Below are 44,654 nucleotides of genomic sequence, written 5' to 3'. Positions count from 1 at the left end.
TGCTGCGCGAAGTACACCGACCGCGCCGACATCGCTTCGCGTTTGACCGTGCCGCCCGAAATCTGGATTTCACCGATGATGTGTTTTTCGGCGGTTTTCAGATCTTCCTCGTTCCCAAACACACAGATCGACAGGTGGTGCTTGCCGAGTGACATGGTGCCGGAGGCAATGCCGTCCGCCAGAATGGACAAATCTTCTTCAAGCGACTTCGCTTTGTCGCCTGCCGAGCGCATTTGTCCCGACTTGCGGCGTTCCATTTCCTGCGCCTGGGCGCGGCTGATCGGCAGGAAGGATTGCGAAATCACAACATCAACCGGCAGGTCCAGCCCGTCGAAAATGCCGGGGAACGAAGCCATCGGGTAATTCTTCAGGGAATAGACACGGATGGAGCGTTCCTGATCGTCGCCCGTGACCAGTTTGCCGGTCTTGCCCTGAAACAGCACATCCTCTTGCGGCATGTTGAAGGCGATGGGTTCTGCAATGTTCGTGTGAATGATCGGCTGATACCGACCGTTCAACAGCATTCCATAATAGCCGAGCCAACGCCCCTCGCTGAGCTTCAGCCGGCGCACCCGGCTTTCGCCCAGCGTGCCCGCCAGTGTTGTGAAAACACCGTCGAGCTGTTCGATCATTTCGCGGCGTTCCTCGTCTATCGTTCCAGACGACATGCCGAACATCTGTTTTGCCCGCTCATCCTGCCGCTTTTGCAGAATGGCGCTGATGATGATCTTGCGTTCTTTCAGCTCTGCATCGACGGAAGCTGAGCGCATGGCCTGTGCCACTGCACCGGCAAAGCCGGTTGGATCTGTGATGACATGACCCGTCTCAGCCGGGACGGTCAGTCGATGAACGTAGAATGCCACCTCATTGGGTGTTGTGCGCAACACACGCTCAAACCGTTCGGCCAGGAACTCGAACTCGTTTTCGTCCAGCGTGTTTGCATTGATTCCGGTGATTTCTGCAGCGGCGATAAGGCCACCGTTGCGTGTGGAAATAACCTCATCGTCCACGACATAGCCATAAGGCAACATCTGAAAGAGGCTCATTTCATCCTTGCGCCAGCTCGGCTCGATCAACGAGCGGGCAAGGGTCCACAAATCCTGTGCAGCAGGCTTAGGCACTATAGTAATCTCCCCCATGATGCTGGCGGTTTTTGGTGCGCGGAGTTTTGGAAAGGGTTACGGACAGGACGCGGAAGAAAGCCGGTTCCCATTCGTAAAAGAGGCGAAGCCCGGTGTAGAAAACAAAACCCGCAATGATTGCTGGCGCTATCCCGAACATGAAGAACGAAAGCATGGTCATCCCGAGGATCACCAGCAGATAGATCACGGGTAGGCCGCCCCATTCTGCGGGGCGGCTCAGGCCGCGAAAGACCGTATTGCGGCGCGGCATCAATCAGCCTCCGATGAATGTATCAGCGAGGCCGATAACAGCGCCGACGACGATAGCGATTACCGGGCCTTTCAACGAACCCCAGCCGAACACATAGGCGAGACAGCCCCAGATGAAGCCGACAGCGGCAAGGCTGACGCCAACGACCTTCGAGTCGGCCAGTGTTTCGTTGATGAAATCGCCAATGGCATCTTGCAGCCAGCCAGCGGAGGCGGGCGCTGCGGTGATGATGAACGCAGTGATCGCGAAAAACGCCATCTGCTGGTAGAAGTGGGTTCTTTTCATAGGTCTTTACTCACTTTGCTTAGGATGATCCGCACGTAGTTGCGGGTTTCGGTGAAGGGGGGGACGCCGCCGTATTCGACGACGCGGTGAGGCCCGGCGTTGTAGGCGGCAAGCGCCAGCTTCCAGGTTCCGAACTCGCGGTACTGCGCCGCCAAATAGCGGGCACCACCGTCGAGATTTTCTGCAGGGTTCTTTGGGTTCACGCCCAGGTCTTTCGCCGTTCCGGGCATGAGCTGTGCGAAGCCATAGGCACCCTTGGGCGACAGAGCATCAGCGCGATACCGGCTTTCCTGCCAGACCAGTGCCATGAACAACTCGGCCGGAATGTCGTGCCGTTTTGCCGCTGCATGGATTTCTTTGACGATCCGCTCTTGCGACCAGCCGCCCGAGGATCTGCGAGGCCGCGGTGCTTTGCCCGCAATCTCGATCTTTGCCTGCGGTTTGGGGGTTGGTGCTTCCGGCTTTTCATTAAGCGTGTATTCACGCATCCGGATTGGACGAACGACGCCATCAACGATTTCTGCGCGAATGCCGTTTAGATACACGCTTCCATCAGGTTCGTATTCAATGACCTGGGCACAGACATCCGTTCCGAAAGTCGCCGTCAAGAACGCCAACAACGGCCAAACGGCGTTGATCCGACATCTGTTATCGGTGAAGCTTTTGATGGAGCTGGTCACTAATTTGTCCTCCAAATTAGGTCAGTAGTTTTTACATAATTACTATTATGGGGTCGACTTCAGGTCATCTGAGCGGTGGGGAATCGGGTGCTGGGACACAGCACTGAACCTTCAGTGGCGCCGCAAAAGACCAATGTCTGGTTCGGATCTCTTAGTCAGATGTTTTGGCTGGAACGTTCGGATGTCCCGCGCGCCTCAATCGTCAGACAGCGCTAAGGGATCGGAGGTGCAGACGCGTTGTCTAGGTTTGCACCCATTGACTCTGTCGCGGTGCTGCCCAATCTAGGACCGGCATCTCGGACTACTGTTTTTACCATAGTACAGTTCTCTCTTGATGTTGGAGGAATGCCCGGATGGATTAAGGGCGTTTCTTGTCCTGTCGATTGTTGGCGCAATCGGCAGGACTGCTTATTGCTTAGTCGTTTCTCTCTGCTGTCATAAATCGTTGTTTTATCCTTTCTTTCAGCCGCACCAGGACTGGCGCTTGCCACCCGAGTACGGGCGCGCCAGACCTTCAGAAATCAGGATGGCCCCGACGTTCTGTCCAGACACGCGCCCAAGCGCCAAGAAGCGATCGTGGACGTCAAAGTGCAGCTCAATCTCAAGTTCAATTACGCCCGCGAAGTTGATGAGCTCCGTCAGCCGGTCCTTGGCTCGTAGACCCAAAGCTCTCTCAGCATCGCACTGAGCCCGGAATGTCTCAGGCGTATCAAACCCAATAAGCCGGTATCGGTCGTCACCATGGTCGATCGTGTCACCGTCAACGGCAATCACCTCGGATGCGCCGAGAGTCTTTGTTTTCCTAGCTGGTTCAATCCAAACTGCAGCAATGAACAAGGACGCGAGTGCAGCGCTGAGAAACAAGAGCCGTTTCATGCGCCCTGCCCCAGCATTTTGATGAGCCGGGTTCTCGAACGTGACCGATCAGGTTTTGGATTTCGCGTCCAGGGCCTGAGCTGCTTCGAGACCCTCTGGGGTAATCGACTCGATCGTATAGTCTGATTTGACGCAGAGAATGCGCCCATCACCAAATTCCTGATGATGCTTGAAGAGGCCCGGCCAAAGATCGAACTCTCTGGGCTCAGCGCCCGCTCGAGAGATCTTCGACTTGCACAAGGCCCCGACATAGTTCGGCGAGCTGTAAATGCAGTGGTACTTAGGTCGTCCAAGGGAAGCGAGTCCGATAAATTCGTAGCGGCATGTAAAGGGAACCTGATCCTCTTTCAGGCCCCGGACCATCTCGATGGTTACCACAGTGTATTGTCTCTTGTTGTCCGCCATGACGACCCCCTATGGGCCGTCTTCTACATCCAAAAGTTGTGGACTAAAACACAATCTACGTCAATATAAGAAAACCCGCCAATATACGATATTGGATTGTCAGAAATATATTGGCCGGATATTGCTTAGGCGATTCGCAAGCAGGAGAGACCATCTTGAAACACTCAAAATCCGGAAATCGAACTCGCGCGAAGGCCCTTGCAGTTGCACTCGCTGCACTGCCAGCCACGCAGGCTCGTGCCTATCCAATTGACTGTGCCATATTCCTTTGCCTCGCCGGGGGTTGGCCAAGTTCGGCTGATTGCGTCGCAGCCAAGGCGGAGTTCATTCGGCGCATCACACCCTACCCGGTCGAACCGCCGCTTCAACTCTGGCGCTGTCCGATGAATACGTCACACAGCCCCTCGGACTTGGGTCCTATGGAACGGTTGGAAGCCATCAAGCGCACCAGTGCTAGCCCAGTTCCAGAGCTTCCATCGGATGACACCGCTAAGCCAATACTGGTAGACGCAGCGATCTCGATAGGAAGGATCGATGCACATCACGGCCAATACGGTGACGGTTTCCAAGCCACCCCGATCAGCGTCGATCTTTCTTCTTCCGATTTCGACGTTGTGAGATCCATCAGGGTTTGGGATGTGCGCCACTACAGCTATCGCCGTCGTTCAAGGGAGGGAGATTGCGAGCGTTCGCTTGATCTTGTGGTTGGCACCTACGACGATAATACGAATTTTCGCTGGTCCGAGCGCGCTCCTGCCCCAATCCCTTACTGGCTGCCACTGGGCAATCGCTGTGAACCTCCCAGCTACTTCCGCGGCGTTGGCGTCGAGTGGACCGACACATTCGGGTTCAGCGACTACGAACTCATCCGATATTGAGGTGCTGACCTGCGGTACAACGCGTTGCTCCTGGCTATGCCACCAAAAATCGCCAGCTGCATTTTTAAACCAGGCCGATTGGCCCGGAGGAAAAACTTAATCCCAGAAACAAAAACCCCCGCAAGGCGGGGCCTCAGCGGGGATCTTCTTAAGTCACGTTTGATCACCTGATTTATAGGAAACTCCAAAATTACTGACAAGGACAAACGCATCTGTGCGAACGGTTTTTCTGTGTCTTTTTGCTGAGGTTCGAGCCGCCTTGCTTCCCCAATGAGAAGCAGACCATGAGACCGTTGAACCATTCCGAACACCCTGCCCCGCGAAGCCGCGATATCAACACTGACCTTTGCCAAATGAGGCCAAATCCATGAGCTTTCGGCAGATCGCATCCGCCCATCACCACGATAATATTCGCTTTCACAACGGCCTTCCTGAGGGCTGGAACCGTGACAGGTTACGTCAGCTCTGCGTGGGATATGCGCAGATCAGAGGCGCATCAGCCCAGTGTATTCGCACCTTAGAGATCATCATCGATATGATTACGCCATGTGCTTTTCGAGACCCGTCTCAGGAACCCTTTTGCTACGCGCGCCAGGAAACCCTCATTGCCGGGCGAGGCGTGACAGATCGGACAATCCACAATCACGAACGTGAGCTGGAAAGGATTGGTCTGATCGAACGCAGGCTTGGCGCAAATGGCGCGCGCTGTAAGCGCAAGAAGCTTGGACTCTTCCTGACCCCTGCCCTGAACCTCATTCCCGAGATGCGCGACGCGGACGTGCGCAGCAAGGCCGAGAAGAAAGAACAGGACGAGCTGCGCGGGGATCGATCACGGCTTTACCGATATGTGAAACATAGTCTGGCCGTGCTTCTCTTACTCCCCTGCCCTCCTGAAAGTCTGGAAGGCATGAAGGAGGAACTTCGATCCTGGCCGCGCGCCGACAAGTTGAAATACATGACGCTGGAGGCGCTCAAGCTACATGTTCAGGCGGCTTACGACCTTTGGAGCCGGATCGAAGAGCATGTCGCAAAACCCGGTGAAATTTCGGGTGAACCCGAAGCTTGTTTCGGGTGCCATATACAAGACCAAATTGAAGAAACAATTCTGTCCTGTAACGCCGATGGCGAGAGTTCAATGTCCTCGGCAAAAGCCTCGGAACCAGATTGTTCCGGCTCCGGGCCTGACGGCCCTCCGCATTGCTTAGAAAGCAATCATCCGACAGATACGGCATCGCGCAAGGCCCAAAAACTACCGCGGGTGAATAACCGCATCCTATATGAACTGGCCTCACCCGAGCTGCGCATGCATATCGATATCGCGGGTGGCGGAGATCAGAATTCCAGCCCGTCGCTCTACGCGATTGAGACCGGCGTTTGGTCGCGATTGTCGGAGATCGGCGCCAATGCCTCGGCTTGGCGTACGGCGATTGACCGATTGACCGTGATGGGTGCAATCCTGGCCGGGTTGATCACAGACGCGAGGCTGAGCGATCCACGGTTGCCGCCAGTGGTTAATCCGGGCGGATATCTGCGCGGTATGGTGCACGCAGATGAGCGCGGTGAACTGAACCTGATTTCCAGTTTCATGGGGCTTTTGGCGCGTAGAGCCCGAGAGGAGGAAGACGGGCTTCCGCAAGATCACTGCAGCGGGTTTTAGCCGTGCCGGGTTATGAGCCGCCAGCTTCTCCAATTCATGTGTCTCATCGGCAGGTTTTCGCTCCGTTTCCGCCTCCAGAACAGAACTGTATTCAAATGCATGATTGGCTACGGGAATTCCCGAGTGGTTTGTTCAGCTTTAGGTTGCTAAGCGGCCTCGACGGCAACGCGGAACAGAAAGACGATCTATGAAAATCGCGGACATTGGCAATTCTGAACTGGATTTCAGGCAGACCGGGGAGGCGCGCCTTCAGGAAATTTGTTCGAGGTTCGGACTGGAGAATGCGTCCTACGCCCATATCGACAAGCATCACAACGTTGTCCACGGCTGCACCACGTTCCCGGCCGAATGGGTCAGGCACTACGTCGACAACGACATGGTCCTGGTCGATCCCCTCATCCGGTTTGGCGCCGCAATGATCGCACCAATTGATTGGGCTGTGTTTGATGATCAGCGTGAACACGCACCGCTATTCGATGCAGCGAGAAAATTTGGTGTGGGTCAGCACGGACTATCCATTCCGGTTATCAATCCGTTTGGGGAGCGTGGTGTCTTTACGGTTACCTCCAACCTGCGCCGATCCGACTGGGACGCCTTGGTCGGGAGTATGCTCCCTGCCCTTCGCCACGAAGCGCAGGTCCTGCATCTACTCGCGCTCGATGTGATTGATACAGTTTTCAACTTTCCTACGGATGCGTTGTCCGATCAGGAGATGGATGTTCTGAAGATGCTCGCATCAGGATTGATCCCATCCGTAGTTGCTGGCCAGACGGGGCTCTCCTCCAGGATGGTGCATGCTTTGACGTCTTCGATCGTCACAAAACTCAAGTGCCGGACAACGGAACAAGCAGTGGCGAGAGCTGTCAGCACAGGTATTCTTAAATGGACCGATTTCTTTGCCGACCCGGTCGCCGAACTTGCGGATGTTGAAGGACAGACCCTTTGCGGCGGGATCGTGCGTTGGTCTGGAAGATCACACGAGTTGATCACCTTTGAAGATGGTCGAACGGTGCGGAACTTGGATAGCTTTCAGGCGGTTCAGGTCCAGGAAATTGCCAAAGACTTCAATCTGGATGCTGAAAGGATCCTCGAAGAACTTGGACCCAACCGGGATCAATGCGTGTGGATCAGGCATCTCTGAGTTCGGCCCACGTGCACCGCTTGATTTGCAAAATTGTGAGCAGGGGCAAGTTTCACATAATTTCACTTATGCTTCCGCAATCTGTAGCCGCAAAGCTCAAATGTCACCCATGAGCAATTCAGGAATGTCACTCTCGCCTGCGATGAGGACAGGCAGAGAGTTCGGGCATGGGGTGGGTAATGATGAGCGAGCCGGATTTGAGCCGCATTGTAGTCTTTCCGCAAACTGAGTTGGCCAGATTCGATCCTTTCCGGGCGTTGCAATTAGGTGTCGTTTATTTTTTCTTTGGCGATAGGCTCGTTGAGCAACGCCGTTAGCAGGGGGCATGAGGCCGTACCCTCGGTGCAGGTCTGCACAAGTTCTGCCAGTGCTTGCTCCAACCGTTGGAGGGCGGCGATTTTTGACCTGACGTTGTCGAGATGTCTTGTTGCGACGTCTTCGACGTCACGACAAGCTTGCTCGGGCGCTTTGGACAATTCGCGAAGTGCGCATGCACCCTGAATGGTAAAGCCAAGATCGCGGCAGCGTTTGATGAATCTGAGCTCGGAGATTTCCCGTTCCGTGTATGCGCGGCGTCCCGAGGCGGTTCGACCGGCTTTCTCGACTATGCCTTCCCGTTCGTAGTAGCGGATCGTCTCGACCGACAGACCGGTCAATCTCGCCGCTTCGCCAATCGCAATCATGTGATGACCTTTCCCTTGAACCTGTAGCTACTACAGGGTGCATGTTGTCGGTCATGATGTCGAATTTCACATACCGCGCGAAGCAAAAATCGAGGAAGTCGAACCGGCTTCCGCTCGAGTTCGTCAAAGCCGGAGAAAGCTGACCATGAGCAAGTTTGTTGGCGCAAGCTTTCTTGGATCGTTTACCGCACTTGGCGTTGCGACCTGCTGCATCTTGCCGATGGCCTTGATTTTGCTTGGCTTGGGAGGGAGCTGGCTGGCCGTATTCGGCAAGATCGCCGCCGCGAGTTATTACGTGCTCGGCGGTTCGACGGCCCTGCTGTTTCTCTCTGGCATCGTCGCGTATCGCCGTGGTTCGCTCGACCGCTTCAAATGGTGGCTGACAGGCAGTTTTGCGTTGACGGCCATCGCTTGGGTTATCGTGCTCAACGAAATCCGAATAAATGATTTCCTGATAACCTTGATGTGACGCCATGAGTGAAAAGCACCCGAACCTTGTCAGCACGATCATCTGCCCGGAATGTGGACATTCAAGGCCTGAAACGATGCCAACAGACGCGTGCCAGTGGTTCTACGAATGCACATCTTGCGGAAAAGTCCTGAAGCCACTTCCCGGCGATTGCTGCGTCTACTGTTCCTACGGATCGGCCCCATGCCCGCCAATTCAGGCGGGCGACAAATGCTGCGGTTGATACGGCGACCGGGATGTCGGTTTTGTCCGCAAAGCCGGTCATCAGGCTTTGCGGACGCAGGTATTTTTTCACCGTAGGCTGGAACTTGCCCGGTAGGACAAGGCAGGCGTGAAGTCACGGATCAACTGGTTTGCCGTGAAGAATGTCACGTAAACCAGGCAGCAGAAGCGAGCGCCGTGTTTGTCAGGATCTTGCCAGCGCCATCGGGAAATTATGCGGCCGGGTAGCTGGCGAACACCTCTGTGGTTCCATCCTTGCGGATCAGAAAGACGTCGAAGGCTTCGCGTTCACTTTCCGGCCCCATGCCCGGTGAGCCGAAAGGCATTCCCGGAACCGACAGTCCGACAGCATTCGGGCGTTCGCCCAGCAGGCGCCGAATGTCAGCGGATGGGACGTGTCCTTCGATCATGTAGCCCTCCACGCGACCCGTGTGGCATGACATCATGCCCTCCGGAATCCCATTGGCGGTTTTGTAAGCGTTCAAGGCCTCCCAAGCACTGTTTTCCACGCCTACTTCAAAACCTTCCGCCCGCATGATTTTGATCCACGATCCGCAGCACCCACAATTCGGATCCTTCAGGACATGGATTGAGGGACCGGTTTTCGCGAAGGCGGGAAGCGCCGCGCTGCACGCAATTGCCGCGGCTCCTTGCATCAAGCGGCGGCGGCTCAGGTTATTCATTGTCATGTTCCCTCTTGGGTAAACTTGTCTTAAACCGATATAAAATCGCACCGGTAGGATAAAAGCTGGACCGCATTTACAGGGCCGACTTGTCCGTCACCCTCCGACACTCATCAGATATGGCTTTCTGGGCGACGCAGGGATTTCTCACAATGATCTGGCGCAAACTCTGCTCGGAAGCGGAACCCTCGCTCTCCTTTTTTCGCTGCACCTGCCGTTCTGGGTCCTGCTTGGCAATAACCCGGTTCGCAAGCAACGCCGCTACCCTCCGTTCAAGGCCGGAATTGCGCCTATTTCTCACTGCTGCGTTCTATGGCGCCCACGATCGAACAGTTCTGAATTCCACCACGCCCCGGACACGCCGCGATCAGCTCGTCCAGATTGTTCCTCAACCGTGCAAGCCCTTCGATCCGTTCCTGAATTTCGTCCCGCTTTTTGCGCGCTCTGGCCTGCATCGCGACGCACTCGGTATTTGGTGCCGTGCGCAACTCCAAAATTTCCGCGATTTCTGCCAGCGAAAATCCGAGCTTCTTAGCGCCGGATATGAATTTCAGCCGCCAAAGCGTGTCACCACCATAGTCCCGCGCGCCGCCGTCAATTGGGCGCGGCGGCTGAGTGACAAGGCCCTTCTTTTCATAAAATCTGATCGTCTCGACGCCTATCCCGGTCTCGCGCGCGGCCTGGCCGATCTTGAGTGGTTGCATCGCAGTCTCCCTCCGTCACCGTCATCTTGACACCGTATCATGATACGGAGGTTAAAACATTGAGGTCTTGGTAGTTGCGAGGATGTCAAATGCGGACCTTCCTGAAACGGTGGCTGCTGCCGATATTCGGCTCCGCCCTGGCGCTCTATCTGGTGTTTGCGCTCTACGGCAGCCTCGATTTTGCGCTGTTTCTGCAGGGCCTGCGCGGAGCCAACATGTTCTGGATCGCGATTCTTGCCGCCACCATCCTGCTGGAGCAGCTGATGAGCGGCTGGAAGTGGCGGCAGATCCTGTTCGACGTGAAACCCGTCGGCACCCTGCGGCTGACGGGGGCGCTACTGGCAGGTTATGGCGCAAATGTCCTTGTCCCGCTCGGCATCAGCCCGCTGGTCCGGGCCTGGCTGGTTGCCCGGCTCGACCGCTTGAAGATGGCGACCGTGCTTGCAACCGCGATCATCGCCCGGTTCCTCGACGGCGTCGTTTTCGCCCTTTTTGCCGGAGCGGTGGCCGCCGCCGGCCAGATTCCACAGATCGAGGGTGACCTGCGGCTGGGATTGAGCGTTGCGGGCCTGTTGAACCTGATGCTTTTCGGCAGCCTGCTTTGGGTTCTGTTCCGGTTCCGCGCGTCACTTCTGAGCGAGGACCCTCTGGTCTGCCGACTCTTCGACTGGGCTGCCGCCCGCATCGGGGCCGATGGCGCGTATCTGCGCACCGCGCTCGGTGAAGGGATCGTCTGGCCACAGGCACGGGCCCGCCGCGTCGCCGCCATTGCCGCAGCCATTGCGGGTAAGCTGGTGGCGACAACCCATTTCCTGTGGGCCGGGCTGGCGGTTGGCGTGGTGCTGAGCGCGTGGGATTACCTGTTCCTGATGGTGTTTGCCGGGTTCGCCATGGTTCTGGGTCGTTTCGTGCGCATCCCGGCGAGCTTTGTCTTTGGGGCGGGGTTCGCGCTCAAGGTGCTTGGCGTTCCGGACGAAACCGCCCTTCTGATGATCCTGTTCAACTATGTGCTGACGATCCTTCTGGTGGTCGGGATCGGCCTGACGGTGTTGTGGCAGAGCGGCATCGACATCCGCCGCGCCCGGGCGGAGGCAGAGGCGGCGAATGGCAAGGCGTAATCCCGAAGACACGAGATTTTGGCGCATCGCCGGTGCTGGTGCGGTGTTTCAGGGCGGGTCGGCGGCGGTGGACAGCGCGACGGTGGTGGCCAGTCTGGTGCATATGCTGACCGGTAGCGCGCTGGCCGTGGGCTATGCCAGCACGGTCCTGCGTCTTGGCTGGCTGCTGCCCCAGTTCGCGGTGGGCTACCTCGCCGAGCGCACCGATCGGCGGATGCCGTTCTACGCCCTTGGTGCCTATGGGCGGGCGATCACGGTCGCGATGATCGGTATTCTTCTGTGGTGGGGGGCCGACTGGCCTCAGGTCGATTGGCCTCCGGTTCCGCTGGCGCTCGGGATGCTGGGATTGTGGACGGTCTATGCCTTTGTCAGCGGCGTGGTCGCGGTGCCCTACAACGACATCGTCGGCCGGGCGATCCCGTCCGAGCGCCGCAGCCGGATGTTGGCCTGGCGCTTTTTCGGCGGCGGTGTTCTGGCGGTTCTGGTGGCGGGCTTTCTGCGACACGCGCTCGACGTGATGCCGCCGCTCAGGGCCTATGCGCTGATCTTCTGGCTCGGCGCGGTGCTGATGATCGTCTCTGCGACGCTTTTTGTCTCCGCGGGTGAGCCCGCTACCGCTGCAAGGGCGCCACGGGACCGTCCTGCCAATCTGTCTGGATTTCTGCGCGAAGGTTTCTCGACGCTGCGGCAGGACCACCGGTTCCGGCTGTTCCTGATCTTCCAATGGCTTGGTGCAGCGACGCTGATGGCGTTGCCGTTCTATGTCGTTGCCGCCAGCCGCAGCGGCCTCGGGGCGGCGGATGTCGGAACGCTGTTGGCGGCGCAGACTGTCGGCGCGCTGGCCTCGAATCCGCTCTGGGGCCACATCGGAGACCAGGCGGGCAAATTGCGCCTGCTGGGGATAGTGGCACTGGTGCGTCTCGGACCTCCGGTGCTGGTTTTGCTGCTTGTGGTCACGGGTTCGGGGCTGACCGGTTTCGCGGTGCTGTTCTTCCTGATCGGCGCGATGATGAACGGGGTGACCATCGGCTATCTCGGCTATTTGCTGGAGATCTCGCCCGACGACCGCCGCCCGGCCTATTCCGCGTGGTTCAACAGCTTTGCGGCCCCGGCGGCGCTGGCGCCGCTTGTGGGCGGTGTGGTGGTCAGCATGATCGCCATCGAAGCCGTGTTCATCGCTGCGATCCTGGCCGCGCTGGGACAGGTCGCGATCGCCGCGCGGCTGACACGGGGTTGAAATAGCACCTTGTTCAGGACCAAAGCGTTTCCTCTCAACCCGCAATTCAGATGCGATCCTGTCAAAAGGCAAGATGGCATGTCTAAACATGGGCGAAGCAGAAAACGTTGAGCGCAGCGATTAGAATTGTTCCGTTCAGAACATGACGGCGAGGTCTCTTCTCGAAAACTCCAGAAAGCGGGGTACATGTCGAATTCCGCCACATAGCATCGCGGCGCTGATCGAGGGATATTCGAGGACTGACAAACGAACTTGGTGAGGCACGCGCCTCTGAACAAAGTTCACCGCGCCGTCACCCAATTTTGACCCGTGTGTCGGTGACGAACTCGTAAGGGGGCAGATCGAGGTTGCGGGGCGCGGGGCCTTTCCGAATTCTGCCAGACGTGTCGTAATGTGAACCGTGACACGGACAGAACCAACCGTCCCAGTCTCCGGTGGGTTCGCTGCCGCCCTGCCCGAGTGGTATGCATCCCAGATGGGTGCAAACGCCAATAACTACCAGCCATTCCGGTCGCTGTACGCGCTCGGCGTCAGGTTGCGGGTCGATCATTGGTGCATCGTCTTCTGCTATCGCCAGCGCGATCCGCTCTTTAGTCCGGTGGTCGATAAAGATCGGCTTGCCTTTCCATTTAACAGTGATCCTCGTTCCTGGTCCGACACCTTCAAGATCTATGTCGACAACGGCTTGGGCGGAGATGTCTGCACTGGGGTTCATGCTGTTAACAAGTGGCCAGACCGCCGCGCCCGTGGCCACGATGGCGGCACCGCCGGTGACGAAGTATAAGAAATCGCGCCGAGTTTCAGGCTCTGAAGGTGCCTGTCTTTCAGAAAATTCAGACATATTGTTCCTCCTGTGCGTCAGGACGGGTTCATCGAATTATAGGACTCGGACGAGGTGGATCAGTCGCCTTGGTCCTCTTCTTCACCGCGATGCCCCATTCCCTATTCATCAGAGTGATCTTCGTCGGTGTCACCGTGCAATGCCTTTACAGTTAGTGCACCGGCCGTCAGGTGCAGTTCAGTTGCTGCTCTCCGAATTGGATTTGCTAACATGGCAATTTCCCTTCCTTATTGGGTTACAAATTTGTTCTGATCAGTTGGCCGTTGCTGCTCCTTGTTGCGCAGTGTTCTTGCCGCAAAGCCGCCAGCCATACAGGGCGCCGTTCTCAGTGTTTGCCGTGGCCGCGATGCATTAAGAAATGCATGCCCACGCAGACCAGCAAGAACAGCAACGGAGAACTGAGCAAAGGATAGAGTGTCTCGCGGTATTCCCAGCCCAGAACAGCGGCGCCCAACGCGATCGCAATGACAACCGGGAGCCAATTACGCTTGGCACCGTTGGCCGTCTGATCTTCGGTTTTGGGCGCTTCGGCCGTTACGTCAGAGCTGACCCTTTCGGTCGTCTCCTGTGTGGCGCGGGTTTCGTCGAAATTTGATTGGGTCATAGCTGATTTGTCTCCTTTTCGATGATCCATTGTTTGAGAAAGATGCGCTCATAGACGAAGACCAAGCCGATGCCAGCAACGGCATATACTACGATCATCGGGTCGGAGCGCAGCTTGAGTATTGTGAACGCGGTCAGGACTACGCAGTCCAGCGCCAGGGCGGTCAGCAAGACCCATCCACGGGCTTTGATCTGACCGCGCAAGCGTCGCCAGACACCCCAATGCACCGCCATGTCCATCACCAGGTAAAAGAACGCCCCCAACGAGGCGATGCGAGACAGGTCGAACAACACCGCAAGCAGGCCCGCAATCACGACCGTGTAGATCAGCGTGTGAGACTGGATGCTGCCCGTCATGCCGAAATGGCTGTGCGGGATCATCTTCATGTCGGTCAGCATCGCCAGCATCCGGGACACAGCGAAAACGCTGGCGATCAGCCCCGAGGCCGTCGCCACCATCGCCAGCGCCACGGTCAGGTAGAACCCGCCCTGCCCCAGCACCGGCCTGGCAGCCTCGGCCAGGGCATAGTCCTGCGCCGCGCGGATTTGCTCGGGCGGCAGGCTGACACCGACGGCAAGGGCGACCAGCAGGTAGACCACCGCGCAGATCGCGATCGAGATCATGATGGTGCGCCCGACATTGCGGTGCGGGTCGACGATCTCGGCCCCGCTGTTGGTGATGGTGGTAAAGCCCTTGAAGGCGAGGATCGACAGGGCTACCGAGGCGACGAACCCCAGCGGCGCGGCCGGTTCCGAGCCCTGAACCTGCCAGGTTCCGCCCGCAGCCCAAAGTGCGGCGATGCCGAATATTGCGATCCCGCCTATCTTGAGCGCCGACATGATGATCGACCACAACCCCACCGACCGGTTGCCCGACCGGTTCACCGCATAGGCAAAGACGATCAGCGCAACAGCGACCAAAGACACCAGCGGTCCGCTCTCGATGTTGAACGGGCGGAGCGCATAGGTCGCGAAAGTACGCGCGACGAGGCTTTCGTTGATCACCATCGACAGTGCCATCAGCAGCGAGGCCGCCGCCGCAACCGCCCCGGGCCCATATGCCTTGGTCAGGATCATGGCGATGCCGCCTGATGAGGGCCAGGCGTTGGACATGGCGATATAGGTATAGGCGCTGAAAACCGTCACCACGGCCCCGACCACGAAGGACAGCGGAAACCATGGCCCCGCCAGCCCGGCGATCTGTCCGGTAAGTGCAAAGATCCCAGCGCCAATCATCACGCCGGTCCCCATGGCGACGGCTCCGGTCAGCGAGATTGATCCGGGCTTCAGCGCGCCACTGGCGCCGTGGGTACTATGCTCGTGCGTGCTCAAATCTTCGCCCCCCGCAATCGCAGCGCATTCAACACCACTGAAATCGATGAAGCACTCATAGCGAAGGCCGCAAACATCGGGCTGATCAGGATGCCGAAAAGCGGGAACAGAAGACCCGCCGCCACCGGAACGCCCGAGGCGTTGTAGATCAGGGCAAAGAATAGGTTTTGCCGGATATTGCGCATGGTAGCGCGGGCCAGCCTACGGGCGCGCACGATGCCATCAAGGCTTCCGTTGACCAGCGTGAAGCCTGCACTTTCGATCGCCACGTCGGCACCGGTCCCCATGGCGATGCCCACATCGGACTGCGCTAACGCGGGTGCGTCGTTCACTCCGTCACCCGCCATGGCGACCTTTGCGCCTTTCTCCTGCAGTTCGCGAATTATGCGGGCCTTGTCCTCGGGCAGTACGTCGGCTCGAATCTCATCGATACCCAGACGTTCGGCCACCGCCTTTGCAGTGCGTTCGTTGTCGCCAGTCGCCATGATGATCCGGAAACCCAGTTCGTGCAGCGCCTTGAGTGCGGCTGGTGTTGTTTCCTTGACCGGGTCGGCGACGCAGACCAACCCCGCCACTGAACCATCAAGCATCACGAACATCACCGTTTCGCCGTCATCCCGACGCGCATTGGCCTTGGCCGTCAGTTCGGCCGCCTCGAGTCCGAGATCGGTGACCAGTTTCAGATTGCCGAGCGCGACGGGGCGGCCATCCACCGTGCCTTTCACGCCTTTACCAGTCACCGCCTCGAAGTCACTGGCGTCGGACAGGGCTACGCCACGTTCCTCGGCTCCTGTGACGATTGCCTCAGCTAACGGGTGCTCCGAGCCCTTCTCCAGCGTTGCGGCCAGCCGCAGCACCTCGACCTCGTCATGGCCAGGTTCGGGTAATACAGCCACAAGCTTTGGCTTGCCCATGGTCAGCGTGCCAGTTTTGTCGACGATCAAAGTATCGATCTTCTCGAACCGCTCCAGCGCTTCGGCATTTTTGATCAGCACTCCGGCCTGCGCCCCGCGCCCCGTGGCCGTCATGATCGACATCGGAGTGGCCAGGCCAAGCGCGCACGGGCAAGCTATGATCAGTACCGACACCGCTGCGATCAAGGCGTAGGAGAGCGCCGGAGCCGGTCCCCAAATTGCCCATGCAATAAAGGCCAGCGCAGCTATACTTATGACCGCCGGTACAAACCAGCCCGCCACTTTGTCAGCGTATTTCTGAATTGGTGCGCGCGAGCGTTGCGCGTTGGCCACCATTTCGACAATCTGGGACAGCATTGTGTCAGAGCCCACTCGGGTTGCTTCGATCACAAGGCTACCGGTGCCGTTGATTGTGGCCCCTGTGACCGGCTCGCCTTGTACCTTTTCGACCGGAACCGGTTCGCCAGAGATCATGCTTTCGTCAACAGATGAGCGCCCTTCGAGTACAATGCCGTCTACTGGCACCTTGTCGCCGGGGCGTACGCGAAGGCGGTCACCTACCTGTACTTCTTCAAGCGGAATTTCCTCTTCACTGCTGTCAGGGCGGATAATGCGGGCGGTCTTTGCGGCCATGTCCAGCAAAGCGCGGATTGCCTTTCCTGTGCCTTCGCGTGCCCGCAGTTCCATCACCTGCCCGAGCAGAACAAGTGTAACGATAACTGCGGCCGCTTCGAAATAGACCCCAACATGGCCTTCTGAATCTCGAAAACCGTCCGGAAATATGTGGGGCATCAATACGGCGACAACGCTGAACAGCCACGCGGCCGAAACCCCCATGGCAATCAACGAGAACATGTTCAGGTTCATGGTGCGAAACGAATTCCACCCTCGTTCCAGAAATGGCCAACCGCACCAAAGAACAACCGGAGTGCCAAGTATCAGTTCAATCCATAGGGTTGTTCGCTCACCAAAAATCTCTCGCACACCAGACAGCCCAACGTAGGGGCCCATCGTGAAAACCAAAAGTGGAAGCGTCAGAATCGCACCTACCCATAGGCGCCGAGTGAAATCCACCAGTTCCGGGTTCGGCCCCTCGTCCACCATCGCCGCGCTTTCCAGCTCCAACCCCATGCCGCAGAGTGGACAGGACCCGGGATGGGTTTGCCGCACCTGCGGATGCATCGGGCAGGTATATACGGGTCCGTCATAGCCTGTCGGAACGATGTCATATTCACCGTTCTCGTCCGTCGCGCCATGATGCGCGGAATGGTGGTGATGCGCATGCGCATCCACCTCGCCCTCGGGCACAAGGTGCATCCCGCATTTGGGACAGTCGCCGGGCCCAGATTGACGCACGTCAGAATGCATGGGGCAGACGTAAGCGACCTCGGTCGGGCCGTTCGCGTGGATTCTGATGTCGTGGTCTTCTGTCATGTTCTGCTCCCTGGTTTAAGCTTTGGTCGTAGAGCCGTTTAATTACGCAATGCCGGGCACAGTCCTTCAGGGCAGAACAACCATCTGGTGGCCCTCACCCAGTATCGGCATTTCGGTAATAGCCGTCAGGCTGACTTGATCGACGATCCAGACCTTCGGTTCGGTTCGGCTTGATACCATCACTTTGCCTGAGTTCGGTATGGTCGTCAGGTGATAAGGTGCCGGTGACAGGTTGGTCGAGCGCTGTTTGCCCGTAGCAAGATCAATCGACAACAACCGGTCGGTGCCTTTGGCGGCCACGAACAGTACGCCCTCGCGGTCGGACAGGCCGATCCCGTGCAACTCGCCTCCAATGTCATAGGTTTCGGTGACAGAACCGCTGGCAAGATCTACGCGGAAGGCCTTGCCACCATCACTGTCGGCTACGAAGGCGGCGCTGCCGGTGGCGTTAAGTACAAGATGCTCAGGGCCTTCGCCGACGGGCATGTTGCGTACGACGAAGCCTTTGACGACATCCACTTCGCTAAGTGTACCATTGCCGGTATTGGTGACATAGACCCTGTCGCCGTCAGGCGCGAATACCGCATAGTTGGGCATTGGCCCGGTTGCTACGAAACCAAGGAAGCTGAGCTTATCGAGATCGACGATCGAAATACCGTCACCGCCCGGATGGGTCGCCACCGCGAACCGCCCGTCGGGCGACACCGCAGTGTGATGCACCGCACCTGGAACCTCGATCTGGCGGACGACCTCGCGTGTTTCCGCATCAAGGATCGTCAGCAGGCTCCGCCCCTTGTCTTTGGGCAACGCAGTGACATCGCGCTTGGCGTGGTGCGCAGCGTGTTCATCCTTGGACATACCTTCGGGTTTTGGTGGCGTTGTGGCCTCGGTTTCTGCGTAGCTGCCCGCGACCAGGTACTTAAAGCCGGGCGCGCCGGCCAGCCCATGGACCGCCACGAGCCTCGGCAGCCGCTCGACGGTCTTGCCGGTTTCGGAGTCGATCACCAGAACCGAGTCCGCGCTGCCTTCGGGAATGAACACGGTTGCCGCCAGCGTGAGCGAAGGCGCAGTCAAAGCTGCGACGGACAGGCCTGCGGCCAGATTGAACAGGGTCATTTAGGTTTCCTTTCGTCAACTGAAACGCGCGCATTGGCGGGCACGTGCAGAAAAATCCGGTAGATGACGGCCATCAGGAAGGGCGTCAAAAGCAGGGTCAGAGCGATGGCCTTCATGGCTTTGTCCTTTCAATCAGTTGAGTTTTGTGCGAGCCGCAAAGACATTGAACAGTCCGCCGAACAGCAACGCGGCGTACCAGCCGTAGAGAAACGCCCATAACAGTCCCAACAGGAATGAGGGCAGGCTGAGCCAAGTCATTCCGGGCATCAGGCCGATCCAAGCCCGGTACATGGCAAAACTTGGAAAGATCAGGTCAAAGGCCACGCACAGCAGGTAGGTTGCGGCCAGAAACAGGCTGAGCGCCCAGCCAAGGGTTGTCACCGGAACACCGGGATGATGTTCTTGTGTCCCCATCACACAGGGGCCACAGGTCAGGCGCAACAGTGCGAATAGCACCACGCCCGTGACGAAAAAGTACAGAATGGTAAGCATGGTAAGTGTCCTGAACTGAGTTGGGCCGCAATCAACGGCTTGGGCAAGACCCCGGAGCGATTCCGGAGCCATTGCCGGTCACGTTCAGGACAGGTTTGGCGGATGTGGTAGTGGTGCGACCGGCAGGCTTGCGCGTGGCCGGAACCGTTCTGGCGCCACGGGCGTAGCAATACGCATCGAGAGCAATTCAGGTGCCGCCATAACTGCCATCGCATAGCAGCCCGGGTGCACTGAGCAGTCTAATTCTTCTGATGGATGAGACGCGGGATACCCACCGCTGTCATCGATCACAAGCTCGGCCTGGGTGGCGGCCTTCGCGATGTCATGCCCGGCATGGGACGGCACAACAGAGATCAGCATCGAAACCACCAACGCACAGATCAACAGGACCTGCAGCCGGCCCATGGCTCGGGCCGTCCGTGTCGCAGTTGATATCCATTGTGCGCGGATCACTTAGGGTTTCCTCCATTCTCCAACAGTTTAGGGCCGCTTGGACCGGTCGCATTGATCTGGCTCAATTCGTGGTCTGAAGAGCCAACAGGCATCTTGCGTTTCCAAGCCAACCAGATAAGTGGCGCCCCCGTCAACAGCCCAAGCCCGATAACCGCAAGGCTGGTGCCGCCTGTCGCGGTTTCGGTAATCTGGCTGCCCAGATGGGCCAGAACGAAACTGGCCGGCAGGAGTCCAGCCAAGGTGGCCAGTGCGAACCGCCAAAATTGAAGTCGGGTCAGACCGGCGGCATAGCTGACCATGTCGAAAGAAACGAAAGGCATCAGGCGGCTGGTGAACACGGTCAACATCAGGGCATTCTGCGATCCAAGCAACCCCAAGTCCAGCTTGTCGCCGAACCACTGGCGCAGCGCGTCGCGCCCCAACCAACGGGCTATCAGGAACGCCAGCAGCGCCCCCAACTCCGCTCCGATAGCAACCAATGCGGTTCCCAGCCCATGCCCATATGCCACCCCGGCAGCGACAGCGATCGGAGCGCTGGGGATTGGGCTGGCAACCACTGCGGCTGTCATGAAGCCGATGATGACAACGGGTCCGAACGGGCCGGCCCAATCCACCCACGCAGTAATGACTTCGCGCGATAGTCCTGCGTCCAACGCGCCAGACAGCCACAACCAGATGGTGGCGATCAGCAACGCGATCAAAACCGCGATGAAAACCAAACGGCTATTGCTGTGCAGGCCCTCCAGCTTTCGTTCCTCCTATGACATAGCCCTCCACCCCTAAACGGGAGTGACGGATTCCGAGGTCACTTAGCGATGTATTTGATCAGCGCTACGATCGCCAGAACGATCAACACTGCGATCAGCAACATCCAGATCATTCCAAACCCCATTCCAGCGCCATAGCCCATCATCGCTTTGTTCCTCAGTGGTTTGTGCCGAGTGCGATGACCCGGCTACACGGTTGCGTTTCAGTTGTTGGTTTCAGAAGCCTTTGTCACAGGTTTCGAGGCCTTCATGCCGTGTTTCGGCGACATCGTCTTTGCGCCTTTCTCGATTTCCCCTGTGGTCACAACGCCATCGCCATTGGCATCAAGATGCTGAAATCGGTCCACCATGGTTTCGCGGATCATCCCGGAATGCAGCGCTTCGAACTCATCAATCGACAGGTTGCCATCTCCATTGACGTCATGCGCCTGCATCCGGGCCTTCAGACCTTCGGCGATCTCAGATTCGCTCGGGCGACCGTCCTCGTCCATGTCCAGAACCGCCAGCCAGTTGCCGCCCATCATCTGGCCATGCATTTTCACCATCATTTGCATCATGCCTGCGTGATCGCCCATCATGCCGCCGGGCGCACCCTGCATCATGCCGCCCTCATGGCCCTGCATCTGCGCGCTGCTGCCATGCTGACCGGCGGCAAGCGCGGGCAGCGCCATCAAAGTCGCGGCAATGGCTCCAGCGGCCAGCGTGAAGGTACGTTTCATGACTTTCACCTCTCGGGTTTTTGTTTCTACACAAAGCATATGGCCGCCCTCGGTCGCGCCACCACCCCCCTGCTCAACCCGGTTTGTATCGTTGTGTCGCAGCCCGCCCAACTGATACAAAGGGATACAAAAAAGCCGGGATTTGTACCGCGCCGGGGCTTATGATTGCGCCATGACTGAAGCACCACATATCTTGATTGTCGACGACCACCGCGAAATCCGTGATGCTGTCAGCCGCTATCTGGAAAAGAATGGGTTGCGCGCCAGTACCGCGCGCGACGCAACCGAGATGGACGCACGACTGGCGGCCGGTCGGATTGATCTTATCGTACTCGACATCATGATGCCGGGCGAAAACGGATTGTCGGTCTGTCGCCGCCTGTCCGCGGCCGGTGGCCCGCCGATCCTGATGCTGACAGCCCTCAGCGATGACACCGACCGTATCGTGGGTTTAGAGATCGGCGCCGATGACTACCTGCCCAAACCATTCAACCCACGTGAATTGCTGGCCCGGATCAAGGCGATCCTGCGGCGTTCCGAAACCACCGTCCCCCCGGCTGGCGATCTGAGCGGCAAACGGATCGCCTTTGGAAGCTGGGTTCTGGATGCCGACAGTCGCACCTTGATATCCGCCGAAGGGGCCGAAGAAAGTCTGACCACCGCCGATGTCCGGCTGCTGGCCGTATTCCTGCAGCGGCCCCGCAAACTCCTGTCGCGAGACGAACTGCTGGATTTGACCGCCGGCCGCAGCCCGCACTTGTTCGACCGTACGATCGACAACCAGGTCAGCCGCTTGCGTCGCAAGATCGAAGCTGACCCAACGCGGCCGAAGCTCATCACCACGATAAGAGGTGGCGGTTATTGCCTGTCGACCGACGTGAGCGAGCTTACGGGATGAAAGCCTTTGCCCAAAGTCTGCGCGGTCAGCTTATCCTTTTGATCATCGCCGCGCTGGCTGCCGCGCAACTGGTCAGCCTGTGGCTGTTCGTCGACGAACGCTCAATGGCAGTGCACATGGCCCTTGGCCTGGAAACCGCCGGACGCGCCGCAAACATCGCGCGGCTGATTGAAGAAGCTCCACCCGAGATGCACGACGCGATCCTGCGGGCGGCAAGTTCTCCACTGGTGCGTTTCAGCCTTACAGATACGCCCGCAGTCGATCACACCGGACATAGCGCTGGTGGGACGGTCGAAAACACAATCCGCAGAATTCTGCCAGGCTATGAAAACCGTCCCATCCGGGTAGAGTTGCATGAGTTCTCTCCCGATATGCTGCCGGTTGAAGGTGTTCCGTCTACAATGGCTGAAATGCACATGGCAATGATGCGTGATCACGTTTCCGCAATTGAAATGCAGCTGTCGATCGCTCTGACGACCGATCAATGGCTCAACGTGGATACCCGGTTCCATAACCCTCCTCTGCAATGGCCTTTGCAGTCCTTCGTCAGCTTCGGTTTCACTGCAACTTTAATTCTTGGAGCAGCCATTTGGTTTCTACTGACACGGCTGACCGGCCCGTTGCGCCGCCTGTCACTGGCTGCAGACCAGTTTGGTCGCGGTGAAGACGTCCAGGAACTGACGGTTTCTGGTCCGACCGAGGTGCGAGATTTGACGCAGGCGTTCAACCATATGCGTGATAGGCTGACTCGCTATGTTGCCGATCGGACCAGACTATTGGGGGCGCTGGGTCACGATTTGCGGTCGCCACTGACGGGATTGCGGGTTCGCGCCGAACTGGTGGAGGAAGAGGAGACCCGTGACCATCTGATCGAGACCATCGAGGAAATGCAGGAGATGGTGGACTCCACCCTGTCATTTGCCAAGGGCGTGGCCACGCGCGAACCTTCCAGTACCGTCCCAATTGGTGAATTCGTAACCAAAACGACCGAAGACATTGTGCAAGCCGGTGACACGGTTGAAGTATCGGTCGCAGACAATCCGGCCGTCACGCTTCGGCCGATGCTGATGAAGCGAGCTCTGCGCAATATCATTGAAAACGCCTGCCGGTATGGTGCCCGGGCCAACGTCTCAGTCATGCAAGAGGGGAATGAGGCAAAAATATTGATCCAGGATCAGGGGCCCGGCATCCCCGAGCATATGCTCGATGCGGTATTCGACCCATTCGTGCGGCTTGAAACATCCCGCTCGCGAGAGACTGGCGGAACCGGCTTGGGGCTGTCGATCGCACGTACGATCATCCAGTCGCACGGTGGCACGATAGAATTGCTAAACGGGGAAACTGGCGGCTTGTGCGCTAAGGTGGTTCTGCCAGTTTTTGAGGGCCAAACGTAACTTGTGAACACAATCGGCATGCCCCGAAAGCTTATTGGAAGCGTACCGCTTTGGGCCAGTTTCAGGTGTGGGCTCAAACGCAGCGGCGGAGAACACTGAACTGGAAAGACTGACTTTCCCCCCAAGAGGTTTGGTGCAGGTGATGGCGATGCGCGACGAGTTCAAAGTGTTCCTCAAAAAGCACGGCGATATCGCTCGGACTATAGCGGGCGACAGGGAGACCACTGCAAGTCTCCGGCCCATCAAGTGCAAACGTAGCAATGATCACATGGCCGCCAATTTTTACCCCTTTCTTCACGCTTTCCAGATAGGCCGCGCGTTGCGATGTATCCACGAGAAAGTGAAAAACCGCCCTATCATGCCAGACGTCATATCTGCGATCGGGGACCCAAGAAGTTATATCTGCAGAAATCCAAGTGACTGTTTCAGCGGCGCGCCCCAACCTTTCCCGGGCCGTGTCCAACGCGACCTGCGATAGATCGAGAACTGTCACGTCATGGAGCCCCTTCGCAAGCAACGCTCCAGCAAGACGAGATGTACCTCCACCAATGTCGATGACGGATGAAGGCTTAGACACTCTGATCAACTCGATGAGTTCAAGCGATATCTCTGGATCATCCTCGTGCCAACTCAATTGGGTGTCAAACTTCTCGCCATAGACATCGTCCCAGTGCTCTCTTGTGTTAGCTGTCATGTCGTATCGTTTTCCCAAGTCGTCGCCCTGGAGATATCCTCATTTTGACCGCTCCGCGCTGCGTTTTCGACTGAAGCAAAAACCAACAAGGCAACGCCCCAGACAATTCGACGCTGGTCCGTTGAATGGCCGCGTGAAGTCATCTCGGCGACAATGTAGTACACACATTCCAATTGTGAAATGTTTTAGGTGGGATTTGCTTGTCGGTCAGATTTCCACTGGGCTGCGCAAGTAGCTCCAGAATTTTGCGCAGTTTAACTGCAGTGGCGCGGGCCGGAGATACCGAAGCGTTGGCAGTTTGTGTACTGCTTGCCTGGATTGCTCTGTTCAATCAGTATAGCCGGAAGATTTTCTGAGCTTTGGAGCTTCAATCAGTCAACGAATTGCTTAAAGCGCCTTTAACCGACAATGGACTGATAACTTATGAGCAGAGCCACAGATCGTTGAAATACGATTTGGTTCTTGAGTGGCTCCTACTCCATTTCTCTTAGTTCATAGAATTTCCTACAGTCGTTGAAACGGCGAACAATCACATCATTGGTGAATAGCTGCCGCATCAACAGACTCAGTTTTTCATGATCGCGCCGATCGCATACATACCATCATCGCTTTTGACCAACATCAGTGTGACTTCGTCACCTGCGCTGATCTCACCCATCATCTGGGCATTCTCAAGAAGCTGCAAATCCATCGTCATCGCGGGCCACCCGATCTCGGGGATCGGATCATGGCTGACGTTAGCGGTTTCGTCGCCAATTGAGTTCACCAAAGCCTTTGCGTGGACCGCACCTTCCATCTGTTCGGAAGACATGGGCATGTTGGAATGGTCCATGCCGTGGTTCGTTTGCGCGATGCCGGATGTTGTAGACACGGCCAATAGGGCCAAAATTGCAGTCAAAGTTTTCATCAGATGCTCCTGTTTCAAGGTTGTGGGTATTATTCTGCCGGAAGCGCAGGGGGCACTTCCTGGATCGTGTGGGAGATCTCTCGGTTCACGCGATTGAGCGCGAGCCGTTTCCAAATCACGAATATTGCGGGAATGACAAAAAGCGTAAGAAGGGTCGCTGTCACCATGCCCCCAATCATCGGCGCAGCGATCCGCTGCATGATTTCAGAGCCTGTACCGGTGCCGTACATGATGGGTATCAGTGCTGCAAAGATCGTGGCTACAGTCATTACCTTCGGCCGAACCCGAAGAACGGCTCCTTCGAACACCGCGTCTTCGATATCGTCACGTGTCAGCTTTCGCTGTTCCGATTGCGCCAGCCCTCGACGTTTCTCCCAAGCAAGATTGAGGTACAACAACATGACAATCGCTGTTTCCACGGCAACTCCCGCCAGCGCGATGAAGCCCACGAGCACAGCAATTGAGATATCGAAGTTAAGATACCATAAGAACCAAACCCCACCTGCCAATGCGACCGGGAGCGCCGCAAGAATTATCCCGACCTCAATCACCCGATTGAACGCCAAGAAAAGCATGAGCGTGATAATTAGCAGGGTTGCAGGAGCAACGATCGTCAACCTGTCCTGCATTCTCTCTATGTACTCATACTGCCCTGACCAAGTCAGCGAGTAACCTGGAGGCAGGTCGACCTTTTCTGTAACCACCTCTTGTGCTTCGGCCACATAGCCGCCCAGGTCGCGCCCCGCGATGTCGATGAACACGAACCCAGTTCGTCGAGCGTTCTCTGATCGTATCATTCCCGGCCCGTCAACTATTCGAATATCGGCGAGAGCGGACAGTGGCACATGAGCACCCGACGGCGTGACGACAGGAAGATTTTCGAGCCGTTCCGGGCTGTCTCGCCATGCCTGAGGGTACCGAAGGTTTATAGGAAACCTCTCCAGCCCCTCCACAGATTCCGACACTTGCATACCGCCAATTGCGGTCTGCACTACGTCCTGAACTTCTCGAACACTCATCATGTATCGGGAGGCGGCATCTCGTTTGACGTCGATTTCGATGAAACGCCCGCCAACAGGTCGCTCTGCGTAGGCGGAAGCCGTTCCATCAATATCAGCGACCGCACGCTCTACTTCGATCCCTATATCTGTAATGACCTCCAAGTCGGTGCCGGATATTTTGACACCGACAGGAGTACGGATACCTGTCGCAAGCATATCGATGCGGTTCTTGATAGGTTGGATCCAAACATTTGTAACGCCCGGAACCTGAACGATACGATCGAGCTCATTCCGGATTTTCTCCATTGTCATGCCGGGGCGCCATTCTTCTTCCGGCTTGAGTTGGATTGTGGTCTCCACCATCGTTAGAGGTGCTGGATCGGTTGCAGTCTCCGCACGCCCAACTTTACCGTGAACAGTTTCGACTTCTGGCACGGTCGCGATCAGGCGGTTGGTCTGCTGCAGTACCTCACGGGCTTTTCCCGTCGAGATCCCGGGGTAGAAGCTCGGCATGTAGAGAAAATCACCTTCGTTCAACTCGGGCATGAATTCAGAGCCAATTCTCTGGTACGGGTACCACATGGACGTCACCAGAACGCCGGCCAACAGTGTTGTTGCCCATGGCCAGGCAATTGCCGCGTCCAGAAATGGGCGGTACACGAACACAACCAAGCGATTTAGCGGATTTTTTCGCTCCGGTAGAATACGCCCCCTTACAAAGTAACCCATCAAGACCGGAACCAGCGTTATCGAAAGGATGGCGGCTGCAGCCATGGCGTAGGTTTTGGTATAAGCGAGTGGCGAGAAGAGCCTACCTTCCTGATTTTCCAGAACGAAAACAGGCAAAAAACTAACCGTGATAATCGCCAGAGAATAAAAAAGGGCTGGTCCCACCTCAGAAGCGCACTCTTGCACAATCCGCCATCGGTTCTCTGCTGTGAGCTTTTCTTTTTCCAACCGCCTGTGCATCGCCTCGATCATCACAATCGATGCGTCGACCATCGCACCAATAGCGATGGCTATGCCGCCGAGCGACATGATGTTTGCGTTTACTCCTTGCGCCTTCATCAGAATAAATGCGGCAAAGATTCCCAGAGGGAGCGACAGAAGAATTACGAGGGATGACCGCAGATGAAGTAGAAAAGCCGCGCACACAAGAACAACGACAATGAATTCCTGCGTCAGTTTCTTCTGGAGGTTATCGATAGCACGCTCGATCACACCAGATCGGTCGTAGGTCGTTATGATTTCGACCCCCTCCGGCAGGTTTGAGCGCAACTCTTCGATGCGCGCCTCCACCGCTTTGATCGTTGCCAACGCATTCCCACCCCATCGCAGAATGACTACTCCACCAACCGCGTCTCCTTGCCCGTCGAGTTCTCCGACACCGCGCCGCATTTCCGGCCCCAGACGGATTTCAGCGACGTCTCCAAGCGTCAGAGCGGCGCCACGGTCGTTGACCATCAACGGCGCGCTTGCAAGGTCTGACAATTCGTCAATGTAGCCCGAGGACCTGACCATGAATTCGGCTTCCCCCATCTCAATGACGCTGCCGCCCGTCTCGCGGTTGGCCGCCTGAATAGCCGTCCTCAATTGTGCAAGTGTTATGTCATAGGCACGTAGTTTGTTTGGGTCGACGACGACCTGGTACTGTTTGACCATTCCGCCGATGGTGGCGACTTCTGAGACGCCTTCCACGGCTTGTAATTCGTATTTCAGAAACCAATCCTGCAGAGTCCTGAGCTGAGCCAGATCATGATTTCCGGTTCTGTCAACCAGCGCATACTGATAAATCCACCCGACCCCAGTCGCATCAGGGCCAAGTTGTGGTGACACGCCCTCAGGTAAGCTGCCGGTAATCTGGCCCAAGTATTCGAGCACACGCGACCGAGCCCAGTAGAGGTCCGTCCCGTCCTCAAAGACAACATATACAAAGCTGTCTCCAAAGAACGAGAACCCGCGAACGTCTTTTGCACCGGGTACGGCCAATAGGGCTGTCGCAAGTGGATATGTGATTTGGTTTTCGACAACTTGAGGCGCTTGCCCGGGATATGGCGTGCGAACAATTACCTGGACATCCGACAGATCCGGGATTGCATCAACCGGCGTCTCACGAATGGCCCAAATACCCGCAACTCCTATCATGAATGCGAGGGCCAAGATGACGAACCTGTTGGCGAGCGAAGAACGAATGATGGCCGTGATCACTGCGTAACACTCCCATCAAGCGCGACCTCTAACAGCGTCATCGAAAAGTCGGGATTGCGGCGAAGGATCAAAGAAACATCAATCCCTACAGGCAAGTTAGAAACCTCAATCCCCTCCGCAACCGGGAAATCCATGGTCATGCCCGGCATGCCGATCTCAGTCATCGGACCGTGTGTTACGTTCGCGGTACGCGCGTTCGGGTCGATACTGTTAATCCGGCCAGAAACCTGAAGTGGCGGTGCAATAGGCGTTGCCGCAGCCAACACCATTGTCATGCCATCTGCACGCGCGAAAGTCAGAGTCATTTCAGAACCGACTTCGAGCATGCTTGTGTCCAATGTAGGTTCTAATGGGAAATCCATGGTCATTCCGGGCATGCCAATCTCAGTCATCGGCCCGTGAGTGATGGTTGCCGTTCCCGCCTCAGCATTAACGAGGTTGATCGTGCCGGTGACTACAATCGGTGGAGCAGAAGGCGTGTCGGTTTCTTCGGGTTCAACGGAATCCGTCGGCGGCGAGCCCTCTTCGCGAATTGCCACAATCGAGAACATCCCCCCTTCTCCCTCAGCCAGATCAAACTCAATTGGCATGTCGATTGGCACGGTAGTGAGATCTACTCCTACAACAGGCAAATCCATTGTCATGGCGGCCCAACCGAGCTCGGGGATCGGTCCGTGCTCAAGCGTCAATTTGCCGTCTGAAGTGACGGCGCGCGCGATTCCGGCACCAGTTCCGGCAATACCATCGTCTGGTGCAAGCTCCATCAGGCTCAGAAGCCCATCCGCACCCCGTGCGATCACGAAAGCGACTGCGTCGCCTGCACTCAAGCTGTCGAGCGAAACACCAGACCTCACCGGAAACTGCGAAGTCATTGCGGGCCAATCGAGGCTTTCGAGAACATCGTGACGAACAGTTGCCATACGATTTTGGGCATCGAGTGAAACCAGGGTGCCTGCCCCGCGTGCTGGTTCGGTATCCGTTGGTGCCATTCGGGTGAAACCGGCGCTCAAAGCACTTTCACTGTCGATTAGAAACTGTGCGGATGCGACAACTTCCTCACCAGGTTCAAGCCCTTGCAGAACTTCTGTTCGACCCCCCTCGCCGAAACTGTCTCGAAGACCTGTAGTCACCAGTCTCGGGCGAAAAGTACCATCGCCTGTTTTTAAGATGACGCGTTCCGCCGAACCGGTACGAATTAACGCCTCTGATGGAACAGTGAGAACATTTCGGCTTTCATCCGGTATAAGGCTAACACTGCCAAACATGCCCGGCCGCAGCACGCCGTCGGTGTTATCGAAACTAAGCCTTACGGGAAGAGTTCGGGTTTGCGGATCAAGCTCAGGGTAAACATAGTCGATGTCGCCTTCGAAGGTGCGACCGGGTAGGTGCTCGAACCTTGCTATCGCGCGCATATCTTCCGACAAACGTGCAATATCTCGTTCAAATACATCAACGATCAGCCATACTTCAGAAAGATCGGTTACCGAAAAAGCAAGCGTGCCTGGCTGCAGGTACATGCCATCGGCGGCATTCAGAGCTATGACGACACCGTTTTGAGGTGCCTCAATTTCCACATTTCGAACCAACTCACCGCCCGCCTCAATCTCAGCAACCTGACGAGCGGACATACCGTGGCTGATCAACTTATTGCGCGCCGCGTCCAAAATCCGCGGGTCACCAGCTTCGACTGCGCGTACAAGATCGCCGGTCGCAGCTGCGATCAGTGGTGAAAAGAGTTCAAATAAAACTTGCCCCTTCTCAACGCGATCACCGACCGCTCGAACTTTCAGTTGCTCAATCCAACCTTCAACACGCGTATGAACGTGATTGGTCAGGTGTTCGTCAAAGCCGACGAAACCCACCGTTTCGATGCGAGGTTCGATATCAGTCATGCGTGCAACCGCAGTTCGCACACCAATTGCGTTGATTTCCGCAGCGCTCAGGGTGACTTCTTCAGGGTCGCCGGTAGGTTCCTGCCCAGAATAAACCGGGATCAAGTCCATACCCATCGGCGATTTTCCAGGTCCAGGCTGCCGAAAATTCGGATCCATCGGTGCTACCCAATAAAGGACCTCTGGTTCGTTCGACTGGCCCTGATCAATTGGATTCAGGTACAGTCTTTCAAGAAAGACACCTCCACCCAGGCCAATCGCCAAGGCAAGTACTGATAGTGCCGCATATCTTCCACGCATAATAATCTCCTGACGGTCGCAGTGCATGCTCGAACCGAAACAACATGAAAACCCGCGCTGACGGGCCTGTGGATGTTAGGAGATTTGTGGAGGACGATCGGGCGTCAGAGGCGCTTGAGAGTTGTGGATGTCGGAATCCATGTTACGGTTTTTCTGGCCAAAAGCTTCAGCCAAAACCGCAAGTCCTACGTGGGTCGGATATTCGCCAACACAACAGATACCGGAATGACATTCTCCGCTGTGATTTACGTGGCTATCCGTGTGGATTTGGCCAGTCGTCGGATGCAAACCGCTATGGTCGTGTTTGAAGTCTGATGACTTTGCAGCCATTGAAACGCCGTGAGGCTCAGAGGTGCTACTGTTTTTGACGTCACTGCTCGCGACCACAACAGTGCCGACGAAGGTCATCGCCAAGCAGACGCATGTCAGAAACGTCATTCGCAACACTGAGAAAAACTTCCACTTCATCCCGTGCAGTTAGGACGAACGTAACGAGTGTTCAAGCCAGTCGGAGGAAAAAACAGGTGAGTTGGTGCGCTGTATCGAAATGAAGCGGATTCCCGCGAATACACGTAACAAACTGCCAAAATAGGAGGCAGTTCATACGATGAGCGCATCTAAGTTTGGCCGAGGTTCTTCAGGATCGGGCAGTCGGGACGGTGGTCTCCGGCACATTCATCGATTAAATGAGACAGTGTAGCATGCATGGCCTTCAGGTCCGCGATCTTGGCATCTATTTCTTTTAGGTTCTGTTTGGCGATATCCTTCACGTCCGCGCTTGCGCGTTCTTTGTCCTCGTACAACGCCAGTAGTGAACGGCAATCCTCAATGGTAAAGCCCAATGAGCGGGCCCGCCCGATGAAGGCCAGTTTGTGCAGTTCCTTTTCGTCGAAATGTCGATACCCGTTCAGACTGCGCCTGGGTTTGATGAATCCGATATCCTCGTAATAACGGATGGTTTTGGCAGGCAGACCCGAACGTTCTGCTACATCTCCGATATTCACAGCGGTTCTCCTATTCTATTCAGCAGGCGCTGATCGCAGCGCCTGCTCTTCATTCTGCGAGATCTGTTCTCGCCCAACTTTGATCGGCTTAACCCAGCGCAACCGCAGCGCGTTGGTCAGGACAAATACACTGGACAGCGCCATGGCACCTGCAGCCAAAACCGGCGACAGCAACGGGCCGCCAAACGGATAGAGCACCCCCGCTGCAACCGGTATGAGCAGCGTGTTGTAGCTGAAAGCCCAGAACAGGTTTTGGCGGATGTTACGCATGGTGCGCTGACTAATATCGAAGGCGTTGACCACGCCTGTCAGGTCGCCTGACATCAGAACGACGTCAGCCGCCTCGATGGCGATGTCAGTGCCTGTCCCGATCGCAATTCCTACGTCAGCCGCCGCCAGAGCGGGGGCATCATTGATGCCATCACCCACAAAGGCCAGTTTTCCGCCATTTGAGCGCAGATCTTGCAACGCGGATACTTTACCCTCTGGCAGAACCTCGGCCACGACATGATCGATGCCAAGCTGCGCCGCGATGGATTTGGCTGTAGCGGTATTGTCGCCGGTAATCATCGCTACTTTCAGCCCCAGTCCGTGCAAAGCTTCAATTGCGTCTGGCGTGGTGGTCTTGATTGGGTCCGCCACGGCGATGACGGCTGCGATAACTCCGTCTACGGAGGCATAAAGTGGAGTCTTTCCGTTGATTGCGAGTTCAGCGCCCCGATCAGACAACGCGCCCATTTCAACCCCTTCGCGACTCATCAGGCGGTCGGCCCCGATCAGGATTGTATGGCCTTCGACTGAGGCGCTTACCCCGTAACCGGTGATCGACGTGAAGTCTTCTGGCTTCGAAAGCTCCAGACCACGGGTTTCAGCCGCGCGCACGATGGCCGTGGCGATCGGATGTTCGGATGTGACCTCAACGGCAGCAACAAGGCGCAGAACCTCATCCTCGGCCAATCCTTCGGCCACAATCAGGTCGGTCAGCTCCGGACGCCCTTCGGTCAAGGTCCCCGTCTTGTCCACCGCAACAACGGTGGTTTCCTGCAGCATTTGCAAGGCGTCGCCCTTTCGAAACAGGACACCCATCTCGGCCGCGCGGCCGGTGCCGACCATGATTGAGGTGGGTGTGGCCAACCCCATGGCGCAGGGGCAAGCAATGATCAGTACCGCAACCCCGGCTACCAACGCCAAGCTGAGCGCAGGATCGGGTCCGAACAACATCCAAACCAGCACAGTCATTACGGCCACAGCGATCACTACCGGCACGAACCACAGCGTGATGCGGTCAACCAAGCCTTGAATCGGAAGCTTGGCACCCTGTGCTTGTTCGACCATTTGAATGATCTGGGCCAACATAGTGTCTGCGCCGATCTTTTCAGCCCGGTACGTCAATGCGCCCGCGCCATTAACTGTTCCGCCGACCACAGTTGCGCCCTCGGTCTTTTCGGCAGGAACCGGCTCGCCGGTGATCATGCTTTCATCGACATATGACGCGCCGGTCACTACGGCACCATCCACCGCGATTTTTTCGCCCGGTCGAACGTGCACAATATCCCCTACAACGATCTGCTCGATCGGTAGCTCGACAACCGATCCGTCGCGCTCAACGCGCGCTGTTTTTGCCTGCAGACCGACCAGTTTTCGGATCGCTTCACCAGTTCGCCCCTTGGCGCGCGCCTCGAGGAACCTCCCCAGCAATATGAGAACCACGATCACCGCTGCGGCCTCGTAGTAGACGTTTGCGGTTCCGGCGGGAAGAACACCCGGCGCAAAGGTGGAAACAAGCGAGAACCCATAAGCCGCCGAAGTGCCCAGAGCCACCAGAGAATTCATGTCCGGCGCGCCTTTGAACAAGGAAGGGAATCCCTTAGTATAGAACTGCAAACCTGGCCCAAAAAGAACGATCGTGGTTAGAAGGAATTGCAGGTAATAGCTGTTCTGGATGCCGATCGTGCTCGCTATCAGGTGGTGCATGCCCGGAATAACATGCGAGCCCATTTCAAGGATAAAGACCGGCAAAGCGAGCAAGGCGGCAAAGCTTGTTCGCCGGGCCAATTGGCGAATCTCTTTGGCTTTGCGGTCTTGTGGTTCGGTCTGCGTCGCGGATCGCAGGCTCGCCGGATAGCCAGCAGATGCCGCAAGCGCCGCGATGGCTTCGGGTGTTGTGACTCCCTCAGCATAACGTACAGTTGCACTTTCGGTGGCCAGATTGACCGACGCGGACAAGACGCCATCATCTGCTTGCAATGCCCGTTCAACGCGCCCCACGCACGATGCGCAGGACATGTTCTGAATATCCAGCGTTACCTCTTCCGTCCGTGCCAGATATCCGGCGCTGTTTAACGCATCAGCAATGGCCGCTTTATCGGCTGGATCGCGGAAATCGACCTGAACGCTTTCGCTGGCGAGATTAACCGAAGCGGCATCTACCCCTGGCACATCTTTCAACGCGCGCTCAACCCGCCCTACGCAGGACGCACAGCTCATACCCTGAACTTGAAACCTTGCATGTGAAATTTCAGTCATATTGTCACCACCAATGTTCTGCTGACGGGAAACATAAGGGTTCCAGCAAGTGGAAGGTCAAGGGATGGGGCTGACTTTCTTTGCCACTAATTTTGACGATCCAATAATCACGACTTGACCTTCCTGTGCTGGAATACTTTAGCCGGGACGACGGAACACAGGAGCAAACATCCATGACGACCCTAAATATCCCGGATATGAGCTGCGGGCACTGCAAGTCAGCTATCGAAAAAGCCGTTGCCACGGTGGATTCCTCCGCACAGTTGGACTTTGACATGGAAAACCGCAGGGTACGTGTCTTAAGCACCAATTCACTTGATCATATCCTTGCAGCGCTGAAGTCCGAGGGATACGAAGCCACGATCGCATGATAAACTTAGGAGCGCACATGCTGTCGCCCCCTTGGTTCTATCTTGCGTCTCTGACTGCCACGATTAACCGGGTCATTTCATCTTCGGTGATCAGACCCGGGGCAAGCGCATCTCCAATCACAAACGAAGGAGTGCCACTGAAGCCAAGCTGTCGGGCCAATTCCATGGAAATCTGAATATGCGCGTCGACTTCCGGCGCTTCCATATCTGCGCGCAATTGATCCTCGTCCAGGCCAAGTTCCCGAACAACTTTCAGTACACTGGCCTCAGTGGCACGACCGTTCAGAGCCATAAGCGCCCAATGAAATTCTTCGTATTTTCCCTGGTTTCGTGAGGCCAGCGCAGCGCGTGCCGCGAAGTCGGAACCTTCTCCAAGTATGGGCCATTCTCGATAAACAATTCGCACATCGGAATCGCCCGCGATTACGTTCTTCACGACCGGGGCAGCGCGTTTGCAATATGGGCAGTTATAGTCGAAAAACTCGACCACGGTTACATCGCCTTCCGGGTTTCCGATTACAGGCGCATTCGGATCCTGTTCCAGCAATTCACGCTGATTTTCCAAGACGCTTCCAATTGCTTCGGCTTTTGCCTGATCCTCGCGCTGTTGAAGCAATTGAATCGCCTGCATGATGATCTCAGGGTTTTCCAAAATGGCTTCGAGAGCCAGCCGTTTTACATCGGAGTCAGACAGCTCGTCGGCGCGTGCCATAGGAATGCCAATCGACATGGCGATAGCGACTAAGCCTGCAAGTATTCGTTTCACATCAGTTTCCTTCCGTTTGTTCTGCTTCGGTGCGTTGCTCTTGCAGCTTGCGTTCCCGATCCGGCCAACTCTCCTTGATGAAGGCGAGGATGTCCCAGATATCCTGATCCGACAGAGTGTCCCCGAAGCCTGGCATGCCGCTTTTGACGTCAGCGACACCCATCTGTTTCAAAGTTTGGTCCCCGCCAAACTTTGTATAGTCGAACAACAGCTTGTCGCCGTGATGCCAGGTATGCCCGGTTCGGTCATGCGGGGGCGCCCGCAAGACGCCATCCGGATCAGGTGTTTGCCAATCCTGCTGACCCTCCAAATTTGCCCCGTGGCATGACGCGCAGTTTTCGGCGTACAAAACTGCACCACGTGCCGAATCCGCTGATGCACTGTTCTGCGCACGCCCACTCAGGCCCCAGCCAGCGACCGCGACAATGATCACTACAGCAGCCAGTGACACCCATTTCGCCGAACTCTTGTTCATCATGCCACGCTCAGCCAGGTCTTCATACCAGCGGCCTGATGCGACAGCATATGGCAATGAAACAGCCAATCCCCCGGGTTATCCGCAACGAACGCAATCTCCCGCTTTTCTATCCGGTCAACCAGGATTGTGTCCCGCAGCGGCCCTAGGTTGCCGTTTGGCAGAACTTCCTGAAAGTGCGTCCCGTGCAAGTGCATAGCGTGCGGAAAGACGGTGTCGTTCTGCATCTGAATCCGGACTATGTCGCCACGCGAAACGGCAGCAAGGGGGTTTTCAGGTAACCCGGCGACACCGTTGAATGTCCAGATCTGCCCTTCCTGAACCAATTCATTGGTGCTCATGACCTGGCCGTTAAAAGTGCCTTGACGCAGTCCGCCCATCGCCCCGCCTTCCATCACTAATGGGATTGTCAAAGCGTCAGAAACATCTTCGAGAAAGGAAACAGGGTTGGGTGGCAGGGCTTCTATTGCACCGCGGTTTGCGGATGCACCGCTTCCCGAAACCGGGATTTCAGCAATGACAAACGATTCATCGCGTTCGTGAAGAGTTATTTGAACGGCTTCGTTCGATTCCGCTGTGACATCAACAATTAAGTCTGCTCGCTGTGCAGGCCCAAAAACAAGGGTTTCAAAATCCTCTGGCTGCCTTACAGGCATGCCATCATAAGCGACCAGTTTCCCGTTTGCGCCACCTACTGAGACATACATGATCCGATCAGTTGCCACGTTGACCATTCGAAGTCGCAAACGCTGGTTTGTCAGAACTTCTGTCATGGGCGATATGTGTGCGTGAACGTAGTTTCCCATTCGGCCTGCATGCGTCCAGTCATGCATCGCGCCGAAATCATCGACGATTTGGGCGTCCTGACCCAACCTCCAGTCATCCAGCAGGATCGTAATGTCATGATCCGTGTCCGGCGGGTCCATTTCGTCGACGATGAACGCGCCGTAAAGGCCCCTGGCCACTTGTTCCGTTGACTGGTTATGAGAGTGGTACCAGAAGGTTCCTGCATCCTTCAGAGGCAAGTCATACTGAAACTCGCCGCTTGTTGGTACAGCCTCCTGTGTAAGACCCGGCACCCCATCCATGTTGTTTGGAACCCGCAGTCCATGCCAATGGATTGCCGTAGGCTGAGGCAGTGAGTTCAGGAGTGTCCGGCGAACCGTTTCGCCCTGCCGGGCACGAATTTCGGGGCCCGGAACACCGCCATCATATCCCCATATCTCGGTTTCAGGATAGCTGTCGGGGGCAACACGTGCCAATCCTGAACGCGCCTCGATTATTCGGGGGGCGGTAGCCGCCCTCCCGATAGTCGGCACTGCGATTAGTGCCGACGTGCCTGCAACGAATTGCCTGCGATTGAGCTTCATGAGGACTTCCCTCCAAAGAAAATTTGATCTCTCACTCGATTACCCCCCGTCGTGCACATCCAGCAGATAGGTCGCCATTGCCTTCCGGTCTTCGTCTGTCAGAAAGCTGGTGCCATAGTTTACGACCTCTCCCATGGCGCCGCCGAAGACATCGCCATCAGGCATGACGCCGGTGCGCAACGCGTAGGCCAAATCATCTACCGTCCAACCACGCTTTTGCAGGGTCTCAAAGTCGATGGCCGGTGCCTTGTCACCGCCCGGCAGAGAGTCACTTCCCTTGAAGTGTTCCGTGTCCGAATTTCTTGCGCCAGCCAGGTTCCTCCCGGTGTGGCAGGCCGCACAATGTGTGGCACCTTCGACCAGTAGCCGGCCCCGGTTCCACACTTCGTCATTGCCCGGCACGGGATCAGTGCGGGGTGGTTCCAGAAAAGCCGCGCGCCACAGCTTCAGGCCCCATCTCTGATTGAAGGGGAACGCCATTTCCTGTTCTTTTGACGGTTCCGCTACCGGTGGAACTGTTTGCCATGCGGCCCAGAGATCGGCGATGTCCTGATCCGTGAAATTGGCATAGAATGGATAAGGAAAGGCCGGGTAATAGGGTTGTCCGCCGGGTGATACGCCTTGACGCACCGCGCGGGCGAACTCCTCGATTGTCCAATCACCGATCCCGTGATCGGGATCTGTGGTCAGGTTCGGCGAAAAGAGCGTGCCGAACGGGGTATCCAACTCCACCCCACCGGCCAAGGCCGCGCCCCCTTTGGCAAAATCTGTGTGGCAAGCGATACAACCACTTGCCCTTGCCAGATACGCCCCGCGGTTAACGTCACCCTGAATGTCGAGAGCTTGTAAGGGCTGGCCAATCGGCCAAGCCATCACAGCAACAAGTCCCGCTGACGCCGCTACGGCGGCAGCAAGGCCCAATCGGAATATCGGTCTCATGACGCATTCCTATTCCGACCGAAATTGCGTGTGACACGCCGAGCATGTCTGGCTCAGCATCATGAACACACCATCTGCCGGCATTTCAGAAAGTTGTGCCTGGTTTGGACTGCCGCCCATCATTCCGGCACCCATCATAGAACCGCCACCCATCATGGATGCGCCGCCCATCATGCCCGAACCATGGCCCGACCCGGACATCATCAACCCGTTGTCCGCCGCAAGCACAAGGCCTTCAGAGTAGGATTCCAACTGCCTGGCTAACTCTGCAAATGAACCCCAATCCTGCCAGATCTCCGATTTGGCCTCCGAGGGTTTGCCATCAGATCCCTCTGGAAACAGCTTTGTCATGCTCTCGCCAGCGTGACGCCCGATTTTCTTGGCCTCGCTTCGTACCGTTTGCGCATTGTAGGGCGTTTTCCCCTGCATCATCGGCGTAAGGATCTTCATGCTGTCCTTCATCGCGGACATACCATCCATGCGTTCTTTGACGATGCCGGTTGCGCCACCATGCGCCAGGGCGGCGGCTGCAAACAGAGAAACCAGGGCAACGCCTGTGGTCATTTTCAGAATGTTCATTGTTTTGTCCTTGTCGTCTGCTTCGACGCGCCCAGGTTGAGCGCAATTCGACTGGTCAGATCAGGACACGCGGCGGTGGTGGGTCAAACGCCGCGATACCGAGAACCCGGTATTGGGCTCGAGGGATCGAGTATCTTTGTTCAGTATCTTGGGGGCCAGGCGGTGGTGGACCCATCGAAAATAGACCAACAGCGTTGCAAATCGTTCCGCCATGACAATGTCCGGGATGACCCTGCTTGACATGCTCAACGTCCGCGGAGTCCGTTTGGTCAATCACGTGCTGAGAACCACTGCCATGTGCATGAGCAGAATCGGCCGTCACAAGCAGCCCGCCAATGGTCAGCACCATTGACAGTATGATGTAACGAATTGCACTGCCCATTCGGCTCGTCACCTTCAGAAAATCCCGTTTTCCTGCTGCAGCTCTCTGATATACGCCACGATGCCCTTCACATCCGCACGGGTCAAGCCATCGACCGGCGGCATATTGCCGAACTTCCAATGGTGTGCCCGAACTCCATTCTGGACTGCCACATAAAATGACTCGTCCGAATGGTGGCTTGGTTCATAGATTTTATGCACCAAAGGTGGTGCAAGGCCTTCCAGACCTGTTGCATTCGCGCCATGGCACGCCGAGCATTTGGCGTCGAATGCCACTTTGCCGACGGCCGCAAATTCGCTTAGCTGGTCCGGCAGAGTGACGTTTTCGATTGGGTCTCCTTGCTCCAGTGCTGACGTATCGGGCGGCGTCATCGAGTGACCTGTTGGTTGCTGATTTAAGTTGTAGACGAACGCGGCGGCGCCTGCGATCACTACTCCGCCGATCAAGAGTGTAAGTTTATCCATCTCTGTTCTTCACATGATTGTCAGTTCTTAGGTTCAACGCGCGCAAAAAAAATCGGCCTGACCAAGGTCAGATCAGTTTTACCTGAGTGCCCACAGTGGCCAGTTCGAACAATTCCGCAATCTGCTCGTTGTACAAGCCAATGCAGCCGTTGGAGGATCTTCTCCCGATCTTGCGCGTGTCGTTGGTGCCGTGGATCCGGTAGTATTGCCAGCTCAAATAAAGTGCATGTGTCCCCAGAGGATTCTCCGGACCCGGGCCCACATAATCGGGCCAAGCGGGGTTGCGCTTTTTCATTGCTGGTGTCGGTCGCCAAGACGGCCCTTCGACCTTGCGAGTAACTGTGGTGTAGCCCAGCCTTGTAAGGTCTTCCGTCAGCGGTACGCTGGTTGGATACATTCGGTAGACGCTTTCGTCTTCCGACCAATATTGCAGGACCTTGGACTGTGTATCGGACAGGATCACACCATTCTTAAGCGTATCAAAGTGGTCCTGCCATTTAGCAACGCGGAATGAGGAAACATTGCGGCGCGTCCCCTCAGTTGCCGTTGATTGGGCCCAAACGGCCGGTGCTGGAAAAAGCGTCGTCGCAGCAAACGCGGCAATCACTCCACGTCGCGTAACAACCTTTCCTTCTTTGCTCCGTTTCATGCCTGCCATCCCAAAGTTTATTCTTTTTTTCCGACTCAAATAACTCGTATGCCCGGTTCCTGCGCTGGAAGGTCAACACGCAAATGACATTTCATATGGGATGTCTCGTCTGAATTGTCGTTGCCGTTGGCGCAGGGATATTTCCTTAGAAGGCGGACCCAAATCATCAAGTCATTGTGGAAAAGCAATTTTTCTTGGACGTAACTCCAGGCTGCTTTAAGCAAAACCTGACTTTCTTGAATCAACCGAACACAAAAAAGCAACGCTAACAATTGCTTAGTTCTTGGTGAATTGATGTGATCACCCGTCGATGCGAGGGTAGCAGGCACTACAAATGACAATCACAGTGGACTAAACACCATGTCCTTCAGGAAAGCTTTCCAAGCACTGGCCGCACTTTTGTTCATCGGCGCTTGTACCGAAACAACGTCAATATCTGCAGATAGCGAGCCCGGAACGCTTTCCCAAGTTCCTGACGCCGTAGCCCAGATTGCTGCTCCGGGCCAGGACCTGAACGCAGTGAAAATCATGCCTGAGGACGGTTGCTATTGGTATCGCTATGTTGGGCCAGTTGAAACAACCTACCTACCACTTAGGACTATTGAAGGGCGCCCAATCTGTACGCGCGCCTGACAAGCGCCTGTCAGCTGGTCGCGGTCAGAAGCCGCTCGGGAGGGTAGAGATGAGCCGTGGACCCTGGCCTGACACGATCATAAAGCCCGATGATATGTGGCATCGCCATCCTTACGCAGCCAGAACTTGCGCGACCTCCGATAGATCTTGGATAAGGCGTTCCGTGAATTCGCAGGTATGTGTCGCGACCACCTTCGAACAGATAAAACGCCCTTGATCCCAATGGGTTTGTCGGCCCACCGGGCACACCATCTGCGAATTGCGCATATTCATCAGGGTCGCGCTCAATCATTTCGGCTGTAGGAGTCCAACGCGGCCATTTGGCCTTTCGCTTGATCGTGTAGACTCCGGGCTCGTAAAGATTGCCTCGGGCAATGGCTACGCCGTAACGCATTGCTGTGCCACCGTCTTCGATGAAATACAGATATCGTGCCACCGCGTCGACATGAATGTCACCCGGAGTAAGTGGTCGATTGGTTTGCACACGCTGAGGCAGGAAACGTGGGTGTAAACCCCAGGGATTGGATGTTGCGGGATCAAAATTGGCTGGAGTTACTTGCGCATCCCACTCCGACCATTGCGAGGCCGCCGCCGACGTCACTCCAAAAACCGGCTGAGAGAAAATGGCGAGCGAGGCTGCAACAAAATGTCGTCTGGTCAGCATTGATAGCGCTCCTATTGGCTGGTTGGTGTCTGGAGTTAGTACCCAGGGGATTAGACAATCCGCGACGGGGGAAGATTTGTCCATTCAATTATTCGTTCGATATCGCTTCGACCCACCCGCGAGTTTTCAAGGCTTAAAGTGACCTAGGCAGCTTCGTGTTTAACCTGAAACTTCACCAGGCGTCGGGACGACAATGCCTGCTGTTCATACCCCTAAAAACTTCCCTGTTCCGGCCGTGTCTATGCACCAAGTAAGGCCCAAGCAAATGCTGGACTGGTTTGACAGCGTCAAATTCGCTTCGCGCCAAAACAGCTTGACCTTCCATCGTGGGAAGGCGTTAGCAGAGGTCTCCAATCCAAATTTTGGAGTTGAATGTGAAAGAAAAACAGACTGCAAACGCGCCGCAGGCGTCAGTACCGGTTAGCGGCGGCAAGATAATGAAATGGGGCATGATGGTATGTTGCATTGCCATGATAACGCCGATCGCTCTCTACTTGATCGCCGGCGGGACGGTTGGTGGGCTTTCTGACTCCTTGGGTCTTTTCGCACCGTTGATCCTGTGCCTCGGAGCCCATTTCTTTATGCACAAGGCGATGGAAAAATCCTGTCATTCGAACAAATCTGAATCGGAAAGACCAAAGGCAACAGACGCCGCGGTCGGACCGAACCCAGTACACCGGCAATAATCTTCAATCATGAAGCTTTGGTGCTCAAGGTTGGCCGCCATGTCGCTGGCCGCTCTTTCGCTGGCGGCTTGCGCACCACGCCCTAAACTATGCCCGCTGCAACCGCCGCAGCCTGAATACGCCCTGCCCCAAGGTTGCCGGGTTCAATGGGAGGGCGCGGATGGCGGGGCCTATTTCATCTGCGAAGACGGGCGCGAAGGTTTCGTGAGCTGATCGTGGGGATGTGACATTCCGGCTCGTTGACCCTCCAGCGCTGGAATCTGGCAGAGACGGGTGCAAAACAACCGATGGCAACGCGCAATGGCAAGAACACTCCTAAATTTATGTATTATGATCTTGGGGTTAATCTTTGGCCAGACTTCCGCCGGGACAAGCCTTGCAGCTACATCCCAAGCGTATGAATCAGAGCCCCTGGTCGCACACATAATTACCGCGCAGGACGGGATCGCGCCTGACGTCAAGACGATCACTGCAGGACTGCATCTGAAACTGGGCGAAGATTGGAAAACCTACTGGAAGTCGCCTGGTGAGGTGGGAATTCCGCCCAAGATCACTTGGAACGGCTCGCAAAACGTCAGCGACGTACAGTTTCACTGGCCCGCGCCGATCCGTTTTCGCGCCTTCGGGATCGAGAATTTCGGGTACAAGGACGAAGTGGTCTTTCCGCTGACCGTCACACTCGAGAACCCCGGAGCGCCAGTTGACTTGAAGGCCGCTGTGACAACGCTGATCTGTTCCGATATCTGTGTGCCGGTCGAGTTTTCGCTGGACTTGTCGCTGACTCAGGGAACGGGTCGGGATCAGGACTCGGCCCGGCTTATAAATGCCTTTCTGTCGCGGGTGCCAACCACGGGAAACACAAGCGGAATGAAGTCCGACGCCGCGACCCTGGATACCGAGTCCGAGATGCTGACGCTGAATTTCACCAGCGACCTGCCCTTTGATGCGCCTGATGTCTTTCCCGACATGGGACGTGACACCGCGTTTGGTGCACCCGACATCCGGCTCGCTGGCGACAGGCGTCAGCTATGGGTGCAGTTCCCGGTCCTCGCTCTGGCACAGGACCCCCCCGCCTTGTCCGTCACGGTTACCGACACCAACCGCGTGGCCGAGTTTTCGCCCCGTACCGACGCTCCCCCTACCCCGCCACCATATGAGATCGCGGCCGCCGAAACTTCAGCCAGCGCGCTGGTCTGGATCATTTTGCTGGCGGTGGGCGGCGGGTTGATTCTGAATGTCATGCCCTGCGTACTGCCAGTGCTTTCGATCAAGCTTTCCTCGGCGGTAAAGGCTCGCGACCGCTCTGCGGCTCAGATTCGCGCCGGGTTCCTGGCTTCGGCAGCCGGAATCCTGACATTCATGTGGCTGTTGGCGGCTATCACCATTGCGGCGCGGTCGCTGGGCTATTCCGTCGGCTGGGGCATCCAGTTCCAGAATCCGCTTTTCCTTGCGGTGATGATCGTGGTGCTGGCGGTTTTTGCAACCAGCCTCGCGGGCTTGTTCGAGATCACGCTGCCGCAGTCGCTGAACACCCGGCTTGCCCATGTCGAAAAGGGCCGCGTGTCGCTGGTCGGGGATTTCCTGACCGGAGCCTTCTCAGCAGTTCTGGCGACGCCCTGCTCGGCCCCCTTCCTCGGCACGGCGGTGGCCTTTGCCCTGACCGGCCGACCGGTGGATATCGTGGCGATCTTCACCGCAATGGGGGTCGGGCTGGCCATTCCTTACCTGCTGGTTGCAGTGCACCCGAAACTTACCGCCGCTCTGCCTAAACCGGGGCGTTGGATGGTGGGATTAAAATGGGCCCTGTCGGCGGCACTGCTGACCACGATCGGCTGGTTGGTCTGGGTGATGGTCGGGGTGGCCGGAGACACTGCTGCAACTGCTACCGTGCTGGCTGCAACTGTTCTGGTCCTGTTGATCTGGAAAAGTACGATGATGCCACCCGTTTTGCGCTGGACAGCCCTGTTGCTGACGCTGACCGCAGCGTTTGCCGCACCGGTTGCGATTGCCGGCAAAGACCGGTCCAGGCTGCTTGAACCAGCCGGAGAGATCCCTTGGATTACCTTCAGCCGCCCCGAAATCGCCCGCCTTGTGTCGCGCGGCGAGGTGGTTTTCGTCGATGTCACAGCCGACTGGTGTCTGACCTGCAAGGCCAACAAAGCGCTGGTGCTGGAACGCGGCGAGGTTCTGGCAACACTGCAATCGGACAAAGCAATTCCGATGCAGGCCGACTGGACCCGCCCCGACGATGTGATCGCCCGTTTCCTTGAGGACAATGGACGGTTCGGGATCCCCTTCAACATCGTCTACGGCCCGTCGGCCCCCGAAGGCATCGCCCTGCCAGAGATCTTGACCACGAACGCCATTCTCGACGCGATGGAACAGGCCGCGCCGATTGCGGGCGGAGCCGTGGAAAGCGGATCCTGACCCCGGAGTTCACATATCCCGGACGCGGTTGCTCTGCTGCGCTAAACGCATGGTCTCGTGCTCTTCCATATCCAGTATCGCCTGAAAGAGTTCGCGTGCCTCGGGTATCTCGGCACGCCCGTGCAAATACCGATATAAGTCGATCACCTGATTGTGAAGATCGAAGACCGCTTCGCAGATCTCATCGACGCTCATCTGTGCGAACGGCCTGTCGCAGGCGCGATGTGGGTCGATCGGCTCATTGCCCAAATAGTCATATACCCAGGTGTTGAGCGCTTTGGGATCGGCTCGTTTCACGAAACCATCGACGATTTTCTCCAGAGC

48 protein-coding genes (1 of these 48 cut by a window edge) are annotated in these 44,654 nt (G+C 56.7%); 14 read left to right on the top strand and 34 right to left on the bottom strand.

Features of this window, described 5'->3' with window-relative positions; all coding sequences use genetic code 11:
• The 6 genes from GOV80_RS22685 to GOV80_RS20010 form a co-directional block, all read right to left on the bottom strand.
• A partial coding sequence (locus GOV80_RS22685) for a VirB4 family type IV secretion/conjugal transfer ATPase (protein WP_170787253.1) occupies positions 1-1,121 on the bottom strand: 1,121 nt, incomplete at its 3' end.
• Positions 1,114-1,392, bottom strand: a complete 279-nt coding sequence (locus tag GOV80_RS20030) for a VirB3 family type IV secretion system protein (protein WP_152460684.1) — start codon at positions 1,390-1,392, stop codon at positions 1,114-1,116. The genes GOV80_RS20030 and GOV80_RS22685, both read right to left, overlap by 8 nt.
• A gap of 3 nt (positions 1,393-1,395) precedes the next feature.
• Positions 1,396-1,677 (bottom strand): HAD family hydrolase, encoded by a 282-nt coding sequence (locus tag GOV80_RS20025; RefSeq protein ID WP_152460685.1) that lies wholly within the window; start codon positions 1,675-1,677, stop codon positions 1,396-1,398.
• Positions 1,674-2,357: a lytic transglycosylase domain-containing protein gene (locus GOV80_RS20020; RefSeq protein ID WP_331252774.1), complete on the bottom strand. Its 684-nt coding sequence runs from the start codon at positions 2,355-2,357 to the stop codon at positions 1,674-1,676. The genes GOV80_RS20025 and GOV80_RS20020 overlap by 4 nt, the downstream gene beginning before the upstream one ends.
• A gap of 462 nt (positions 2,358-2,819) precedes the next feature.
• Complete coding sequence (locus GOV80_RS20015; RefSeq protein ID WP_170417964.1) at positions 2,820-3,233, bottom strand: thermonuclease family protein; 414 nt, start codon at positions 3,231-3,233, stop codon at positions 2,820-2,822.
• A 48-nt stretch (positions 3,234-3,281) separates the two neighbouring features.
• The gene (locus GOV80_RS20010; RefSeq protein ID WP_142638830.1) at positions 3,282-3,638 is read right to left on the bottom strand and encodes a hypothetical protein; all 357 of its coding nucleotides are present in this window, start codon (positions 3,636-3,638) and stop codon (positions 3,282-3,284) included.
• A 419-nt stretch (positions 3,639-4,057) separates the two neighbouring features.
• Between GOV80_RS20010 and GOV80_RS20005 the strand changes: the two genes are divergently transcribed.
• From GOV80_RS20005 to GOV80_RS19995, 3 genes are all read left to right on the top strand, one after another.
• Positions 4,058-4,516 carry a hypothetical protein gene (locus GOV80_RS20005; protein WP_170624892.1) on the top strand — a complete coding sequence of 153 codons (459 nt, stop codon included), beginning with the start codon at positions 4,058-4,060 and terminating at the stop codon, positions 4,514-4,516.
• Positions 4,517-4,883: 367 nt separating this feature from the next.
• Entirely contained in the window at positions 4,884-6,173 is a 1,290-nt protein-coding gene (locus GOV80_RS20000; protein ID WP_170417959.1) for a helix-turn-helix domain-containing protein, read from the top strand.
• A 187-nt stretch (positions 6,174-6,360) separates the two neighbouring features.
• Positions 6,361-7,314, top strand: a complete 954-nt coding sequence (locus GOV80_RS19995; protein WP_170417956.1) for a LuxR family transcriptional regulator — start codon at positions 6,361-6,363, stop codon at positions 7,312-7,314.
• A 263-nt stretch (positions 7,315-7,577) separates the two neighbouring features.
• On the opposite strand, the gene GOV80_RS19990 is transcribed toward GOV80_RS19995, so the two are convergent.
• A complete protein-coding gene (locus tag GOV80_RS19990) occupies positions 7,578-7,997 on the bottom strand; it encodes a MerR family transcriptional regulator (RefSeq protein WP_170417953.1) in 420 nt (139 codons plus the stop codon).
• A 145-nt stretch (positions 7,998-8,142) separates the two neighbouring features.
• Here GOV80_RS19990 and GOV80_RS19985 point away from each other — a divergent pair, with 145 nt between their 5' ends.
• On the top strand, positions 8,143-8,466 hold the full coding sequence (locus tag GOV80_RS19985) for a hypothetical protein (RefSeq protein ID WP_170418031.1): 324 nt from the start codon (positions 8,143-8,145) through the stop codon (positions 8,464-8,466).
• Positions 8,467-8,470: 4 nt separating this feature from the next.
• Entirely contained in the window at positions 8,471-8,689 is a 219-nt protein-coding gene (locus tag GOV80_RS22460) for a GDCCVxC domain-containing (seleno)protein (protein ID WP_237215937.1), read from the top strand.
• A gap of 211 nt (positions 8,690-8,900) precedes the next feature.
• Here the strand turns inward: GOV80_RS22460 and GOV80_RS19980 are convergent, their stop codons facing one another.
• Positions 8,901-9,377 carry a DUF411 domain-containing protein gene (locus tag GOV80_RS19980; RefSeq protein WP_170417950.1) on the bottom strand — a complete coding sequence of 159 codons (477 nt, stop codon included), beginning with the start codon at positions 9,375-9,377 and terminating at the stop codon, positions 8,901-8,903.
• A 284-nt stretch (positions 9,378-9,661) separates the two neighbouring features.
• Positions 9,662-10,075 (bottom strand): heavy metal-responsive transcriptional regulator, encoded by a 414-nt coding sequence (locus tag GOV80_RS19975; protein WP_170417943.1) that lies wholly within the window; start codon positions 10,073-10,075, stop codon positions 9,662-9,664.
• Positions 10,076-10,164: 89 nt separating this feature from the next.
• Here GOV80_RS19975 and GOV80_RS19970 point away from each other — a divergent pair, with 89 nt between their 5' ends.
• Both GOV80_RS19970 and GOV80_RS19965 read left to right on the top strand, forming a co-directional pair.
• Complete coding sequence (locus GOV80_RS19970) at positions 10,165-11,193, top strand: lysylphosphatidylglycerol synthase domain-containing protein (protein WP_170417940.1); 1,029 nt, start codon at positions 10,165-10,167, stop codon at positions 11,191-11,193.
• Entirely contained in the window at positions 11,180-12,430 is a 1,251-nt protein-coding gene (locus GOV80_RS19965) for an MFS transporter (RefSeq protein ID WP_170417937.1), read from the top strand. Before GOV80_RS19970 ends, GOV80_RS19965 begins: the two co-directional genes overlap by 14 nt.
• A 292-nt stretch (positions 12,431-12,722) precedes the next feature.
• Here GOV80_RS19965 and petA read toward each other — a convergent pair whose 3' ends face one another.
• The 9 genes from petA to GOV80_RS22455 form a co-directional block, all read right to left on the bottom strand.
• Positions 12,723-13,271, bottom strand: a complete 549-nt coding sequence (gene petA, locus GOV80_RS19960) for a ubiquinol-cytochrome c reductase iron-sulfur subunit (RefSeq protein ID WP_050605700.1) — start codon at positions 13,269-13,271, stop codon at positions 12,723-12,725.
• Between the two features lie 325 nt (positions 13,272-13,596).
• Positions 13,597-13,875 (bottom strand): DUF2933 domain-containing protein, encoded by a 279-nt coding sequence (locus GOV80_RS19955; RefSeq protein WP_170417934.1) that lies wholly within the window; start codon positions 13,873-13,875, stop codon positions 13,597-13,599.
• A complete protein-coding gene (locus GOV80_RS19950) occupies positions 13,872-15,206 on the bottom strand; it encodes an APC family permease (RefSeq protein WP_255612171.1) in 1,335 nt (444 codons plus the stop codon). The genes GOV80_RS19955 and GOV80_RS19950 overlap by 4 nt, the downstream gene beginning before the upstream one ends.
• The gene (locus GOV80_RS19945) at positions 15,203-17,488 is read right to left on the bottom strand and encodes a copper-transporting P-type ATPase (RefSeq protein WP_170418025.1); all 2,286 of its coding nucleotides are present in this window, start codon (positions 17,486-17,488) and stop codon (positions 15,203-15,205) included. Before GOV80_RS19945 ends, GOV80_RS19950 begins: the two co-directional genes overlap by 4 nt.
• A gap of 132 nt (positions 17,489-17,620) precedes the next feature.
• Positions 17,621-18,670: a YncE family protein gene (locus GOV80_RS19940; RefSeq protein WP_170417931.1), complete on the bottom strand. Its 1,050-nt coding sequence runs from the start codon at positions 18,668-18,670 to the stop codon at positions 17,621-17,623.
• 132 nt (positions 18,671-18,802) lie between these two features.
• The gene (locus tag GOV80_RS19935; RefSeq protein WP_152460765.1) at positions 18,803-19,162 is read right to left on the bottom strand and encodes a hypothetical protein; all 360 of its coding nucleotides are present in this window, start codon (positions 19,160-19,162) and stop codon (positions 18,803-18,805) included.
• Between the two features lie 84 nt (positions 19,163-19,246).
• Positions 19,247-19,615 (bottom strand): hypothetical protein, encoded by a 369-nt coding sequence (locus GOV80_RS19930; protein WP_157054266.1) that lies wholly within the window; start codon positions 19,613-19,615, stop codon positions 19,247-19,249.
• Positions 19,612-20,334: a TVP38/TMEM64 family protein gene (locus GOV80_RS19925; RefSeq protein WP_331252139.1), complete on the bottom strand. Its 723-nt coding sequence runs from the start codon at positions 20,332-20,334 to the stop codon at positions 19,612-19,614. The genes GOV80_RS19930 and GOV80_RS19925 overlap by 4 nt, the downstream gene beginning before the upstream one ends.
• 251 nt (positions 20,335-20,585) lie before the next feature.
• A complete protein-coding gene (locus tag GOV80_RS22455; protein ID WP_170417928.1) occupies positions 20,586-21,101 on the bottom strand; it encodes an EF-hand domain-containing protein in 516 nt (171 codons plus the stop codon).
• 172 nt (positions 21,102-21,273) lie between these two features.
• On the opposite strand from GOV80_RS22455, the gene GOV80_RS19915 reads away from it, so the two are divergent.
• Positions 21,274-21,999 carry a response regulator gene (locus GOV80_RS19915; RefSeq protein WP_170417925.1) on the top strand — a complete coding sequence of 242 codons (726 nt, stop codon included), beginning with the start codon at positions 21,274-21,276 and terminating at the stop codon, positions 21,997-21,999.
• Positions 21,996-23,393 (top strand): ATP-binding protein, encoded by a 1,398-nt coding sequence (locus GOV80_RS19910; protein ID WP_050605707.1) that lies wholly within the window; start codon positions 21,996-21,998, stop codon positions 23,391-23,393. The genes GOV80_RS19915 and GOV80_RS19910 overlap by 4 nt, the downstream gene beginning before the upstream one ends.
• A 73-nt stretch (positions 23,394-23,466) precedes the next feature.
• Here GOV80_RS19910 and GOV80_RS19905 read toward each other — a convergent pair whose 3' ends face one another.
• The 4 genes from GOV80_RS19905 to GOV80_RS19890 form a co-directional block, all read right to left on the bottom strand.
• Positions 23,467-24,087 carry a class I SAM-dependent methyltransferase gene (locus GOV80_RS19905; protein ID WP_170417923.1) on the bottom strand — a complete coding sequence of 207 codons (621 nt, stop codon included), beginning with the start codon at positions 24,085-24,087 and terminating at the stop codon, positions 23,467-23,469.
• A 565-nt stretch (positions 24,088-24,652) separates the two neighbouring features.
• Positions 24,653-24,994 (bottom strand): copper-binding protein, encoded by a 342-nt coding sequence (locus GOV80_RS19900; protein WP_170417920.1) that lies wholly within the window; start codon positions 24,992-24,994, stop codon positions 24,653-24,655.
• Positions 24,995-25,023: 29 nt separating this feature from the next.
• Entirely contained in the window at positions 25,024-28,203 is a 3,180-nt protein-coding gene (locus GOV80_RS19895) for an efflux RND transporter permease subunit (protein WP_170417917.1), read from the bottom strand.
• Complete coding sequence (locus tag GOV80_RS19890) at positions 28,200-30,395, bottom strand: efflux RND transporter periplasmic adaptor subunit (protein ID WP_170417912.1); 2,196 nt, start codon at positions 30,393-30,395, stop codon at positions 28,200-28,202. Before GOV80_RS19890 ends, GOV80_RS19895 begins: the two co-directional genes overlap by 4 nt.
• A 123-nt stretch (positions 30,396-30,518) precedes the next feature.
• Here GOV80_RS19890 and GOV80_RS19885 point away from each other — a divergent pair, with 123 nt between their 5' ends.
• On the top strand, positions 30,519-30,710 hold the full coding sequence (locus GOV80_RS19885; RefSeq protein ID WP_170608328.1) for a hypothetical protein: 192 nt from the start codon (positions 30,519-30,521) through the stop codon (positions 30,708-30,710).
• 302 nt (positions 30,711-31,012) lie between these two features.
• On the opposite strand, the gene cueR is transcribed toward GOV80_RS19885, so the two are convergent.
• Together cueR and GOV80_RS19875 are read right to left on the bottom strand one after the other, a co-directional pair.
• The gene (cueR, locus tag GOV80_RS19880) at positions 31,013-31,399 is read right to left on the bottom strand and encodes a Cu(I)-responsive transcriptional regulator (protein WP_152460772.1); all 387 of its coding nucleotides are present in this window, start codon (positions 31,397-31,399) and stop codon (positions 31,013-31,015) included.
• Between the two features lie 15 nt (positions 31,400-31,414).
• Positions 31,415-33,925, bottom strand: coding sequence for a heavy metal translocating P-type ATPase (locus GOV80_RS19875; protein ID WP_170417908.1), 2,511 nt, complete (start codon positions 33,923-33,925; stop codon positions 31,415-31,417).
• A 173-nt stretch (positions 33,926-34,098) separates the two neighbouring features.
• Between GOV80_RS19875 and GOV80_RS19870 the strand changes: the two genes are divergently transcribed.
• Positions 34,099-34,296 carry a heavy-metal-associated domain-containing protein gene (locus GOV80_RS19870; protein ID WP_170417905.1) on the top strand — a complete coding sequence of 66 codons (198 nt, stop codon included), beginning with the start codon at positions 34,099-34,101 and terminating at the stop codon, positions 34,294-34,296.
• 37 nt (positions 34,297-34,333) lie between these two features.
• Here GOV80_RS19870 and GOV80_RS19865 read toward each other — a convergent pair whose 3' ends face one another.
• The 9 genes from GOV80_RS19865 to GOV80_RS19825 all read right to left on the bottom strand — a co-directional run bounded on the left by GOV80_RS19865 (position 34,334) and on the right by GOV80_RS19825 (position 41,217).
• Positions 34,334-35,062, bottom strand: a complete 729-nt coding sequence (locus GOV80_RS19865; RefSeq protein WP_414478956.1) for a DsbA family protein — start codon at positions 35,060-35,062, stop codon at positions 34,334-34,336.
• A 1-nt stretch (position 35,063) separates the two neighbouring features.
• Complete coding sequence (locus GOV80_RS19860) at positions 35,064-35,537, bottom strand: c-type cytochrome (RefSeq protein WP_170418019.1); 474 nt, start codon at positions 35,535-35,537, stop codon at positions 35,064-35,066.
• Positions 35,537-36,907, bottom strand: a complete 1,371-nt coding sequence (locus GOV80_RS19855; RefSeq protein ID WP_170417903.1) for a multicopper oxidase family protein — start codon at positions 36,905-36,907, stop codon at positions 35,537-35,539. The genes GOV80_RS19860 and GOV80_RS19855 overlap by 1 nt, the downstream gene beginning before the upstream one ends.
• Before the next feature lie 39 nt (positions 36,908-36,946).
• Positions 36,947-37,846, bottom strand: coding sequence for a c-type cytochrome (locus GOV80_RS19850; protein WP_170417899.1), 900 nt, complete (start codon positions 37,844-37,846; stop codon positions 36,947-36,949).
• Positions 37,847-37,855: 9 nt separating this feature from the next.
• Positions 37,856-38,425, bottom strand: a complete 570-nt coding sequence (locus GOV80_RS19845; protein WP_170417895.1) for a c-type cytochrome — start codon at positions 38,423-38,425, stop codon at positions 37,856-37,858.
• A 60-nt stretch (positions 38,426-38,485) separates the two neighbouring features.
• Positions 38,486-38,638 carry a hypothetical protein gene (locus GOV80_RS19840; protein ID WP_170746572.1) on the bottom strand — a complete coding sequence of 51 codons (153 nt, stop codon included), beginning with the start codon at positions 38,636-38,638 and terminating at the stop codon, positions 38,486-38,488.
• Between the two features lie 183 nt (positions 38,639-38,821).
• Positions 38,822-39,271, bottom strand: coding sequence for a c-type cytochrome (locus GOV80_RS19835; RefSeq protein WP_170417891.1), 450 nt, complete (start codon positions 39,269-39,271; stop codon positions 38,822-38,824).
• Between the two features lie 67 nt (positions 39,272-39,338).
• The gene (locus GOV80_RS19830; RefSeq protein WP_170417888.1) at positions 39,339-39,929 is read right to left on the bottom strand and encodes a L,D-transpeptidase; all 591 of its coding nucleotides are present in this window, start codon (positions 39,927-39,929) and stop codon (positions 39,339-39,341) included.
• Positions 39,930-40,563: 634 nt separating this feature from the next.
• Positions 40,564-41,217, bottom strand: coding sequence for a L,D-transpeptidase (locus tag GOV80_RS19825; RefSeq protein ID WP_050605720.1), 654 nt, complete (start codon positions 41,215-41,217; stop codon positions 40,564-40,566).
• A 374-nt stretch (positions 41,218-41,591) separates the two neighbouring features.
• Between GOV80_RS19825 and GOV80_RS19820 the strand changes: the two genes are divergently transcribed.
• The 3 genes from GOV80_RS19820 to GOV80_RS19810 all read left to right on the top strand — a co-directional run bounded on the left by GOV80_RS19820 (position 41,592) and on the right by GOV80_RS19810 (position 44,330).
• Complete coding sequence (locus GOV80_RS19820; RefSeq protein ID WP_255612174.1) at positions 41,592-41,903, top strand: DUF2933 domain-containing protein; 312 nt, start codon at positions 41,592-41,594, stop codon at positions 41,901-41,903.
• 39 nt (positions 41,904-41,942) lie between these two features.
• On the top strand, positions 41,943-42,116 hold the full coding sequence (locus GOV80_RS19815; RefSeq protein WP_170417885.1) for a hypothetical protein: 174 nt from the start codon (positions 41,943-41,945) through the stop codon (positions 42,114-42,116).
• 117 nt (positions 42,117-42,233) lie between these two features.
• A complete protein-coding gene (locus tag GOV80_RS19810) occupies positions 42,234-44,330 on the top strand; it encodes a protein-disulfide reductase DsbD family protein (protein ID WP_170418009.1) in 2,097 nt (698 codons plus the stop codon).
• Positions 44,331-44,339: 9 nt separating this feature from the next.
• Here GOV80_RS19810 and GOV80_RS19805 read toward each other — a convergent pair whose 3' ends face one another.
• Positions 44,340-44,654, bottom strand: the 3' portion of a protein-coding gene (locus GOV80_RS19805; RefSeq protein ID WP_170417881.1) for an ATPase. The gene runs 144 nt beyond the window's last position; only the last 315 of its 459 coding nucleotides appear in the window; its start codon lies off the right edge, out of view; the stop codon is at positions 44,340-44,342.

Origin of the sequence: Ruegeria lacuscaerulensis (assembly GCF_013034685.1) — a bacterium.
In the GTDB taxonomy this organism is placed as follows: Bacteria; Pseudomonadota; Alphaproteobacteria; order Rhodobacterales; family Rhodobacteraceae; genus Ruegeria; species Ruegeria lacuscaerulensis_B.
The sequence above is the reverse complement of the archived record's forward strand: the minus strand, read 5'-3'. Positions and strand labels throughout refer to the sequence as shown.

Coding starts and splice junctions, on each gene's coding strand:
- GOV80_RS20030 (WP_152460684.1), bottom strand. CDS start 1,392: ATGCCGCGCCGCAATACGGTCTTTCGCGGCCTGAGCCGCCCCGCAGAA.
- GOV80_RS20025 (WP_152460685.1), bottom strand. CDS start 1,677: ATGAAAAGAACCCACTTCTACCAGCAGATGGCGTTTTTCGCGATCACT.
- GOV80_RS20015 (WP_170417964.1), bottom strand. CDS start 3,233: ATGAAACGGCTCTTGTTTCTCAGCGCTGCACTCGCGTCCTTGTTCATT.
- GOV80_RS20010 (WP_142638830.1), bottom strand. CDS start 3,638: ATGGCGGACAACAAGAGACAATACACTGTGGTAACCATCGAGATGGTC.
- GOV80_RS20005 (WP_170624892.1), top strand. CDS start 4,058: ATGGAACGGTTGGAAGCCATCAAGCGCACCAGTGCTAGCCCAGTTCCA.
- GOV80_RS20000 (WP_170417959.1), top strand. CDS start 4,884: ATGAGCTTTCGGCAGATCGCATCCGCCCATCACCACGATAATATTCGC.
- GOV80_RS19995 (WP_170417956.1), top strand. CDS start 6,361: ATGAAAATCGCGGACATTGGCAATTCTGAACTGGATTTCAGGCAGACC.
- GOV80_RS19990 (WP_170417953.1), bottom strand. CDS start 7,997: ATGATTGCGATTGGCGAAGCGGCGAGATTGACCGGTCTGTCGGTCGAG.
- GOV80_RS19985 (WP_170418031.1), top strand. CDS start 8,143: ATGAGCAAGTTTGTTGGCGCAAGCTTTCTTGGATCGTTTACCGCACTT.
- GOV80_RS22460 (WP_237215937.1), top strand. CDS start 8,471: ATGAGTGAAAAGCACCCGAACCTTGTCAGCACGATCATCTGCCCGGAA.
- GOV80_RS19980 (WP_170417950.1), bottom strand. CDS start 9,377: ATGACAATGAATAACCTGAGCCGCCGCCGCTTGATGCAAGGAGCCGCG.
- GOV80_RS19975 (WP_170417943.1), bottom strand. CDS start 10,075: ATGCAACCACTCAAGATCGGCCAGGCCGCGCGCGAGACCGGGATAGGC.
- GOV80_RS19970 (WP_170417940.1), top strand. CDS start 10,165: ATGCGGACCTTCCTGAAACGGTGGCTGCTGCCGATATTCGGCTCCGCC.
- GOV80_RS19965 (WP_170417937.1), top strand. CDS start 11,180: ATGGCAAGGCGTAATCCCGAAGACACGAGATTTTGGCGCATCGCCGGT.
- petA (WP_050605700.1), bottom strand. CDS start 13,271: ATGTCTGAATTTTCTGAAAGACAGGCACCTTCAGAGCCTGAAACTCGG.
- GOV80_RS19955 (WP_170417934.1), bottom strand. CDS start 13,875: ATGACCCAATCAAATTTCGACGAAACCCGCGCCACACAGGAGACGACC.
- GOV80_RS19945 (WP_170418025.1), bottom strand. CDS start 17,488: ATGCATTCTGACGTGCGTCAATCTGGGCCCGGCGACTGTCCCAAATGC.
- GOV80_RS19940 (WP_170417931.1), bottom strand. CDS start 18,670: ATGACCCTGTTCAATCTGGCCGCAGGCCTGTCCGTCGCAGCTTTGACT.
- GOV80_RS19935 (WP_152460765.1), bottom strand. CDS start 19,162: ATGCTTACCATTCTGTACTTTTTCGTCACGGGCGTGGTGCTATTCGCA.
- GOV80_RS22455 (WP_170417928.1), bottom strand. CDS start 21,101: ATGAAACGTACCTTCACGCTGGCCGCTGGAGCCATTGCCGCGACTTTG.
- GOV80_RS19915 (WP_170417925.1), top strand. CDS start 21,274: ATGACTGAAGCACCACATATCTTGATTGTCGACGACCACCGCGAAATC.
- GOV80_RS19910 (WP_050605707.1), top strand. CDS start 21,996: ATGAAAGCCTTTGCCCAAAGTCTGCGCGGTCAGCTTATCCTTTTGATC.
- GOV80_RS19905 (WP_170417923.1), bottom strand. CDS start 24,087: ATGACAGCTAACACAAGAGAGCACTGGGACGATGTCTATGGCGAGAAG.
- GOV80_RS19900 (WP_170417920.1), bottom strand. CDS start 24,994: ATGAAAACTTTGACTGCAATTTTGGCCCTATTGGCCGTGTCTACAACA.
- GOV80_RS19890 (WP_170417912.1), bottom strand. CDS start 30,395: ATGCGTGGAAGATATGCGGCACTATCAGTACTTGCCTTGGCGATTGGC.
- GOV80_RS19875 (WP_170417908.1), bottom strand. CDS start 33,925: ATGACTGAAATTTCACATGCAAGGTTTCAAGTTCAGGGTATGAGCTGT.
- GOV80_RS19870 (WP_170417905.1), top strand. CDS start 34,099: ATGACGACCCTAAATATCCCGGATATGAGCTGCGGGCACTGCAAGTCA.
- GOV80_RS19860 (WP_170418019.1), bottom strand. CDS start 35,537: ATGAACAAGAGTTCGGCGAAATGGGTGTCACTGGCTGCTGTAGTGATC.
- GOV80_RS19855 (WP_170417903.1), bottom strand. CDS start 36,907: ATGAAGCTCAATCGCAGGCAATTCGTTGCAGGCACGTCGGCACTAATC.
- GOV80_RS19850 (WP_170417899.1), bottom strand. CDS start 37,846: ATGAGACCGATATTCCGATTGGGCCTTGCTGCCGCCGTAGCGGCGTCA.
- GOV80_RS19845 (WP_170417895.1), bottom strand. CDS start 38,425: ATGAACATTCTGAAAATGACCACAGGCGTTGCCCTGGTTTCTCTGTTT.
- GOV80_RS19840 (WP_170746572.1), bottom strand. CDS start 38,638: ATGGCGGAACGATTTGCAACGCTGTTGGTCTATTTTCGATGGGTCCAC.
- GOV80_RS19835 (WP_170417891.1), bottom strand. CDS start 39,271: ATGGATAAACTTACACTCTTGATCGGCGGAGTAGTGATCGCAGGCGCC.
- GOV80_RS19830 (WP_170417888.1), bottom strand. CDS start 39,929: ATGGCAGGCATGAAACGGAGCAAAGAAGGAAAGGTTGTTACGCGACGT.
- GOV80_RS19825 (WP_050605720.1), bottom strand. CDS start 41,217: ATGCTGACCAGACGACATTTTGTTGCAGCCTCGCTCGCCATTTTCTCT.
- GOV80_RS19815 (WP_170417885.1), top strand. CDS start 41,943: ATGTCGCTGGCCGCTCTTTCGCTGGCGGCTTGCGCACCACGCCCTAAA.
- GOV80_RS19810 (WP_170418009.1), top strand. CDS start 42,234: ATGATCTTGGGGTTAATCTTTGGCCAGACTTCCGCCGGGACAAGCCTT.